This window comes from Streptomyces sp. B93 (assembly GCF_018070565.1).
Classification (GTDB): Bacteria; Actinomycetota; Actinomycetes; order Streptomycetales; family Streptomycetaceae; genus Streptomyces.
In genome coordinates, this window is sequence record NZ_JAGPXL010000007.1 from 54,993 (window position 1) to 110,190 (window position 55,198).

Annotated in this window: 57 protein-coding genes and 2 pseudogenes (2 of these 59 only partly in view); 41 read left to right on the forward strand and 18 right to left on the reverse strand. The window is 72.3% G+C overall.

What is annotated here, in order from left to right:
- Nucleotides 1-282: the 5' portion of an oxidoreductase gene (locus tag KBY47_RS09160; RefSeq protein ID WP_210920486.1), read on the reverse strand. 642 nt of this gene lie to the left of the window's left edge; the window shows 282 of its 924 coding nt (coding positions 1-282); the start codon lies at nt 280-282; its stop codon lies beyond the left edge, outside the window.
- A 90-nt stretch (nt 283-372) separates the two neighbouring features.
- On the opposite strand from KBY47_RS09160, the gene KBY47_RS09165 reads away from it, so the two are divergent.
- Complete coding sequence (locus KBY47_RS09165) at nt 373-963, forward strand: TetR/AcrR family transcriptional regulator (protein ID WP_210920487.1); 591 nt, start codon at nt 373-375, stop codon at nt 961-963.
- Between the two features lie 26 nt (nt 964-989).
- Here the strand turns inward: KBY47_RS09165 and KBY47_RS09170 are convergent, their stop codons facing one another.
- Nucleotides 990-1,763 (reverse strand): methyltransferase domain-containing protein, encoded by a 774-nt coding sequence (locus tag KBY47_RS09170; RefSeq protein ID WP_210920488.1) that lies wholly within the window; start codon nt 1,761-1,763, stop codon nt 990-992.
- 28 nt (nt 1,764-1,791) lie between these two features.
- Here KBY47_RS09170 and KBY47_RS09175 point away from each other — a divergent pair, with 28 nt between their 5' ends.
- A complete protein-coding gene (locus KBY47_RS09175) occupies nt 1,792-2,214 on the forward strand; it encodes a MerR family transcriptional regulator (RefSeq protein WP_210920489.1) in 423 nt (140 codons plus the stop codon).
- A 43-nt stretch (nt 2,215-2,257) separates the two neighbouring features.
- The gene (locus KBY47_RS09180; protein WP_210920490.1) at nt 2,258-2,647 is read left to right on the forward strand and encodes a hypothetical protein; all 390 of its coding nucleotides are present in this window, start codon (nt 2,258-2,260) and stop codon (nt 2,645-2,647) included.
- Nucleotides 2,648-2,731: 84 nt separating this feature from the next.
- Here the strand turns inward: KBY47_RS09180 and KBY47_RS09185 are convergent, their stop codons facing one another.
- The 5 genes from KBY47_RS09185 to KBY47_RS09205 all read right to left on the reverse strand — a co-directional run bounded on the left by KBY47_RS09185 (nt 2,732) and on the right by KBY47_RS09205 (nt 6,279).
- Nucleotides 2,732-3,223, reverse strand: a complete 492-nt coding sequence (locus KBY47_RS09185) for an RNA polymerase sigma factor (RefSeq protein ID WP_210920491.1) — start codon at nt 3,221-3,223, stop codon at nt 2,732-2,734.
- Nucleotides 3,224-3,333: 110 nt separating this feature from the next.
- Nucleotides 3,334-3,942 (reverse strand): class F sortase, encoded by a 609-nt coding sequence (locus KBY47_RS09190; protein ID WP_210920492.1) that lies wholly within the window; start codon nt 3,940-3,942, stop codon nt 3,334-3,336.
- A complete protein-coding gene (locus tag KBY47_RS09195; RefSeq protein WP_210920493.1) occupies nt 3,939-4,319 on the reverse strand; it encodes a Tat pathway signal sequence domain protein in 381 nt (126 codons plus the stop codon). The genes KBY47_RS09190 and KBY47_RS09195 overlap by 4 nt, the downstream gene beginning before the upstream one ends.
- Nucleotides 4,320-4,447: 128 nt before the next feature.
- Nucleotides 4,448-5,437: an NAD(P)-dependent alcohol dehydrogenase gene (locus tag KBY47_RS09200; protein ID WP_210920494.1), complete on the reverse strand. Its 990-nt coding sequence runs from the start codon at nt 5,435-5,437 to the stop codon at nt 4,448-4,450.
- A gap of 140 nt (nt 5,438-5,577) precedes the next feature.
- Complete coding sequence (locus KBY47_RS09205; protein WP_210920495.1) at nt 5,578-6,279, reverse strand: TetR/AcrR family transcriptional regulator; 702 nt, start codon at nt 6,277-6,279, stop codon at nt 5,578-5,580.
- A gap of 178 nt (nt 6,280-6,457) precedes the next feature.
- Here KBY47_RS09205 and KBY47_RS09210 point away from each other — a divergent pair, with 178 nt between their 5' ends.
- Complete coding sequence (locus tag KBY47_RS09210) at nt 6,458-6,889, forward strand: Rrf2 family transcriptional regulator (RefSeq protein WP_210920496.1); 432 nt, start codon at nt 6,458-6,460, stop codon at nt 6,887-6,889.
- 121 nt (nt 6,890-7,010) lie between these two features.
- Nucleotides 7,011-7,763: an SDR family NAD(P)-dependent oxidoreductase gene (locus KBY47_RS09215; RefSeq protein WP_210920497.1), complete on the forward strand. Its 753-nt coding sequence runs from the start codon at nt 7,011-7,013 to the stop codon at nt 7,761-7,763.
- Nucleotides 7,764-7,788: 25 nt separating this feature from the next.
- Here the strand turns inward: KBY47_RS09215 and KBY47_RS09220 are convergent, their stop codons facing one another.
- Nucleotides 7,789-8,775, reverse strand: coding sequence for a helix-turn-helix transcriptional regulator (locus tag KBY47_RS09220; RefSeq protein WP_210920498.1), 987 nt, complete (start codon nt 8,773-8,775; stop codon nt 7,789-7,791).
- A gap of 221 nt (nt 8,776-8,996) precedes the next feature.
- Between KBY47_RS09220 and KBY47_RS09225 the strand changes: the two genes are divergently transcribed.
- The 4 genes from KBY47_RS09225 (at nt 8,997) to KBY47_RS09240 (ending at nt 11,821) form a co-directional block, all read left to right on the forward strand.
- The gene (locus KBY47_RS09225; protein WP_210920499.1) at nt 8,997-9,806 is read left to right on the forward strand and encodes a M23 family metallopeptidase; all 810 of its coding nucleotides are present in this window, start codon (nt 8,997-8,999) and stop codon (nt 9,804-9,806) included.
- A 140-nt stretch (nt 9,807-9,946) separates the two neighbouring features.
- On the forward strand, nt 9,947-10,450 hold the full coding sequence (locus KBY47_RS09230; RefSeq protein WP_210920500.1) for a lamin tail domain-containing protein: 504 nt from the start codon (nt 9,947-9,949) through the stop codon (nt 10,448-10,450).
- 88 nt (nt 10,451-10,538) lie between these two features.
- Nucleotides 10,539-11,306, forward strand: coding sequence for a hypothetical protein (locus KBY47_RS09235; RefSeq protein ID WP_210920501.1), 768 nt, complete (start codon nt 10,539-10,541; stop codon nt 11,304-11,306).
- 113 nt (nt 11,307-11,419) lie between these two features.
- On the forward strand, nt 11,420-11,821 hold the full coding sequence (locus KBY47_RS09240; protein ID WP_210920502.1) for a DUF2267 domain-containing protein: 402 nt from the start codon (nt 11,420-11,422) through the stop codon (nt 11,819-11,821).
- Between the two features lie 41 nt (nt 11,822-11,862).
- Here the strand turns inward: KBY47_RS09240 and KBY47_RS09245 are convergent, their stop codons facing one another.
- Together KBY47_RS09245 and KBY47_RS09250 are read right to left on the reverse strand one after the other, a co-directional pair.
- The gene (locus KBY47_RS09245; protein WP_210920503.1) at nt 11,863-12,870 is read right to left on the reverse strand and encodes a hypothetical protein; all 1,008 of its coding nucleotides are present in this window, start codon (nt 12,868-12,870) and stop codon (nt 11,863-11,865) included.
- Nucleotides 12,871-13,079: 209 nt separating this feature from the next.
- Nucleotides 13,080-13,631 (reverse strand): ABATE domain-containing protein, encoded by a 552-nt coding sequence (locus KBY47_RS09250; protein WP_210920504.1) that lies wholly within the window; start codon nt 13,629-13,631, stop codon nt 13,080-13,082.
- Between the two features lie 85 nt (nt 13,632-13,716).
- On the opposite strand from KBY47_RS09250, the gene KBY47_RS09255 reads away from it, so the two are divergent.
- The 12 genes from KBY47_RS09255 (at nt 13,717) to KBY47_RS09310 (ending at nt 26,112) form a co-directional block, all read left to right on the forward strand.
- Nucleotides 13,717-14,556, forward strand: coding sequence for an alpha/beta hydrolase (locus KBY47_RS09255; protein WP_308405097.1), 840 nt, complete (start codon nt 13,717-13,719; stop codon nt 14,554-14,556).
- A 239-nt stretch (nt 14,557-14,795) separates the two neighbouring features.
- Nucleotides 14,796-16,085 carry an ABC transporter substrate-binding protein gene (locus tag KBY47_RS09260; protein WP_210920505.1) on the forward strand — a complete coding sequence of 430 codons (1,290 nt, stop codon included), beginning with the start codon at nt 14,796-14,798 and terminating at the stop codon, nt 16,083-16,085.
- Nucleotide 16,086: 1 nt separating this feature from the next.
- A complete protein-coding gene (locus KBY47_RS09265; RefSeq protein WP_210920506.1) occupies nt 16,087-17,022 on the forward strand; it encodes a carbohydrate ABC transporter permease in 936 nt (311 codons plus the stop codon).
- Complete coding sequence (locus KBY47_RS09270; RefSeq protein ID WP_210920507.1) at nt 17,022-17,876, forward strand: carbohydrate ABC transporter permease; 855 nt, start codon at nt 17,022-17,024, stop codon at nt 17,874-17,876. The genes KBY47_RS09265 and KBY47_RS09270 overlap by 1 nt, the downstream gene beginning before the upstream one ends.
- Complete coding sequence (locus KBY47_RS09275; RefSeq protein WP_210920508.1) at nt 17,873-19,972, forward strand: alpha-galactosidase; 2,100 nt, start codon at nt 17,873-17,875, stop codon at nt 19,970-19,972. The genes KBY47_RS09270 and KBY47_RS09275 overlap by 4 nt, the downstream gene beginning before the upstream one ends.
- Before the next feature lie 50 nt (nt 19,973-20,022).
- Nucleotides 20,023-20,796 carry an SDR family NAD(P)-dependent oxidoreductase gene (locus KBY47_RS09280; protein ID WP_210920509.1) on the forward strand — a complete coding sequence of 258 codons (774 nt, stop codon included), beginning with the start codon at nt 20,023-20,025 and terminating at the stop codon, nt 20,794-20,796.
- A 37-nt stretch (nt 20,797-20,833) separates the two neighbouring features.
- Complete coding sequence (locus tag KBY47_RS09285) at nt 20,834-21,568, forward strand: FadR/GntR family transcriptional regulator (protein ID WP_210920510.1); 735 nt, start codon at nt 20,834-20,836, stop codon at nt 21,566-21,568.
- Nucleotides 21,565-22,710: a galactonate dehydratase gene (gene dgoD, locus KBY47_RS09290; RefSeq protein ID WP_210920511.1), complete on the forward strand. Its 1,146-nt coding sequence runs from the start codon at nt 21,565-21,567 to the stop codon at nt 22,708-22,710. Before KBY47_RS09285 ends, dgoD begins: the two co-directional genes overlap by 4 nt.
- 4 nt (nt 22,711-22,714) lie before the next feature.
- Nucleotides 22,715-23,533, forward strand: a complete 819-nt coding sequence (locus KBY47_RS09295; RefSeq protein ID WP_210920512.1) for a hypothetical protein — start codon at nt 22,715-22,717, stop codon at nt 23,531-23,533.
- A 22-nt stretch (nt 23,534-23,555) separates the two neighbouring features.
- Nucleotides 23,556-24,185, forward strand: a complete 630-nt coding sequence (locus KBY47_RS09300; RefSeq protein ID WP_210920513.1) for a bifunctional 4-hydroxy-2-oxoglutarate aldolase/2-dehydro-3-deoxy-phosphogluconate aldolase — start codon at nt 23,556-23,558, stop codon at nt 24,183-24,185.
- Complete coding sequence (locus tag KBY47_RS09305; RefSeq protein ID WP_210920514.1) at nt 24,182-25,069, forward strand: SMP-30/gluconolactonase/LRE family protein; 888 nt, start codon at nt 24,182-24,184, stop codon at nt 25,067-25,069. The genes KBY47_RS09300 and KBY47_RS09305 overlap by 4 nt, the downstream gene beginning before the upstream one ends.
- Complete coding sequence (locus KBY47_RS09310) at nt 25,066-26,112, forward strand: sugar kinase (RefSeq protein WP_210920515.1); 1,047 nt, start codon at nt 25,066-25,068, stop codon at nt 26,110-26,112. Before KBY47_RS09305 ends, KBY47_RS09310 begins: the two co-directional genes overlap by 4 nt.
- Here the strand turns inward: KBY47_RS09310 and KBY47_RS09315 are convergent.
- A complete protein-coding gene (locus KBY47_RS09315) occupies nt 26,069-27,556 on the reverse strand; it encodes a SulP family inorganic anion transporter (protein ID WP_210920516.1) in 1,488 nt (495 codons plus the stop codon). The genes KBY47_RS09310 and KBY47_RS09315 overlap by 44 nt on opposite strands.
- Nucleotides 27,557-27,758: 202 nt before the next feature.
- Between KBY47_RS09315 and KBY47_RS09320 the strand changes: the two genes are divergently transcribed.
- Together KBY47_RS09320 and KBY47_RS09325 are read left to right on the forward strand one after the other, a co-directional pair.
- On the forward strand, nt 27,759-29,033 hold the full coding sequence (locus KBY47_RS09320) for an aromatic acid exporter family protein (protein ID WP_210920517.1): 1,275 nt from the start codon (nt 27,759-27,761) through the stop codon (nt 29,031-29,033).
- 80 nt (nt 29,034-29,113) lie between these two features.
- On the forward strand, nt 29,114-29,911 hold the full coding sequence (locus KBY47_RS09325; protein ID WP_210920518.1) for a thymidylate synthase: 798 nt from the start codon (nt 29,114-29,116) through the stop codon (nt 29,909-29,911).
- 31 nt (nt 29,912-29,942) lie between these two features.
- Here the strand turns inward: KBY47_RS09325 and KBY47_RS09330 are convergent.
- Nucleotides 29,943-30,349 (reverse strand): annotated as a pseudogene (locus KBY47_RS09330) (hemerythrin domain-containing protein); the annotation flags it as partial.
- On the opposite strand from KBY47_RS09330, the pseudogene KBY47_RS09335 reads away from it, so the two are divergent.
- From KBY47_RS09335 to KBY47_RS09395, 14 genes and pseudogenes are all read left to right on the forward strand, one after another.
- Nucleotides 30,335-30,859: pseudogene (locus KBY47_RS09335) on the forward strand (ISAzo13 family transposase); the annotation flags it as partial. The pseudogenes KBY47_RS09330 and KBY47_RS09335 sit on opposite strands and share 15 nt — an antisense overlap.
- A gap of 501 nt (nt 30,860-31,360) precedes the next feature.
- Complete coding sequence (locus tag KBY47_RS09340; protein WP_210920519.1) at nt 31,361-31,666, forward strand: MSMEG_0570 family nitrogen starvation response protein; 306 nt, start codon at nt 31,361-31,363, stop codon at nt 31,664-31,666.
- Nucleotides 31,663-32,979: an MSMEG_0569 family flavin-dependent oxidoreductase gene (locus tag KBY47_RS09345; RefSeq protein ID WP_210920520.1), complete on the forward strand. Its 1,317-nt coding sequence runs from the start codon at nt 31,663-31,665 to the stop codon at nt 32,977-32,979. The genes KBY47_RS09340 and KBY47_RS09345 overlap by 4 nt, the downstream gene beginning before the upstream one ends.
- A gap of 10 nt (nt 32,980-32,989) precedes the next feature.
- The gene (locus KBY47_RS09350) at nt 32,990-33,805 is read left to right on the forward strand and encodes an amidohydrolase family protein (protein ID WP_210920521.1); all 816 of its coding nucleotides are present in this window, start codon (nt 32,990-32,992) and stop codon (nt 33,803-33,805) included.
- Between the two features lie 35 nt (nt 33,806-33,840).
- A complete protein-coding gene (locus KBY47_RS09355) occupies nt 33,841-34,371 on the forward strand; it encodes an MSMEG_0572/Sll0783 family nitrogen starvation response protein (protein WP_210920522.1) in 531 nt (176 codons plus the stop codon).
- An 11-nt stretch (nt 34,372-34,382) separates the two neighbouring features.
- The gene (locus tag KBY47_RS09360; RefSeq protein WP_308405098.1) at nt 34,383-35,474 is read left to right on the forward strand and encodes an MSMEG_0568 family radical SAM protein; all 1,092 of its coding nucleotides are present in this window, start codon (nt 34,383-34,385) and stop codon (nt 35,472-35,474) included.
- Between the two features lies 1 nt (nt 35,475).
- Complete coding sequence (locus KBY47_RS09365) at nt 35,476-36,909, forward strand: MSMEG_0567/sll0787 family protein (protein WP_210920523.1); 1,434 nt, start codon at nt 35,476-35,478, stop codon at nt 36,907-36,909.
- A complete protein-coding gene (locus KBY47_RS09370) occupies nt 36,906-37,757 on the forward strand; it encodes a carbon-nitrogen hydrolase family protein (RefSeq protein ID WP_210920524.1) in 852 nt (283 codons plus the stop codon). Before KBY47_RS09365 ends, KBY47_RS09370 begins: the two co-directional genes overlap by 4 nt.
- Nucleotides 37,754-38,590 carry a carbon-nitrogen hydrolase family protein gene (locus KBY47_RS09375; RefSeq protein WP_210920525.1) on the forward strand — a complete coding sequence of 279 codons (837 nt, stop codon included), beginning with the start codon at nt 37,754-37,756 and terminating at the stop codon, nt 38,588-38,590. The genes KBY47_RS09370 and KBY47_RS09375 overlap by 4 nt, the downstream gene beginning before the upstream one ends.
- Entirely contained in the window at nt 38,587-39,663 is a 1,077-nt protein-coding gene (locus tag KBY47_RS09380) for an MSMEG_0565 family glycosyltransferase (RefSeq protein ID WP_210920526.1), read from the forward strand. The genes KBY47_RS09375 and KBY47_RS09380 overlap by 4 nt, the downstream gene beginning before the upstream one ends.
- Nucleotides 39,664-39,734: 71 nt before the next feature.
- Nucleotides 39,735-40,592 carry a DUF6545 domain-containing protein gene (locus tag KBY47_RS09385; protein ID WP_210920527.1) on the forward strand — a complete coding sequence of 286 codons (858 nt, stop codon included), beginning with the start codon at nt 39,735-39,737 and terminating at the stop codon, nt 40,590-40,592.
- A gap of 16 nt (nt 40,593-40,608) precedes the next feature.
- Entirely contained in the window at nt 40,609-42,186 is a 1,578-nt protein-coding gene (locus tag KBY47_RS09390) for an MFS transporter (RefSeq protein WP_210920528.1), read from the forward strand.
- Nucleotides 42,187-42,852: 666 nt separating this feature from the next.
- Complete coding sequence (locus KBY47_RS36375) at nt 42,853-43,146, forward strand: transposase (protein ID WP_247694439.1); 294 nt, start codon at nt 42,853-42,855, stop codon at nt 43,144-43,146.
- Nucleotides 43,037-43,627: an IS5 family transposase gene (locus KBY47_RS09395; protein WP_247694440.1), complete on the forward strand. Its 591-nt coding sequence runs from the start codon at nt 43,037-43,039 to the stop codon at nt 43,625-43,627. Before KBY47_RS36375 ends, KBY47_RS09395 begins: the two co-directional genes overlap by 110 nt.
- Nucleotides 43,628-44,053: 426 nt before the next feature.
- Here KBY47_RS09395 and KBY47_RS09400 read toward each other — a convergent pair whose 3' ends face one another.
- Nucleotides 44,054-44,686 carry an FMN-dependent NADH-azoreductase gene (locus tag KBY47_RS09400; RefSeq protein WP_210920529.1) on the reverse strand — a complete coding sequence of 211 codons (633 nt, stop codon included), beginning with the start codon at nt 44,684-44,686 and terminating at the stop codon, nt 44,054-44,056.
- 175 nt (nt 44,687-44,861) lie between these two features.
- Between KBY47_RS09400 and KBY47_RS09405 the strand changes: the two genes are divergently transcribed.
- Complete coding sequence (locus KBY47_RS09405) at nt 44,862-45,443, forward strand: helix-turn-helix domain-containing protein (RefSeq protein ID WP_308405112.1); 582 nt, start codon at nt 44,862-44,864, stop codon at nt 45,441-45,443.
- Nucleotides 45,444-45,707: 264 nt separating this feature from the next.
- On the opposite strand, the gene KBY47_RS09410 is transcribed toward KBY47_RS09405, so the two are convergent.
- Nucleotides 45,708-45,974, reverse strand: a complete 267-nt coding sequence (locus tag KBY47_RS09410) for a helix-turn-helix domain-containing protein (RefSeq protein WP_308405100.1) — start codon at nt 45,972-45,974, stop codon at nt 45,708-45,710.
- A 145-nt stretch (nt 45,975-46,119) separates the two neighbouring features.
- Between KBY47_RS09410 and KBY47_RS09415 the strand changes: the two genes are divergently transcribed.
- Both KBY47_RS09415 and KBY47_RS09420 read left to right on the forward strand, forming a co-directional pair.
- The gene (locus tag KBY47_RS09415) at nt 46,120-46,335 is read left to right on the forward strand and encodes a hypothetical protein (protein ID WP_210920530.1); all 216 of its coding nucleotides are present in this window, start codon (nt 46,120-46,122) and stop codon (nt 46,333-46,335) included.
- A gap of 652 nt (nt 46,336-46,987) precedes the next feature.
- Nucleotides 46,988-51,076 carry a discoidin domain-containing protein gene (locus tag KBY47_RS09420; protein ID WP_210920531.1) on the forward strand — a complete coding sequence of 1,363 codons (4,089 nt, stop codon included), beginning with the start codon at nt 46,988-46,990 and terminating at the stop codon, nt 51,074-51,076.
- A gap of 59 nt (nt 51,077-51,135) precedes the next feature.
- Here KBY47_RS09420 and KBY47_RS09425 read toward each other — a convergent pair whose 3' ends face one another.
- Nucleotides 51,136-51,615, reverse strand: coding sequence for a carboxymuconolactone decarboxylase family protein (locus tag KBY47_RS09425; RefSeq protein ID WP_210920532.1), 480 nt, complete (start codon nt 51,613-51,615; stop codon nt 51,136-51,138).
- 202 nt (nt 51,616-51,817) lie between these two features.
- Between KBY47_RS09425 and KBY47_RS09430 the strand changes: the two genes are divergently transcribed.
- On the forward strand, nt 51,818-52,753 hold the full coding sequence (locus KBY47_RS09430) for an RNA polymerase sigma-70 factor (protein WP_210920533.1): 936 nt from the start codon (nt 51,818-51,820) through the stop codon (nt 52,751-52,753).
- Here the strand turns inward: KBY47_RS09430 and KBY47_RS09435 are convergent.
- The 3 genes from KBY47_RS09435 to KBY47_RS09445 form a co-directional block, all read right to left on the reverse strand.
- Nucleotides 52,750-53,988 (reverse strand): MFS transporter, encoded by a 1,239-nt coding sequence (locus tag KBY47_RS09435; protein WP_210920534.1) that lies wholly within the window; start codon nt 53,986-53,988, stop codon nt 52,750-52,752. The genes KBY47_RS09430 and KBY47_RS09435 overlap by 4 nt on opposite strands.
- A gap of 25 nt (nt 53,989-54,013) precedes the next feature.
- Nucleotides 54,014-54,748, reverse strand: coding sequence for a VOC family protein (locus tag KBY47_RS09440; protein ID WP_210920535.1), 735 nt, complete (start codon nt 54,746-54,748; stop codon nt 54,014-54,016).
- A 74-nt stretch (nt 54,749-54,822) separates the two neighbouring features.
- On the reverse strand, nt 54,823-55,198 hold the 3' end of the coding sequence (locus tag KBY47_RS09445) for a hypothetical protein (protein WP_247694441.1). 440 nt of this gene lie beyond the right edge of the window; the window shows 376 of its 816 coding nt (coding positions 441-816); its start codon lies off the right edge, out of view; it ends in the stop codon at nt 54,823-54,825.

The following is a 55,198-nucleotide window of genomic DNA, read 5'->3' on the forward strand; positions in this document are numbered from 1 at the left end:
GTCCAGCGGACGGCCCTGCCAGGCGGCCGCGAACTCCCGTACGGAGGACAGGTCCGCCAGGTCCAGGCGGCGTACCTCGGTGCTGCCGTGCACCGTCGTCGCCGCCGCCCGGCCCCGTTCCGGGTCCCGCACGGCGAGGACGACGTGTGCGCCCGCGCCTGCCAGGGCCTGTGCCGCGGTGCGGCCGATCCCGCTGTTGGCGCCGGTGATCACCGCCGTGCGACCGGTGAGGTCGGGCAGCCGGCTCGCGGCCCATGCGTTGGTCTTCTTCTCCTCAGCCATACCCTCGAATGTAGGCACCGCCAACAATGATGTCAATGACAACAATGCTGACGGTGACAACTATGCTGGCGACGCCTACATGGAGTTACGATGTCCCCCATGCCCGGGAGCCGCCCCTACCACCACGGAGATCTGCGCGCCGCCCTGCTCGCCGCCGCGGAAAGCACCCTGCGGGAGAAGGGGGCCGGTTCCCTGTCGCTGCGCGAACTCGCCCGCGAGGTCGGCGTCAGCCACGCCGCGCCCGGCCGCCACTTCAAGGACAAGCAGGCCCTGCTCAACGCGCTGGCGCTGGCGGGGTGGGAGCGGCTCGGCCAGACCCTGGAGACCGTCGACGACCCCGCCCTCCCCCTCGAACCCCGCCTCACCGCCCTCGCCCGGGCCTACCTCGGCTTCGCCGTGGACAACGCCGAGCTGCTGGAGCTGATGTACGCCCGCAAGCACGACCCCGAGGCCTCGGAGCGGATGGCCGCCGCCGTGGGCGGCCTCACCCAGGTCATCGCGGACGCCCAGGAGCGCGGCGAGATCATCCCGGGCGACCCCGAGGAACTCGACCTCCTGCCAGGGGTCGCCCTGTACGGCATGGCCGCCTTCATCTCCGGCGGCATGCTGTCCCCCGAGGCGGCCACGGCGAGCGTGGACACCCTGGTCCACCACCTGCTCCACGGCCTCAGGCCCCGCTGACGGTCACGCCTGTGGATTGCCGCCGGTCAGGGCCGTACCGCCGTCGCCGTGAAGAGTGGGATCGCGACGAACGCCCGGCCGTCCGCGGCGCGTTCGCGCTGGTCGGACAGCCACACCTCCGCCTCGGCGGCGCTCACCGCGCCCGCGGCGCCGGCGGCCCGCGCCAGCGCGCCGAGCACGGGCAGCATCAGTCCGTCGGTGAACACCGCCGTGTCCACCGCCACCCGCGCCTGCCCGAAGCCGCCGTCGAGGAGCAGGTTCCGGTAGCCGCGCGCCACCCGGGCACTGGGCATCAGGTCGGCGCGGGCGGCCACGATCGCCCGGGTCAGGGCGGGCAGCGCGGAGTCGATGACCAGGGTGTCCCAGTCCTGCCCGATCAGCGCGACACGCCCGCCCGGCACCAGCACCCGGTACGCCTCCGCCACCGCCGCCGCCGGATCGGTCAGCTCGTGCAGCACCTTCTCCGCCCGGCAGGCGTCGAAGGAGCCGTCCGGATACGGGAGCGCCTCCGCGGCGGCGACCTCGAAGCGCTGGTCGGGCCAGCGCTCCCGGGCCGCCGCCACCATGCCGACGTTGGCGTCGACGCCGGTCGCCGCGGCACCGAGAGTGGCGGCCTCGCCAACCGCGCGCCCACCGCCGCAGCCGATGTCCAACAGGCGGGTCCCCGGGCCCACGCCGAGGAGTTCGTAGGAGCGGGCGCGCAGGGCGACGGCCGCGGGGGCTTCGTCCAGGAGGTCGAGGAGGGTGAGCAGTTCGCTGAGGTCGCGCTGCCCGGTCGTCGCTGTCGTTGTGTTGGCCATGCGCGCCAGACTGCGACTTAATGCCGACATGAAGTCAAGCGCCACCGTCGCCCCCATGGCCATCGGCGAACTCGCCGCACACTACGGGCTCGCGCCGCACGTCCTACGGCACTGGGAGGCGATGGGCCTGCTCTCCCCCGGCCGCGACAGCGCCGGGCGACGCCGCTACGACGGGACGCACCTGGCACGCGTCGCGGTGATCCTGCGCGGCAAGGAGGCGGGGCTCGGTCTGGCGGAGATCCGTGACCTCCTCGCCGACGACGGCGCCGACCGCCGCCGGGTACGGCTGGAGGCCCACCGGCAGCGGCTTCAGGCGACCGTCGACCGGGCCCGCGCCTGCCTGGAACTCGTTGAGTGCGCCCTCGGCTGCACCCACACCTCCCTGGCCACCTGCCCGGACTTCGCCGTGCTGGTCCAGGAGCGTGTGGACGCCGGGCCGTTGCCGGAATGAGCGAGCCTGTTGGTGCGAGCCTGTTGGCGCCGACCGTCACCCGGTGCCGGGCGAAGGCGCCGTCACGTCGCCGGTGCGCGGCGGTGACGGTTCGACGGACGGCGCGTTCGTCGCCGTCGCCGAGGGCCTGGTGGGGTCCTGTGACGCGGTGCGGTCGCGGACCGGCGGTCTGGTGGGGCTGGTGGGACTCGCGCTCGGGCTGGCGGGCTCCGGTGAGGGCGTGGGAGTGGTCGTCTCCGGGCCGGTGCTCGGGGTCGGCGCCGGGACGCTGGTGAGCGGCGGGGCCAAGGGGCCGGTCGGGCGGGCGGGATCGCCGGTGGCCGGCGGGCGCAGGGGCAGCACGATCAGGGCGGCGGCGCCGCAGGCCACGACTGCGCCGACCGTGGCGCGGAGCAGTTTGCGGCGCGCCGCACGACGGCGGACCGCCGTGTAGCGGCCCGGCGGCGGGCCAAGGAACTCCGCGGGCGGCCGGAGGATGACGGCGAGCGGGTCGTCGGGGGTGAAGCCCGGGTCCTCGTCAGAGTGAGTGATCAAGGCTTCTCCTCAGGTGGGCACGGAGCAGTTCGCGGGCCGCGTGCAGATCGGCCTTGACGGTTCCTTCCTTGCGTCCGGTCAGGGCGGACACCTCCCGGATCGGCATGTCAGCGTAGTAGTGCAGCAGGATCGGGACGCGCAGTCGCTCCGGCAGCGACTGCACCAGCAACCGCACCGACGGGTCGGCCTGTTCGGGCTGCGGGGTCAGCGCGGCTTCCGTGGTGACCCGGTGCACGGCCCGGCGTTCGCGCTCCAGCTTGCGCCAGTGGTCCCGGACGATGTTGGCCGCGGTGACGTAGAGGAAGCCGCGCGGCTCCGACACGCTGCTCCAGCGGGCCCACAGCCGGGTGAACGCCTCGGAGGCGATCTCGTGGGCCGTCTCGTCGTCGTCGACCAGGCGGCGGCACCAGCCCGCCAGACGTGGGTAGAGGGCGGCGAACAGCTCGGAGGCTGCCTTTTCGCGGGACCGTTTCAACGTTCTCCATGGTCGTGATGCCACTGGTCCTGTGGGTTGCTCGGGTACTCGCCAGGCGGGCTCGGCGGCTCGACCGCTCAGTGACGACTCAGCGACGACTCAGCGACGGCTCAGCGACGGCTCAGCGCCGCGAAGACGATCACATTGTCGGCGTACCCGTCGCCGGTCCGTGCGCCGCCGCAGGTGATGAGCCGCAGTTCCGGTCCGCCGACGTCGCCGTACACCTCGTCGGAGGGGAAGTCCGCCTTGGCGACGGTGCGCACCGAGGTGACGGCGAACACCGCCGCCTCGCCGTTCTCCAGGCGGGCCACGACGCGTTGGGCCCGGCGCAGTGCGGACAGGTTCCGGAACACGCCGTCCCCGTACGGGCCTACCGTGACATGGCCGAGGATCACCGAGGGTCCGGTGGTGCCCGGCGTCGGGGAGTGCTCGTACCAGCCCGCCTGGTCGTGCGCCGTGATCGGGGGCACCTCCACACTGCCGTCCGGGGCGAGCCCGAGCCGCAGGACGGGGGTGTCGACGCCGATGGCCGGGATCTGGAGCCGTACCGGAACCGAACCCCCGGGCGCGGACGCCGACTTCGGGGGTCGCCGCCGCCCGGCGGGCGGTGTGCTCGGGGCGTCGGTCCGCGTGTCCTGCCCGGCCGGGCGGCCACCGCAGCCCACGAGCAGCGTGCCCAGGGCGGCGGTGGCGAAGGCCCGTCTGGAGAGCGGGATCATGCCCCGGTCGCCCGCCGGTGACGCATGACCAGGGCCGTGCCGCCGCCGAGGACGACCGCGGCGGCGGCGCCCGAGCCGATCAGCCCGCCGTGGCCGGCCGGGCCGGACGCGGTGGGCGCCACGCCGGTGTCCGGAGCCCCGCTGGGGACGACGGAGACCTGCGGCGGCCGGGTCGGCTCGGCGGAGGGGACTGGGCTCGCGGTGGTCGGGGCGGTGGTCTCGGCCGGGCTGGGCTCCGCGGTGGCGCTCTGGTCCGGCATCACGGTGGGGCTGGCGGGGGCCGGGGTGGGGCTCCCGCCGTCGGCGAACGCGGGTACCGCGCTCGCCAGGACGGCGGTGCAGCCAAGTGCCAGGGCACTGAAGGCGGTTCGGCGCATCTGTCGCTCTCTTTCGTCGGTCCGGCCGCCCGGTGCGGGCGGCGGGCTGTGTGACGGATCGAGCGGAGAGACGAGCCACCGGAGGTGTACGTTGCAAAGAGCGGGTAAAGAAGCGGGGCGGCGTCCGCTCATGGCACCGTGATCACCGCCTTGCCCCGCGCGTGCCCCCGCTCCACGTGCCGCACACCCTCCGCCGTGTCGGCCAGCGGGTAGGTCCGGTCGACCACCGGGGTGAGCTTGCCGGAGTCGATGAGTGCCGTGACGGCGAGGAGGTCGTCGTGGGTCGGCCCGGCGGGCGGGGAGGGGAGGATCGGGCGGAGTCGCTGGCGGACGAGTGGATTGATGGCCATGAGCCGCAGCAAGGAGCCGACCGCACCGAACAGATGGCCCGGAGAGCCGCCGCCGTTGGCTACCAGGGTCCCGGTGGCGGTGAGGGCACGGCGCAGTCGGGCCGGCGGGTGGTTGCCCACGTTGTCGAGGATGACGTCGTAGCGCACGCGCCCCTCGGTGAAGTCCTCGCGCGTGTAGTCGATGACGTGTGCGGCGCCCAGGGTCCGTACCAGGTCGGTGTTCCCGGTACTGCACACGCCGGTGACCTCCGCGCCCAGGGCGGTGGCGATCTGTACGGCGAAGATGCCGACGCCGCCCGCCGCCCCGTTGACCAGCACCCGCTGTCCGGCCCGCACCCGGCCCACGGTCCGGATGCCACGCAGGGCCGTCACCGCCCCCACCGGCACCGCGGCGGCCTGTTCGAAGGTCAGGCCGGCCGGCTTGGGCACCAGCAGGTCGGCGGTGGTGCGCGCGTACTCGGCGAAGGCGCCCGGACAGAAGCCCAGTACCTCGTCGCCGGGCCGGAGTCCGGACACGGCGGCTCCGACGGCCTCGACCCGTCCGGCCGCGTCGATCCCGGCGATCCGGGACTTCGGACGGGTCAGCCCCACCCCGCCCATGAGCCGGGCCACGTACGGGTCGCCCCGCAGCATGTGCCAGTCGTACGGGTTGAGTGCGGCGGCGTGCACCCGCACCAGCACCTCGTCGGTCCCGATCCCGGGCCGGTCGGTGTCCACCAGCCGCAGGACGTCCGGCGGGCCGAACCGTTCCTGGACGATCGCCTTCATCGCTCTCCCCCATCCTGTTGCCTCCGACAGCGGGGTGTACGGGGTACACCCCCCTCCTCGGCAAGGTAGGTGTACGCCGTACACCCGTCAAGGGGCGCGGCGCGGTACGGCGAAGGTGTCCGATGTGCTTCAGACGCCTGTCAGTCGGCCTTCCGGAGGCACTCCAGGCCGTCCAGCGTCAGGTCAAGGGCGAACTCGAACTCGAACTGGTCGTCGCAGCCCGAGCCGACCACGGACGCCTCGTCGTGGGCGACCGCCATGGCCAGCGCGGTGATGTGGGGATAGCGCGCGGCCATCTCCGCGGGCGGCGGCGCGTCCGGGTCCGGCTCGCGGTCCGGGGTGTCCTGGAACAACTCCTGGGAGAAACCGAGCAGTCGGCTGCCCAGCACATGCATCGTGTGGTGCACCAGGTCGATCGAGAAGCCTCCGGCCCGGAAGATCCCGATCATCGAGTCCAGGTACGCCATCACCGCCGGGGTCGGGGTGGCCCGCGCCTTCATCCGCGCCTCGATGACCTCGGCGGCCCACGGGTGGCGCAGCAGCATCCGGCGGGCCGAGAGGATCCGTCGGCGGACGGCTGCCTTCCAGTCGGTGTCGGTCACCGGTGGGTCGATCTCGCCAACCACGGCGTCGATCATGCCGTCGAGCAACTCGTTCTTGTTGGCGACGTGCTTGTAGAGCGCCATGGGTACGACGCCGAGTGCCTGCGCGATCCTGCGCATGCTGAGCGCCTCGACACCGCCCTCGTCGGCCAGGACGACGGCGGTGTCCAGGACCCGTTGCCTGCTCAGGGGTGCGCGGGACCGTGCGGTGGCGTCGGCCTGCGTGCTGATCTCCACCATCTCCTTCGGTACGGCAGTGCCTGGAGCCGATCTTCGCTCCCCCCGTGTGAATGTAGCCGCAGGTGCCTTCACAGGCGCAAGAGGTCCTGCCGGGACAGGGTCGGCGGGATTTGCCACCGACGGTCGTAACAATTATCGTTACGACTGGAACCGGGGAGCGAGGGAGGAGGAGTCCGGCGTGAGCGCCAACAGCAGACTGACCGTCGCGGCGCACGCCCTGACATGGATCGGGCTGTACCAGCGACGCGGCCACGAGGTCGCCACCTCCGAGCAGATCGCGACGAGCGTCAACACCAACCCGGTGGTGATCCGCCGCCTGCTGGCCAAGCTGAGCAAGGCGGGCCTGGCCGGTTCACGACGGGGGGCGGGGGCGGGCTGGATGCTCGCGCGGGACCTGGGCTCGATCACCCTGCTCGACGTCTACGAGGCGATCGAACCGGGACCGGTCTTCGCCCTGCATCCGGCGACACCGGACCCCGAGTGCGTCGTCGGCCACGGCATCGGACCGGTGATGACCACCGTGTACGACGACGTGGAGGCCACCCTGCGCAGGGAGCTGGCCAAGACCACGCTTGAGGACGTACTGCGGGACATCCTCAGAACCGCCTGACCTCGGACCGTCGACTTCTCCCGCTCCATGTTCCCCGCTCCATGTTCCCCGCTCCATGGGGGATCGCATTTCGCACCCATTGATGTAACAGCAATGGTTACAACCAACATCGGAGAGTCTCATGGGACAGCTGGACAACAAGACCGCCCTCGTCACCGGTGCCTCCAGCGGCATCGGCCTGGCGATCGCCCGCCGCTTCGCCGCCGAGGGCGCGACCGTCTACCTGACCGGGCGCCGCAAGAGCGCGCTGGACGACGCCCTCGCGCGGATCGGCGCCCGCGGCATCGCCGTCCGCAGTGACGCCTCGGACCTCGGCGACCTCGACCGGCTCTTCGCCGAGATCGCGGATCGCGGCAACCGCCTGGACATCGTGGTGGCCAACGCCGGGGTCGGGGACTACAGCCCGCTCGGCACGATCAGCGAGGAGGAGTACGACCGCACCACCTCGATCAATCTCAAGGGCACGATCTTCACCGTCCAGAAGGCGCTGCCGCTGCTGACGCCCGGTGCCTCGGTGATGCTGCTGTCCTCCAGCGCGGCCCTGCGGGCCGTTCCGGGACTGGGTGTCTACGCCGCCACCAAGGCCGCGATCCGCAGCCTCTCCCGCACCTGGGCCGCGGAACTCGCCGACCGGGGCATCCGCGTCAACACCCTCACCCCCGGCCCGATCGAGACCCCGGGCGGGGACGAACTGCGCGCGGCGTTCCCGGACGGTGACCGGCCCACCGGGGCCGAGCCCGCCCCGCTGGCCCCGCTCGGCCGCACCGGGCATCCCGACGAGGTCGCCGCCACCGCCCTCTACCTGGCGAGCGACCAGAGCACCTTCACCACCGGCGCCGAACTGTTCGTCGACGGCGGCGTCACACAGCTCTAGGCAGGGGCGCGCCCACGGGCCCGTCTCAGCGGCCCAGCAGATGGCGGCCGCGCGGGGTCAGGGTGTGCAGCACGTGCGGGCCCGCGCGTTCGCTGGTGACGAGCCCGGCGTCCCTGAGGACGGTCAGGTGGCCGCTGACCGAGGAGGGCGGCAGAGCGAGGCGGGCCGCGACGGCGCCGGTGGTGCGGGTGGCCAGGAGGGCATCCAGCACGCGCGCCCGGTTCGTCCCGAGCAGCCGGGCCAGGGCGGCGTCGTGCCGGGTGCCGGGCTCCGGCGCGGGCGGGTCGCACGGGTGGAGGGGGTAGACGACGACCGGGGGCAGCTCGGGGTCGGCGATCGCCACGGGTGCGGTGTGGCAGAAGAAGGAGGGGATCAGCCTCAGGCCGCGGCCCCGTGGGCGGATGGTGCGGTCGACCGGGTAGGGGGCGCTGAGGACGGGGTCCTGCCAGGTGAAGGGGGTGAAGGCGCCCAGTACCGCGCCGAGCCCGCCGTCGAGCGCCGCCGTCCGCCGGGCGTGGTCGGCGGCGACGGTGGCCTCGGTCTCGCCCCAGTCGGGCAGGAGCAGGTGGCTGTGGAAGTGCCGTAGGGCGTTCGCGATGTCGTCGAGGAGTGCGCGGTCCCCGTCGGCGAGTCGCCGTGTCCACGCGGGGAGGGCACGGTGGCGGGCCGTCTCACGCAGTTCCCTCGCCAGCCGGGCCCGTGGGGTCTCCCGCAGGGCGCGCAGTCCGGCGGTCATACCCTCCTCCGACTCGACGGGAGTGAGGAAGTCCGGCCAGTAGGCGGCGGCAGGGGCGAGGTCGTTGAGCAGTCGGCAGGTGCCGCGCAGGTCGTGCCGGCGCGTGCGGTCCCGGGCCCGCTTCCGCCAGCGGCGCAGCCGGTCGGGCAGCGGGCCGGGCGGCGCGGTCAGCACGTGCAGGCCGAGGACGGTCTCCCAGATGGGGTCCGGCGTGCGCGCGAACCGCACATGGCGGAAGTCGGCGTCGCTCAGATGGATGCGCAGGGTCCCGGCCATGCCTGTGATGTAACAGCGGTGTGGCGCGCCGTGGAAGGGCCCGTCGCCGACTTCACCGCCCCTCGGCCGACCTGGGGTTTTCGGCTGGGGCGGAAAACCCTCCCAGCCTGGTCATGGACACGTCCATACGATGCCTTGTCCGCGGTGCGGGACACGCGCCGCGCGTGCGCCCCGTGTCCCCCGCAACTCCACCCCCCTCCCCCACCGAAGGAGTCCGCGCCATGCCCTCCAGACGCGCCCTGTCCGTCCTCCTCGCCGCCGTCATCGGCCTGTTCGGCCTCACCGCGACCCCCGCCCAGGCGGCACCGGTCTTCAAGGCCCCCTACCCCTGCGGCCAGCAGTGGACCTACAGCCACCACTCGGCCGAGGTCCGCCTCGCCCTGGACTTCGTCCGCTCCGACGGCGGCTCGACCGCGGGCACCCCGGTGCTGGCGTCCGCGTCCGGGACGGCGTACCGCTACTACCAGTCGGGCGGCGCCGGGAACTACGTCGTCGTCGACCACGGCGGCGGCTGGCAGACGTACTACTTCCACCTCGCGGCCTTCTCGATCAGCCACGGCCAGAGCGTCTCCCAGGGCCAGCAGCTCGGCACCACCGGCTCCACCGGCAACAGCTCCGGGGCGCACATCCACTACGAGCAGCTCTACAACGGCGTGGGCCAGACGATCCGCATCAACGGCGTGTCCCTGGCGCCCTACCCCGGCTCGTACTACCAGAAGTACCTGACCAGCGACAACGGCTGCTCCGGGCAGAGCGGCAAGTACTGGGTCGACACCTTCGCCAACGCCCCCGGGTACGCCTCCCCGACCAGCACCACCCAGACGGGCACCCTGTACGCGGGCACCAACTACGTCTTCTGCAAGGTCTGGGGCCGGGAGATCCGTGACGGGTCCGGCAACTACAACCACTGGTGGCTGCGCACGGACCTGGACGTGGGCCCGGCCAACCAGTACGTCTCGGCGTACTACCTCTCACGCTGGGGCAACGACGAGGCGCGTGACAACAACGGGACCGTCATCCCCAACTGCTGAGGCACGGACAGGCCGGGGTGACCGCGTGTCACCCCGGCCGCCGACGGCTGCTTCACAATTCCCACACCTTCACAACACACGCCCTTCACCTTCGATAGGCTCCCTCCGCACCATCCGAACCACCGAGGGGGGATCACCTCATGCGCATACGCACGCGCCTGGCCGTCGCCGGCACCGCCGCCGCGACCGGAGTGCTGGCCGCGGTCGCCGCCGCACCCGCCCAGGCCGCCGAGTACAGCTCGGCCCTGAAGGTCAAGGGCATCCAGTACGACGCACCGGGCCGCGACGACAACCGGTGCAGCGGCGGCAACACCAAGGCCGAGTACCTGACGATCAAGAACTACTCCAGCAGCAAGACCGTCAACCTCAAGGGCTACGTCGTCAAGGACGCCGCCGGGAACCGGTACAAGTTCCCCGCCAACCACTACTTGCAGCCCGGCGACTACGTGAAGCTGCGCGGCGGCAAGGGCACCGACTCCGACGCCAACAACGTGGCCTACCGCCAGAACTGCAATTTCATGTGGAACAACGACAAGGACACCATCTACCTGTACAAGTCCTCCGGTGACCGCGCGGACGTCCACTCGTACACCAAGCGTGCCAACGACCCGGACGGCAACGGCTACATCAACTACCACGGCTGACCGGACGGTCTGAGTACGCCTACTCATGCCGGCCGGCGCCGGGCCCGGGACGATGGCCCCATCGAGGCACGGACCGGGAGGCGGGGGCATGGGCAGACTCGTGGGAGCGGTGGTGGCCGTCGTGGCGGCCGCCGCCGCTCTGGCGTTCGCGTACACGGCGGGGGCGCCGGCCTCGGTGGTGTTCGCCGCCGGGGCGGGCGTGCTCAGCCTGCTGTGGCTGATGCTGCTGCTCACGCTGCCCTGGAACCTGTACTTCCGGGCGCACTCCGTGCTCGCCGAGATCGCGGTGAGCCGCGAGAAGGGCCTGGAGGTCTCCCCGGCCCGGGACGCCGAGGCGGCGCGCATCGCGCGCACGATGCTGCGGGCGGCGGTCGGGGGCCACCTGCTGACGGCGGCGGTCGTCCTCGGTGTCACCTGGGCGACGGGCGGGTTCACCGGGTACTGGTTCGCCGCGTTCTTCCTGCTGAGCACCTTCTTCCGCCCGGCCGGTGCCTACTTCGGCCAGCTCCGGCGGCGCCTCGGCACCCTCCTGAAGGACGTCACGTACCCCCGGGACGACGTCCTCGCGCTGCGCGCCAGGCTCGACCACACCGAGGCGGGGACACGGGTCCTGGAGGAGAAGGCCGAGGAACAGTACCGGGCCCTCGCCGAACTGCGCCGCACCATGGACGCCCTGGCCCTGAGCACGCACGAGCGGGCCGAGGAGGCGGAGCGCAGGATCGCGGCGCTGGGCCGGGAGTTCGAGGCCACCGTGGACCGGCTCACCGACAACCAGGAGATCATCGCGGGCGTGAAGGCGTTCCTGCGCCTGCTGCGCTCCCCCGACGCCACCGACACCGCACCGGCCCCGAGGTGACGGCGCCGGATGTCGCCGGGCCACCGTGGAGTGGCGCGGATGCGGGTACTCGCGGACTGTCCCCACGTCGGCGTTCCCCGACGAACCGCACCATGAGGAAGGACCTCCCCCTCATGCAGCACGACGAGATGATCGGCAAGGTGCAGGCGCTGACCCGGCTGCCGGGCCGAGGACCGGCGGAACGGGCGACACAGGCGGTCCTGACCACGCTGGCCGAGCGGCTGCCGTCCGGGCTCGCCGGGCACATGGCCGCCCAGCTGCCCCCGGGACTGGCCGCCCCGGTGCGGCAGGCGGCGGAGGCGCCGACCGAGCGCTTCGACCTCACCACCCTCGCCGGACGGATCGCCGCCCGGGCCGGGACGGACGAGGACATGGCCGTACGCGAGGCCAGCGCGGTCTTCGAGGTGCTCGACGCGGCGCTGGCCCCGGAGCTGATGGACCACGTGGCGGAGGCGCTGCCCGCGGACATCCGCGAGCTGCTGCCCGCGGGGCGCGCCGGTGAGGAGAGGCCCTGAAGGGCGCGTGCCGAAGTTGACCAGGCGGGGCGGGCGGGCCGCTAGGCGTCGGTGGACGCCAGGTCGGGTTCGGGCGTCGCGGGCGCGGTGTCGTCCTCGGGCGCGGGCGGGGTGGGCGTGAGCCAGAGGCCGCCCCGGCGGTCGCGGAGGCCGTCGATCACGATGAGGGCGACCACGGCCCCCGAACCGACCAGTTCCAGAAGGTTCTGGGCGACGTCGACCGCCGTCTGCGACACCGTCCCGGCGACGAGGTAGCCCCACAGCTCACTGAAGGCGGGCGGCATCATGAGCGCGGCCAGGCCGAGCGAGACGCCCGTCGCGACGGGCCTGCGCCGGGCGGCGACGTACAGACCGAGACCGCAGAGCACGGTCAGGCACGTCCACTGGTAGGGCGAGGAGACGCCGAGCACCGAGGTTCCGGCGCCCCTGCCGACGAGCAGGTCGGTGAGGGTGCGGGGGCCGACGTCGATCGCGGTGACCGCGTTGCGGGCGATGTAGAAGACGTTGAGCACGGTGACCAGGGCACCCGAGGCCGCCGCCGTGACCTTCACCGGCCGGACCCCGCCGACGGTCAGGTCGGCCGTGGCGCGGGCCTCGGTCTCCATACGGCGCACGTCCAGGAGGAGGACGCCGAGGGCGACGGCGATCACCACCGCGAGCAGGCAGGTGACGCCGACGGCGGTGACCGGCGCGCCTTCGAGGGAGCCGAACCACGGGTCGGACGGGGAGTCGAGCAGCATGTACCAGACCACCGGCAGCCGGAACAGGAGGGTCGCGGCACACGACACCACCAGCAGGCCGCCGGCGCCCCGGGCCTGGATCAGCGCGGCCCATCCGGCCGTCAGCTGGAGCGCCGCGAGGCCGAGGTCGAGCGAGGTGGTCGCGGCCAGTCCCGCGCCCGAGTTCGAGTTCCACAGCTCCCAGGCGCCCGGCAGACCGCGGTCGACGATGTCGTAGCAGAGCCACAGCGCCGTCTGGGCGAAGAGGAGCAGGCTCAGCGCCCCCACGGCCGTACGCACCTGTTTGACGGAGAGCCTCGGACGGTACATGGGAGCGCTGTTCTCCTCGGGAAGGCATCACGAAGCCGCGGCAGGGGACGGTGAACCCGCCGCAGGATGTTGATGATGCAACGAACTGCCGTGCGCAGCAGAGCATACGGCCGCTCCGCCCGGGACCGCACCATGATCGATCGAGCGAGCGGGAGGGACGATCCCGCTGACGCCGGGCAGAACTGACGCGCCGCCACCTCAGTGACGGATCACCCCTTGTGCCGCCGGTAGTGGCGGGCGACCCGCACCCGGTTGCCGCAGCGCGCGGCCGAGCACCAGCGGCGCCGTGGGTGGGCGGGCAGGAAGAGCAGCACGCAGTCGTCGGCCTCGCACTGGCGGACCTTGGTCACCGCCGGGTCGGTCAGCAGCTCGGCGGCGGACTCGGCGAGCTGGGCGGCCAGCCGCTCCCCCGGCGAGCCGGCGCGCCGCCACGTCCCGGCCACCGCCGAACCGTCCCACTCCAGCTCCCGGACCGCGGGCGCGGCCCGCTGCGCCGCGTTGAGCGCGCGCAGGTCGGCCTCCCGGGGGCGGGCGCCGCCGCGGACGCCGTCGAGGGCGCGGGAGACGGCGTCCCGCACCGCGAGCACCGCGGCCAGGTCCGTCGCCGTGATCCCCTCCGGCACCTCGGGGAGCCGGTCGGCCTCCAGGGCCCACCAGGCCAGCAGGTCGTCCGGCGTCGCGAGCAGGTCGTCGGCGGCCGTGCGGGTGTTGACCAGGTCGAGCGCCAGCGGCTCCCCGGTCAGCGGTGTGCGGTCACTCATGCCTCTAACGGTACCTGAGCGCGTTGACGTATTAGTGGGAGCCCGGTTATATCTAATGGATAATCTCCAATTCAAAGGATTAGCCATGCCCGTCTCGCTCCCCCGTACGCTCCACCGCCACCTGGAGGTCGACGGTGTCCGCGTCTTCTTCCGTGAGTCCGTCCCGGACCGGGACGACGCGCCCGTGCTGCTGCTCCTGCACGGCTTCCCGTCGGCCTCGCACCAGTTCCGGCGCCTCATCGACGTGCTCGGCGCGCGGTACCGGGTGATCGCGCCCGACTACCCCGGCTTCGGCCACACCGAGGCGCCCGACGGCTTCACCTACTCGTTCGAGCGGCTCGCCGACATCACCGAGGGCTTCGTACGACAGCTCGGTCTGGACCGGTTCGTGATGTACGTGTTCGACTTCGGGGCGCCCGTCGGCTTCCGCCTCGCCGCACGCCACCCGGAGTGGATCGCGGGCCTGATCGTGCAGAACGGCAACGCCTACGAGGACGGTCTCTCGGACGCGGCCCGCGGCGTCCTGCTGCTGGACCGCCAGACCCCCGGCGCCGAGGACACCCTGAGCGACCTGCTCACCTTCCCCGGCACCCGCTTCCAGTACGAGGCCGGTGTCGGCGACCCCGCCCTGATCGCGCCGGACGGCTGGACCCTAGACCAGCACTTCCTCGACCAGCCCGGGCGCAAGGAGGCCCAGCTGGCGCTGTTCTTCGACTACCCCACCAACATCGAGAGCTACGACCGCTGGCAGGCGTGGCTGCGGCAGCACAGGCCGCCCACACTGATCACCTGGGGAGCCGAGGACCCGTTCTTCATCGCCCCCGGCGCCCGCGCCTATTGCGCGACCTGCCGGACGCCGAACTCCACCTCCTCGACACCGGACACTTCGCCCTGGAGACCCATCTGCCCGAGATCGCCCCGCTGATCGCGGACTTCCTGGACCGCGTCTGGAAGTAGCACCGGTGCCCCGCGGCGGGTGGCAGAACCACGCGCGGAACCACCCGTCGCGCACCACCCTCTTGCTCCCCCCGTCGCGCACTTCCCCTGCTCCCCGCCCACGCTCCTGCTCCGGGCCTGCTCCTAAATTAGTAATTAATATTGACAGGGTCCCGGCTGCGGGCCACAGTGGCGGAGCCCCGTCGGGCGGATCCACAGGGAGCATCCATGACGAACCACCTCTCCAGCCGTCGGCGTTTCCTCGCCGGAATCGGAGCCGCCGGGACGACGGCACTGCTCAGCGGCTGCGTCACCGCCACCTCCTCCGGCAAGTCCTCCTCCGAGGGCCCCGTGACCCTCCAGTCCAACCTGTCGGCGCCCCAGGCCAAGGCCGCGATGGAGGACCTCGTCGCCGCCTACGGCAGGAAGGGCTCAGGGCGCGCCAGCCTCAACACCGTGGCCGCCGAGACCTTCCGCACCCAACTGCCGACCTACCTCACCTCCGCCAACCCGCCGGACGTCCTGACCTGGTACCCCGGATCCGTCGCCGAGGCCTACGCGAAGAAGGACCTGCTCCTCGACCTCGACGAGGTCTGGAACTCCTCCCCCGACCTCAAGCGGTACTCCAAGGCCCTGAACAGCCTGTGCACCGCCGGCTCCGGCAAGAAGGTCTTCGTGCCCGCCACGTACTACTGGTGGGGCATGTTCTACCGCAAGTCGAACTTCGCCAAGTGGGGCGTGAGCGAGCCCACCGGCTGGGACGAGTTCCTCGATCTGTGCGAGACCCTCAAGTCCAAGGGCGTGGCACCGATCGGGCTCGGCGCGGGCGGCGGGACGCCCTGGGTGGCCTCCGCCTGGTTCGACTACCTGAACATCCGCGTCAACGGCGCCGCCTACCACCGTGAACTCCTCGCGGGCGAGCGCCGCTTCGACGACCCCGAGGTGCGCCGGGTCTTCGACCGCTGGCGGGAGGTGCTGCCGTACTTCGACCCCGACGGCACCGCCGTGTCCTTCCAGGACGCCACGACCGCCCTGCTCAACGGCCGCAGCGGCATGATGCTCATCGGCACCTTCTTCGCCGACGCGGCCCCCCGGGACGCGCTGGACGACATCGACTTCTTCCGTTTCCCGGTCATCGACCCCAAGGTCCCGCTCGCCGAAGAGGCCCCCACCGACGGCTACTTCGCCAGCGCCCGCACCGGCCGCCGGGACGACGTCCTCGACCTGCTGGGCTACCTCGCCACCGCCGAGGCGCAGGAGATCTACATCAAGGGCTCCTCCGGCACCGTGCTGCCCTGCAACCCCGACGCCGAGGACTCCGGGACCGCGCTGGTGCGCAAGGGCCGCAAGCACATCGAGGAGGCGGCCGACCTCACCCAGTTCTTCAACCGCGACTCCAGCGACGCGCTCCAGCCCACCGCCGACACCGCGCTCACCAAGTTCATCGCCAGGCCCAGGGACGTCGACGGCATCCTCACCGAGTGGCAGCGCGAGGCCGAGAAGATCTGGAACGCCTGACATGGCCGTCCTGACCGCCCCGCACCGCGGGTCCAAGGTCCCGACGCCGCCCTCGCGCGGCCGGGACCGGGGCCCCGGCCGCACACCGCCGCTGGTCCTCGCCTTCCTGCTGGTGCCCCTGCTCGCCGAGGCCGTCTGGGTCTTCTGGCCCGCCCTCCAGGGCTTCTACCTCTCCCTGACCAACTGGGACGGCGTCTCGGCACCCGAGTTCGTGGGCCTGGCCAACTTCCGTGAGATGGCGGGCGACGACGTCTTCCGCGACGCGGCCGGACACACCGTGCTGTGGCTGGTGCTGTTCGGCGGCCTGTCCGCGGTGCTCGGCCTCGCCGCCGCGCTGCTGCTCCAGCAGGAACGCCGGGGAGTCGGCTTCTACCGCGCCGCCCTGTTCCTGCCCGTCGTCTTCTCGCTGGTCGCCACCGCCCTGGTCTGGCAGGCCATCTACCAGCCCGACGGGGTGCTCAACCAACTGCTCAGCTCCGTCGGCCTTGACGGCCTGCGGCACGCCTGGCTCGCCGACCAGGACACCGCCCTGTACGCGGTGATCGTGCCCGCGCTGTGGCGGCAGATCGGCTATGTGATGGTCCTCTACCTCGCCGGTCTCAAGGGCATCGACCCCTCGCTGTACGAGGCGGCCAAGGTCGACGGCGCCGGACGCTGGCAGCGCTTCCGTCATGTGACGCTGCCTCAGCTGCGCGGTGTCAACGCCGTGGTGCTGTCCGTCATCATCATCGACTCGCTGCGCTCCTTCGACGTGGTCTGGTCGTTGACCCGCGGCGGCCCCTACCACTCCTCCGAACTGCTGAGCACCTACATGTACTCCACCGCGTTCCAGTCCCTGCGCCTGGGATACGGCTCCGCCCTGGCCGTCGTCATCTTCGTGCTGGCCTTCGGAGTCATCGCCTCCTACCTGGTGCGCGCCTTCCGGGAGGCCGACTGATGGCGATCCCGCGTCCGACCGCCGCACCGCGCCGCCGACGCGCCGCGACCGCCGGGTTCCACCTCGGGGCCGGGGCGCTGGCCGTGCTGTGGCTGCTGCCGATCGCGCTGGTCCTGGTGACCAGCCTGCGCTCCTTCGACGACATCGCCGCCCACGGCCTGGGGAGTTGGCCCCGCTCCTTCACCCTCGACAACTTCGGCCTGGCCTGGGTCGACGGCGGCCAGCAACGGGCCCTGGTTAACAGCCTGGTCGTCACCGTCCCCTGCGTCCTGGTGACCCTGGCGCTGGCCGCCATGGCGGCGTTCGCCCTCAGCCGCTACGAGGTACCCTTCCGCCGCTCCCTGCTGCTGCTCATGCTCGGCGGCAACCTGCTGCCCCCGCAGATCCTGCTCATCCCGGTGTCCAAGCTCAGCGAGATGATGGGCGTCTTCGACACCCTGCCCGCCCTGATCGGCGTGCAGATCGGCTTCGGAGTCGGCTTCTACGTCTTCGTCCTGCACGGGTTCATGCGGTCGATCCCCGTCGAGATCCAGCAGGCGGCGGTCATGGACGGCGCGGGTCCCTGGCAGGTGTTCTGGCGGATCATCCTGCCGCTCACCCGGCCCGCGCTCGCCGCGCTCAGCGCGCTGTCGTTCACCTGGATCTTCAACGACCTGCTGTGGGCGATCACCGTGCTGCGCAGCGACAGCAAGATGCCGATCACCGCGGCCCTCATCGGACTGCAAGGGCAGTACGTGTCCATGTGGAACGTGATCGCCGCCGGTTCCGTCATCGCCGCGGCCCCCACCGTGGCCGTCTTCCTCCGCTTCCAGCGCCACTTCGTGGCCGGACTCAACCTCGGAGCAGTGAAGTGAACTCGCCGCGGCGCTGGACCCTGCGCACCGACCGCACCAGCTACACGGTGCGCCTCTCTGCCGACGGCCCCTGGGCCGAACTCGACGCCTGGGGACCGCTCGGCGCCGAGGACGGCCCGTCGCCACTCGACTGGTCCCACCGCACCCACTTCATCACCCCCGCCGACGCGGCGCCCGCCGAGTACCTGCCGTCCGGGCTGCGCCCGTTCACCGGCGCCGACCTGGTGGCCGCGCGTCCCGGTGCGGAGCGGGGCGTGTGGTGGGAGTTCGCGGGCGCCGAGGAAGCGCCCGGGAGTCTGCGCCTCGCCTTCGCCGACGACGTGCTCGGCCTGCGCACCGTGCTGTGCTACGCCGTCGTGCCCGGCACCGACGTGCTGCTGCGCTGGACCGAACTGACCTGCACCGGGGAGGAGACCCTGCGCCTGGAGCGCCTCGACTCCGGCGCCGTCACCGTGCCCGCCGCCGACGGCGTACGGCTGACGTACCTGACGGGCCAGTGGTCCCAGGAGTTCCAGCGCACCCGGCTGGACCTGACCCGCGGCACCTTCACCATGGGCAGCACGCAGGGCGTGCCCGGACACGCCTACGCGCCGTGGCTCGCCGTCCAGGACCGGCACGCCCCCGAGGACGGCCCGGCACCGACGTACGGCGTGGCCCTCGCCTGGCCCGGCAACTGGCACATCACCGCCGAGGCCGAGCCCGGCGGCACGGTCAGGGTGCGGGCGGGCCGGGTGCCGCACGAGGGCACCGTGCCGCTGGCCCCCGGCGACACCCTGACCACGCCCCGCCTCGCCTGCGCCTTCAGCTCCGAGGGGCTCGACGGCCTGGCCCGCGTCTGGCACCGCTACGAACGGCACCTCAGCGGGGAGCGGCTGGGGCGCACCCGCAAGGTGCTCTACAACTCCTGGGAGGCCACCGGCTTCGACGTCGAGGCGGCGGGCCAGCTGGAACTCGCCAAGGCCGCCGCGGACATCGGGGCCGAGCTGTTCGTGGTGGACGACGGCTGGTTCACCGGCCGCGCCGACGACACCGGCGGGCTCGGCGACTGGTACCCGGACCCGGCGGCCTTCCCGCGGGGGTTCGGCCGGTTCGTCGAGGACGTCCGCGGTCTCGGGCTCGACTTCGGTCTCTGGGTGGAGCCGGAGGCAGTCAGCCCGAACAGCCGCCTGTACGCCGAGCACCCCGACTGGGTGTACCGCGTCGACGGCCGCCCGGCCCGGCTGGTGCGCAACCAACTCCTGCTGGACCTCGGCCGCGAGGACGTCCAGGACTTCGTGGTCTCCACCCTCGACCGGCTGCTCTGCGAGTACGCCGTCAGCTATCTGAAGTGGGACATGAACCGGCCGCCGACCGAACGCGGCCGACCCGGCGCGGGCCCCGCCGACCGCCTCGACCTGGACGCCGGTCATGTCACCGGGTACCTCCGCATCCTGGACCACCTGCGCACCGCCCACCCCCAGGTCACCGTCGAGGGCTGCGCGGGCGGCGGCGGACGCGTCGAGCACGCCACCCTCGCCCGCACCGACGTGGTCTGGCCCAGCGACAACACCGCCCCGCTGGACCGGCTGCGCATCCAGTTCGGCTTCCTGCACGCCCACGCCCCGCACCTGATGAGTTCCTGGGTCACCGACGCCCCCGGCGTCTTCGACCCCCGCCCCCGCAGCCTCGCCTTCCGCTTCGTCACCGCCCTGTGCGGCGTCCTCGGCATCGGCGCCGACCTGCGGACCTGGGGCCCGGCCCGGCGCGCCGAGGCCGCCCGCTGGATCGCCCGGTACAAGGAGGTCCGCGAGGTGGTCCACCACGGCGAGGCACGACTGCTCGGCACCCCCGACGACCCCACCTGCGGTGTCCAGTACGACGCCCAGGACGGCGCGCGCACGGTCGTCGCCGCCTTCGGCACCGGACGCCTGGACGGCGCACCGCTCGTCCCGGGCCGCGCCGCCCGGCTCCGGCTGCGCGGCCTCGACCCGGCCGCCCGCTACCACGACACCGCCAGCGCAGCCACGTACTCCGGAGCCCATCTGCTGCACTACGGGCTGCCGTTCGCCTGGACCGCGGAACACGACGCCGACCTCGTGGTACTGAAGCGACAGTGAACCCACGCCGAACCGTCCGTGCCCGCCACCCGAAGGAGCCCGACCCCACGATGGACCAGTCCGCACCACGTCATGGCACCCGGTTCGCCGGACGCACCGCCGTCGTCACCGGCGCCGCCTCCGGGATCGGGGCCGCCACGGCCGAACGCCTGGCGCTGGAGGGCGCGGCCGTCGTGCTCGCCGACGTCGCCGAGGACCAAGGTGCCGCCGTCGCCGAGCGCGTCACCGCGAGCGGCGGCCTCGCCCGGTTCGTCACCGCCGACGTCGCCGCGGAGGCGGACTGGGAGCGGATCGTCGCCGCCGCCCACTCCTTCGGGCCGGTGGACGTCCTGGTCAGCAACGCCTACACCGTCGACGTCACCCCCGCGCACCAGTTGTCCCTCGCCTCCTGGCAGCGGCAGCTCGACGTGAACGTCACCGGCGGTTTCCTCGGCGTCCGCGCGGTCCTGCCCGACCTGCGCGAGCGCCGTGGCGCGGTGGTGCTGACCTCCTCCGTCCACGCCCACAAGGGCATCCCCGGACATCCCGCCTACGCCGCGTCCAAGGGCGCCCTGCTGTCCCTGTGCGGGCAACTGGCCGTGGAGTACGGGCCGGACGTGCGCGTCAACGCCGTCCTGCCGGGGCCGGTCCTGACGGCCGCGTGGGACCGGGTCGCCCCCGAGGACCGCGAGCGCAGCGTCGCCGGGACCGCCGCCCGCCGCTTCGGCAGACCGGAGGAGGTGGCGGCCGCCATCGCGTTCCTCGCCTCCGACGAGGCCTCCTACGTCACCGGCGCCCATCTCACGGTCGACGGCGGCTGGAGCGTCGTGAAGGCCTCCGCATGACCACACCCCCCACCCCGCAGCAGAAAGGCATCACGACATGACTCCCTACGCCCGCCGCGGCGTGCACGGCCAGACCGTGGAAGCCCTGGCCCGCCGCATCCTGGGCGGGGACATCCCGGAAGGGGCGACGCTCGACCTGGTGGCCCTCCAGAGCGAACTGGACGTGAGCCTCACGGCCCTGCGCGAGTCGCTGAAGGTGCTCGCCGCCAAGGGCATGGTCGACGCCCGGCAGAAGCGCGGCACGTTCGTGCGGGCCCGCTCCGACTGGAACCTGCTCGACGCCGACGTACTGCGCTGGCAGTTCGAGGGCGGCAGCACCGGGGACGCCGACCGGGCGCTGCTGCGTGACCTCGCCGAGGTGCGCGCCATCATCGAGCCCGCCGCCGTCCGGCTCGCCGCCGAGCGCCGCGACGACACCGACGTGGCCGCCCTGGAGGCCGCCGTCGCCGCGATGGCCGAGGACACCGGGGCCCCGCACGCCGTCGAGGCCGACCTCGCCTTCCACCGCGCCCTGCTCTCCGCCACCCACAACGAACTGCTCGAACGCATGGAGATGGTCATCGAGTCGGGCCTGGCCCACCGCGACCGGATCGTGCACAGCTCCCCGCACGGCGAGGACCCGGTCCCGGCCCACCGTGCCGTCCTGGACGCCGTGCGCGAGCGCGACCCCGACGCGGCCGAGGCCGCGATGCGCGCCCTGCTCGACCAGGCGGGCCGTGACCTGGACCGGGTCAGCGGCGACGACGATACGGAAGGCCGTCACCCCCAGTGAAGATCGCCCGCATCGAAACCTTCATGGTCCCGCCGCGCTGGCTGTTCTGCCGCGTCGAGACCGACGACGGTCTCGTCGGCTGGGGTGAGCCGGTCGTCGAGGGGCGCGCCGAAGTGGTGCGCAGCGCCGTCGAGGTACTGGCGGAGCACCTCCTCGGCCAGGATCCGCTGCGGATCCAGGACCACTGGCAGGTGCTCACCAAGGGCGGCTTCTACCGCGGCGGCCCGGTGCTCTCCAGCGCCGTCGCGGGCCTGGACCAGGCCTTGTGGGACATCGCGGGCCAGGCCTACGGCGCCCCGGTGCACGCCCTGCTGGGCGGCCCGGTGCGCGACCGGGTCCGGGTCTACGCGTGGGTGGGCGGCGACGAGCCGAGCCGACTGCGCGAGGAGATCACCGCGCAGGTGGAGGCGGGTTTCACGGCGGTGAAGATGAACGCGGCCGGGGCGACCTCGCCGGTGCCCACCGCGGCCGAGACGGCGGCGGTGGTGGCGCGGGTCGCGGCGGCCCGGGAGGTCCTGGGCCCGGAGCGGGACGTCGCCGTCGACTTCCACGGCCGCTTCTCCGCCGCCGGGGCCCGCCGCGTCCTCACCGAGATAGCGCCGCTGCACCCGCTGTTCGTGGAGGAACCCGTCGTCCCGGAGCAGAGCCAGCTGCTGGCGAGCCTCGTCGCCGCGGGTCCGGTGCCGATCGCCACCGGTGAACGGCTGTACTCGCGCGGCGAGTTCCTGCCCGTGCTCGGCGCCGGGGTCGCCGTCGTCCAGCCGGACCTGTCCCACGCGGGCGGCATCTCCGAGGTGCACCGCATCGCCTCCCTCGCCGAGACCTACGGCGCGACGCTCGCCCCGCACTGCCCGCTCGGCCCGATCGCCCTCGCCGCCAGCCTCCAGATCGCCTTCGCCACCCCGAACTTCCTGATCCAGGAGCAGAGTCGCGGCCTCCACTACAACAAGGACGCCGACCTGCTGTCGTACGTCGTCGACCCGGAGCCGTTCCGGTTCGTGGCGGGCGAGGCACGGCGCGGTGAGCGGCCCGGTCTGGGCATCACCGTCGACGAGGCCGCCGTACGCGCCGCCGACCGTGCGGGACACGCCTGGCGCAACCCGGTGTGGCGGCACCCCGACGGCTCCTTCGCGGAGTGGTGAGCCGATGCCGGTGGAGATCGTCACCGACCCGGCGCACGGCGGGCGTTGGACCTCGCTGCGGGCGGGCGGCCGGGAGTGGCTGTGGCGGCGCGCCGATCCGCGGCGCGCCCGGGTGTCCCCCGGGGACGCGTTCGTGGACGCGGGTGGGCTGGAGGAGTGCGTGCCCACCGTGCGCGGCACGCCGGACCACGGGGACGCCTGGTCACGGACGTGGAGCCGGGAGGGGGACGCCGAGCGGGTGGAGTGCGACGGCTTCGCCCTGACCCGCCGGATCCGCGCCACCGGCGAAGGCGCCGAGGTCGACTACGCCCTGACCGCCGACCCGGGCTTCCGGTTCGTCTGGGCCGCCCACGCCCTGCTGGACCTCTCCGAGCAGGCCACCCTGCACGCCCGCGACGGCGCCCGCACCCGCCTCTTCCCCGAGGCGGCCCCGCTGCTGCCCGGCCCCTGGCCCGGCGACGCGCCCTGGGTCGAGGGCGACTGGCCCGCGCCGCGCGGGCTGGCCCTGGACCGGCTCGGCCCGGCCGACGGCACCGCCGTCGGCGCCGTCGTGGACACCGCCCGTGTCTGCGTCCACGACGGCGCCGACCGGCTGTCGCTCGCCCTGGAGGCGGACGGCCAGCCCAGGTCCCTCGCCCTGTGGCGCAACCTCGGAGGCTTCCCCGCCCCGAACCCCTACCGCAGCACGGGCGTCGAACCGATGCTCGGCCGCGTCTTCGACCTCGCCGACGCCGGGGAGGACGGGGACGACACCGCCCGCGTCCCCGCGTCCGGCGAGGTCCGCTGGCGGCTGACCCTCACCGCGCACTGCCGCTGCCCCTGAGCCCTGTCGGAAGGAACCCCCCGTGGATCTGAAGGCCGCCCTGGCCGCCCACCGCCTGCTCGCCATCGTCCGCGGCGCCGACGCCGACGCCGCGCTGCGCACCGTACTGACCCTGGCCGAAGAGGGCGTCGAGCTGATCGAGGTGTCCCTCACCGGAGCGGACGCCCTGGGCGTGATCGAGCGCGCCCGCGAGGCCCTCGGCCCCGACCGGCCGCTCGGCGCGGGCACGGTCCTGAGCGCCGACGACGCCCGTGCCGCCCACCGGGCGGGCGCCGACTTCGCGGTCACGCCCGCGCTGGGCGACGGCGTGAGCACGGCGGCGGAGCTGGGGATGCCGGTCCTGGCGGGTGTCCTCACCCCCACCGAGATCCTCACCGCCCGCACCCTCGGCGCGACCGCCCTGAAGGTCTTCCCGGCGGCGCGGGCGGGCGGCCCCGACTACCTCCGGGCGCTGCGCGGCCCGTTCCCGCACGACCTGTTCGTGCCGGTGGGCGGCGTCGACGCGTCCGCCGCCCGCGCCTACCTCACGGCCGGTGCCACGGCGGTCGGCGTCGGCTCCCCGCTCGTCGGTGACGCCGCCGACGGCGGCAGCCTCGCCGCACTCCGGGAACGCGCCCGCGCCTTCCGCGCGGTCGTCCGGGAGGCACCATGACGGCCCGGCTCCTGCCCGCCCGCCCCGACCGGCTGGAACTCGGCGAGGGCATCCGCTGGACCGGCGACCGCCTCGTCCTCGTCGACATCCTCACCGGCCGCCTCCTCACCGCCCCGGAGGACCCGGCGGCGCCCCTGCGCACCCTGGCCCAACTGCCCTTCCCGCTGGGTGCGGTGGCGCCGGTGGCGGACCTGCCCGGCACCTGGCTGACGGCCGCGGACACCGGCATCTGCCTCCTCACCCCGGACGGCGGGACGCGCTGGCTGGCCCGCCCCGAGGCGGAGGCCCCGTCGCGCATGCGCATGAACGACGGCACCGCCGACCCCACGGGCCGCTTCTGGGCGGGCAGCATGGCGTACGACACCACCGCGGGCGCCGGTTCGCTGTACCGGGTCGACCGGGACGGCACGGTGACCCGCGTCCTGGAGGGCGTCACCATCCCCAACGGCCCGGCGTTCACCGCCGACGGCCGGACCATGTACCTGGCCGACAGCGCCCGCGGGGTGATCCGCCGCCACCCGGTCGACCCCGGCACGGGCCGCCTCGGCGACCCCGAGCCGTTCGTCACCGTGACCGACGGCAGCCCCGACGGCATGGCGGTCGACGCGGAGGGCGCGGTGTGGGTGGCCGTCTGGGGCACCGGGACCGTACGCCGCCACCTGCCCGACGGCACCCTAGACCGCACGGTACGCCTCCCGGCGAGCCAGCCGGCGGGCGTCTGTCTGGAGGGCGACGCCCTGCACGTCACCACGGCGTCCGTGGGCCTGGAGGCGCCGGGCCCGTACGACGGGGCCCTGTTCACCGTCCGGGTGGGCGTGCCGGGGGTGCCCGCGGCGCCCTTCCGTCCGGATGCCTCCCTGGCCGCCCGCTGGAGGGCCGTATGAAGCCGTGGCTGCGTGGTGCCGGGCGGGTGGTCTGCGTCGGGGAGACCATGGCGGCCCTGTCCCCCGATCCTCCCCAGGCACTGGAGAGCGCGGCCCGCTTGAGGCTCTCGGTGGCCGGTGCTGAGTCGAACGTGGCCATGTACCTGGCCGACCACGGAGTCCCCGTGGCATGGCTCTCGGCGCTCGGCGACGACGCGCTGGGCAGACGGGTGCGTGCCGCGGTGGCGGCGGCCGGGGTCGACGTCAGCCATGTCCGCACGGACGCCCACCGCCCCACGGGCCTCATGCTGAAGGACCCCGCGCCGACCGGCACCCGCGTCCACTACTACCGGACGGGCTCGGCGGCCTCCGCGCTCGGCCCCGGCCTGCTGGACGAGGAGCCCGCCGGCTCGGCGAGCCTCCTGCACTTCACCGGCATCACCGCGGCGCTGTCCCCGTCCTGCCGGGCACTGCTGGACGCCGCCCTGGCCCCTCCGCCCGCCGGGCGCCCCCACGCGGTCAGCTTCGACGTCAACCACCGCCCCGCCCTGTGGCCCGGGGACGGCAGCGCGGCGACCGTGCTGCGCGCGCTCGCCGACCGGGCGGACATCGTCTTCGTCGGCCTCGACGAGGCCCAGGCGCTGTGGGGCGCGGACCTCACCGGGTCGGCGGTGCGCGCACTGCTGCCCCGCCCCGCCGTCCTGGTCGTCAAGGACGGTGCCCACGCCGCCACGGCCTTCACCGAGGACGGCGTCCACACGGTCCCGGCGCTGCGCACCACGGTCGTCGAACCGGTGGGCGCCGGGGACGCCTTCGCCGCGGGCTTCCTCACGGGCCTGCTCCGGGACGTGCCCGTCCCCCGGGCCCTCAGACTGGGCCACCTCACCGCCGTATCGGCGCTCCAGGTGACGGGTGACCACGGCCCGCTCCCCGACCCCGCGCGGATCGAACGCCTGCTCGCGCTGCCGGACGACGCGTGGGCGGCCCTCGGGGCGTCCGGCTCCCGGTCCTCCCCGCCGCTCAGTGGACGGCCTCTCCGGAGCGGTCCCCCAGGGCCGCCGTGAGCCTCGCCCGCTGACCGTCGTCGGCCAGCGCGACCAGCCGGTCCTCGACGTGCGCCGGTAGGTCCTGGATGTCCGTCCCGACGCCGGACCTGTGCGCGTGGTCGAGGAACGTCAGCAACGCCTTCGCGCCGGACATGTCGACGTAGTCGACGTCCTTCAGGCTCAGCGACAGGCGGGAGCCGTCCGGCCGGTCGCCGCGCAGGGCTGTGAAGACCCGGTCGACGGAGAGGAAGGAGAGCGGCCCCGCGATGCGATAGGCGCCGTCGCCGGTCCGGACGACCGTGGCACGGCGCCGACGCGCCTTCACGGTGTGGATGACGAGCGCCAGGGCGACCCCGACGGCGACCGCCACGGTCAGGTCGAGGACCACCGTGATGATCATCGTCGCGAACATCACCACGACGTCCCCCCACGGGGAGACGGGCACCTTGCGCAGGCTCTCCCAGTCGAACATGCCGAACGCGGTGAGGATCAGGATGCCGGACAGCACGGCGAGGGGGATGTACTGCACGGCGGCGCCGAGCCCGGCGACGAGGACGAGCAGGATGACGCTGTGGGTGGCGGCCGACCAGGCGGTGCGGCCCCCGCTCCGGACGTTGACCACGGACCTGACGGTGGCGCCCGCGCTCGCCAGCCCGCCGAAGAGGCCGCTGACGGCGTTGCCGATGCCCTGGCCGATCAGTTCCTTGTTGCTGCGGTGCCGGCCGCCGGTGATGTTGTCCATCACGACCGAGGTCAGCAGCGAGTCGATGGAGCCGAGCAGGGCGATGCTGAGGGCGGCCGGGACGAGGGCGAGGAGCGACGAACCGCCGAGGTCGGGAACGGTGATCGAGGGCAGCGCTTCGGGGATCCGGCCTATGTAGTCGACGCCCGCGCTGAGCGTGAGCGGTCCGAGGCGTACGTCCTGGAGCGCCGGGTCCGCCAGCCGCAGCACCGGGGTGAGGGCCAGGAGGGCGATCAGGCTCGCCGGTACCGACCGCACGACCCGGGCGGCGACGAGCATGAGCAGGATCGTGCCCGCGACCACCAGGAAGCTCCGCCGCACCTGGTCCAGCTCGCCCAGGATGATGATCAGCGCGATACCGCCCATGAACCCCGAGACCACCGGGTGGGGTATGTAGCGGATGAGCGAACCGATTCTGCACAGGCCGAACAGGACCTGGAACCCGCCCGCCATGATGAACGCGACGAACGCGGCGTCGAGTCCGTGCGCGGCGATGACACCGGTCGCTACGACGGTGATGGGGCCCGTGGGTCCGGTCACCTGCGCGGGAGTGCCGCCGAACAGGGCGGCGAAGAACCCCGCGAAGATCGCGCCGTACAGCCCGACGAGCGCGCCTTCGGGTGTGCCGGTCGCGGTGATGCCGAAGGCGATCGCCAGCGGCAACGCCACTATCGCCACGGTCAGGCCGGAGAGAAGCTCTTTGGCGACGCGCTGGAACATCTGCCCCCACCCTGCTCGACGGCATGCTGACGTCGGCCCATGACGGGCCGCATCGCCGACCAGACTTCCCGGCACACCTTGAGCAAAGCTGCCGTATAGGAAGGGTCAAGACAAGACCAAAGATCGCCACGCGAAATCGGCCAACGCGCTCTTGACAGGCGCGCCGGGCATGGCGTCCTGAACAGGCGGATACCCGCGACCGATGATCCCCAAGGCGCACTCAGTACGGCGGGCGGGGCGGAACCTCGCACGGGCGACCCCGACGGAACGCCTCACCACTGCCGCACGCGGCGAAGGCCGCGCCCTGGTGGGGGCCGTGCGCGCCGCATGGCGCGGGCCGGGACGGGAGCGGGACCTGGCCGTGCAGTCGCTGAAGGCCGCGGCGGCGGCCCTGCTGGCCTGGCTGGTGGCCCGCGAGTGGCTCGGCGACCCGATGGCGCTGATGGCCCCGTGGGTGGCCGTGGTGCTGGTGCAGGCCACCGTGTACAGCTCACTGCGGCAGGCCGGGCAGCAGTTCGCGGCGATCTGCTGCGGGGCACTGCTGGCCTCCGGCGCGGAGGCACTCACCGGCAGCACCCTGGGCGGACTCGCCCTCTCCGTACCGCTGCTGATGCTGCTGTCGAACTGGCCCCGCTTCGGCGACCAGGGGATCTACGCGGCCACGACGGCCCTGTTCACGCTCGCCTCCGGAACCGTCAGCGCGGTCGCGGTCGGACACCGGCTGGGGCAGGCGGCGCTGGGCGCGGTCATCGGGGTCGCCGTGAACGCGCTCGTCCTGCCGCCGATCCACCTTCGGGACGTACGCGAGAACCTCGCGGCGCTCGCCCGGGAGAGCGGCGACGTGCTGCACCTGGTCGCCGTCGGGCTGCGGCGGCCGGGGTGGGACGACGGGACCTCCGTCGGCTGGCTCGACGCCTCGGCGCGCCTGGAACACCGCCTGGAGGCGCTGCGCGCGGCCCGTCACTGGAGCCGGGAGAGCCTGCGGCTGACCTACGGCCCGCTGCGCGCCCTGCACCGGGTCCCCGCGGACGTTCCCCCTCCGGAGGAGGACGAGCGCTTCAGCCGCGTCACCGGACATGTCACGGCGCTGACCCGGTCGCTGGCGGTCGCCGCCGACCCCCGGCGGACGCCCGCCCCGCCCGACACGGCGGCCCTGGACGCGTACGCACGGCTGCTCGACCTCATCGCGGACACCTGCCACGCGGAGGCCCGCCGTCTGCTGCGCGGCGAAGAGCGTGCCGCGGCCGGGGACGGGGAGGCCTTGTCGGCGATGTGGGAGCTGGACCGGCAGCTGAAGTCCGGGCTGCGCGAGCACGCCGGGCAGACCGCCGAGGCGGCCGCGGTGCTGGGCGCACTGCTCCTCCAGGCCGAGAACCTGTGGGCGGAGGTGCTTCCCGGGACGCAGGAGCAGTCGCACGCCTCACCCCCGGGCAGCACGGAGAGCGGAACATCGCGGGGCGTCCCGTACTCCGGCTGAAGCCCTGTGGAGCCTTTCGCCGAGAGGCGACCGCCATCCGCCCCGGCCCCTCGGTGGGCGGGTGGCTAGACTCGACCGCCGTGGTGGACACCCAGTACGAAGACCTGCTGCGGACGGTGCTCGCGTCCGGGACGGCCAAGGGCGACCGGACGGGCACCGGCACCCGGAGTGTCTTCGGGCACCAGCTGCGCTACGACCTCGCGCGCGGCTTCCCCCTGATCACGACGAAGAAGGTGCACCTCAAGTCCGTCGTGTACGAACTGCTGTGGTTCCTGCGCGGCGACTCGAACGTGGGGTGGCTAAGGGAGCACGGCGTCACCATCTGGGACGAGTGGGCCGACGCCGAGGGCGATCTCGGCCCGGTCTACGGCGCCCAGTGGCGCTCCTGGCCCGCTCCGGACGGCACGCACATCGATCAGATCAGCGCCGTACTCGACACGCTGCGCCGCGACCCGGACTCGCGCCGGATGCTGGTGTCCGCGTGGAACGTGGCCGAACTCGACAAGATGGCACTCGCGCCATGTCACGCGCTCTTCCAGTTCCACGTCGCCGACGGCAGGCTCTCCTGCCAGCTGTACCAGCGCAGCGCGGACCTGTTCCTCGGCGTCCCCTTCAACATCGCCAGCTACGCCCTGCTCACGCACATGGTGGCGCAGCAGGTCGGTCTCGCACCGGGCGACTTCATCTGGACCGGCGGTGACTGCCACATCTACGACAACCACGTCGAGCAGGTGACCGAGCAGCTCACGCGCACCCCGTTCGACTTCCCCCGGCTGCGTCTGCGGCGTGCCGACTCGCTCTTCGACTACGTCTACCCGGATGTACGGCTCATCGACTACCGGCACCATCCGGCCATCAAGGCGCCGGTCGCGGTGTGACGGCCGGACCCTGCACCTGTGGGGACAGCGCTCAGGGCGCGAGGGAGAAGTAGTTCTCCTCCTCCTGGACGAAGTGCGGGCGCAGGACGGTGTTCAGGCCGTGGAGGCAGGAGCGCAGGTCGTCGAGTTGTTCGGGGGCCAGGCCACCCTCGGAGTGTGCCAGTTGCAGGTGGGGGGCGACGCGGCGCGAGAGGCGTTCGATCTCGGTGTGGGCGCGGCTCATGGCCGCGGTGGCCTCGGGGCCACCGCGGGTGCGGGCGAGCGCCGGGTAGAGCTGGTGTTCCTCGGCGTACTCATGGGGCAGCAGGCGTTCCGTGAGCAGGCGGTGGGTCTCCTCCACGACGGTCAGCGCCTTGGGGCGGGGGTGTCGGAGAGGCGGTCGGCGGCGTCGCGTACGGCGTAGAGAACGTCCTGGAGGTCGTCATGCTCGGCGACGAAGCTCGGATCGCGCAGGTCAGCGAGACGACTGTGCGTCGTGGCGTGTCGGAGCTGGAAGCAGGGGGGCCGGGCCACTGCCGGACGGCCGATTGCGTGCACCAGGCGGAGGCCGCAAGCCGAGGAGCTGACCCGGCAGGGGCACCCGGTGTCCGCGCCGACGGTCCGCCGACTGCTCAAGCAGGAGGGCTTCAGCCTGCGGGCGAACGTCAAGACCCTCGATGGTGCCCAGCATCCCGACCGGGATGCCCGGTTCCGCTACATCAACGAGCAGGTCAAACAGCACGGGAGCAGATCGGACGGCTGCCCATGGCCGGCCGCGAATGGCGCCCCAGGGGCGAACCGGTCGAGGTGGAGGACCACCACTTCTTCTTCAGCGGCCCGGACGTTCAGCAGGCGATCCCGTACGGGATCTACGACATCACCCGCAACACCGGCTGGGTCAACGTCGGTGTCGACCACGACACGTCGGTCTTCGCGGCCGAGTCCATCCGCCGCTGGTGGCGCTGTCGTGATGACGTCCGGAAAGACAACGCCTTCTCACACTCTTCGCGTGTCGGCACTGATGCATCTGTGGAGGTTGTGCACCTCGCAAGCCAATCACCGATAGCCGATCCGACAACGCACGAGAGGGTCAGGTATGAGCAGCGCACGCACACGTGAACGCGGTGCACGGAGGACGCCCTGCCTCCCTTGATCCGGGAAGCCGTGCCCCGGGCCGAGGAAAGTGCGCGGAAGAAACTCCTGTTCTCGTCGACCACTTTCCCGCCTCGCTCACGGAAGTCGTCCCACGGCCATCCGCGCCGCACCCTGAGCCCCGGCTTCGGGCCAGGACTCCCGGCGGGTCGATTTACCTCTGCGACAACACAGTGTGCGCAGCAGGTCGCCCAGTGTGAGTTTTCTGTAACTCCGCTTTGTTCCGGATGACTCGGTCCGGCAATCGACGCTGGCTGAAGTGGTCCGCACAAGCAGCAGCGAGGCTTCAAGACCTCGACGCCTCGCCTGGAGGACTTCATGCCTGAGATCTTTTTCCACGTCCGCTGGCCCGACGGCGAGGCCCAGCGCTGTTACTCCCCCTCCACGATAGTCGAGGACTACTTCACCGCGGGGAGCACGTACGACCTGGCGGACTTCGTCGACCGCAGCCGTGCCGCCCTCGGCATCGCCGGTGAACGGGTGAAGGAGAAGTTCGGCTTCTACTGCACCGGTGCATCCGGCCAACTCGCGCAGATCGAGCGCACCGCCTCCGCCTACACCTCCCTGCCGGGAGCCAAGGTCACCGTTGTGGCTCTGGTCCACGCAGACGGGACCGCGCAGTGAGGGCGGCGGTACGGCTGGCCGGATCCCACTATCCGGTGGCGGTGGTCGGCGGCGGACAGGCAGGCCTGTCGATGAGCTACTGCCTGCGCCAGCGCGGTGTCGAACACGTCGTGATCGAGGCGAACCGAGTGGGACACGAGTGGCGGGACCGCCGCTGGGACACCTTTTGCCTGGTCACCCCCAACTGGCAGTGCAGACTGCCCGGTTTCCCCTATCAGGGGGACGACCTCCACGGGTTCATGGTCCGCGACGAGGTCGTGAAGTACCTGGAGGACTACGTTTCCTTCTTCCGGCCGCCCCTGGTGGAGGGCGTGGCCGTCACCAGGCTGCGCCAGGCCGCGAGCGGAGTGTTCGAACTGGGCACGTCCGACGGGGCCTTCACCGCGGACCAGGTGGTGGTCGCCACCGGCCCCTACCACACCCCGTCCGTGCCCCGGATGGCCGAACGGCTGCCCGACGGCGTCGAGCAGATCCATTCCTCCCGCTACCGCAGCGCGGACCAGCTCCCGAAGGGGGGTGTCCTGGTGGTGGGCACCGGCCAGTCCGGCTGCCAGATCGCCGAGGACCTGCACCTCGCCGGCAGGCGTGTCCACCTGGCGGTGGGCAGCGCCCCCCGCGTGGCCCGCTTCTACCGGGGCCGCGACTGCGTGGCCTGGCTGGACGACATGGGCCACTACCAGAAGACGATCGACGACTTCCGTGACGCGGACGCCGTGCGTCTGCGCGTCAACCACTACGTCACCGGCCGCGACGGCGGCCGCGACATCGACCTGCGGGCCTTCGCCCGCGACGGCATGCGGCTGTACGGACGGCTCACCGGGATCCGCGGTACGGGCCTGGAGTTCGCCGACGACCTGAAGGCGAACCTGGACCGCGCGGACGCGGTGGCCGAGGACATCAAGGACGCCATCGACGCGTACATCGAGGCGCAGGGGATCGCAGCACCGCAGGAGCCCCGTTACGTGCCGGTGTGGGAACCCTGCGAGCAGCCGGACCGCCTTGACCTGGAGACGGCCGGTATCGCCTCCGTGGTCTGGTCAACGGGCTTCCGCCGCGATTACCGGTGGGTCGAAGCACCCGTCTTCGACGGACGCGGCTACCCGATGCACTGGCGCGGCGCCACCAGCACACCCGGCCTGTACTTCCTCGGGCTGCCCTGGCAGTACTCGTGGGGCTCGGGACGCTTCGAGGCGGTGGGCCGGGACGCCGAGTTCCTGGCGGACCACATCGACGCCTCCCGCCGCGTGGCAGACGTGTGCGGCGCCCTCACGGGTGTGCCGAGCGCGCTTGCCTCCGCGCTGCCCATCGGCTGAAAGCACCGACATGGTCTTCGACGCACACCGCCACATCGGCATCCTGCCCGCCTACCCCTTCTACGGCGGACCGCCCGTCAACCCCGACACCACCGCCCGCGCCACGGTCAAGCAGCTCATCGCGGACCTGGACGCGGAAGGCACCGAGCGCGCCCTGGTCATCCCCAACTACGGCGTCCCGGACCCCGCGGTCGCGTTCTCCTTCAACGAACTGGCCGTCGAGGCCGCGCAGAGCGACGACCGGATCAGGGCCGGGCTGTGGGTGTCGCCCCGGCCCGAGGACGCGGACCGCACCACCCAGGCGCTGAAGCTGGCCGGGGAAAGGGGCGTGAAGGCCTTGAAGCTGAGCTTCCTGCTGGGCGGCCGGCCCACCGACCCGGCCTGCCGGCCCATGCTCGAGCGCATCTTCGCCGAGGCCGGACGGCACCAACTGGTGGTCCACGTCCACACCTCCCCGGGCGCCGCTTCCGACATCGACGAAGTCGGCCACCTCGTCGACTGGTACGCCGATCAAGTGCCCGTCCACCTGGTGCACTTCGGTGGCGGGATGAGCGGCCACATCAAGCTCGTCGGATCCCGGTTCTTCGACTGGATCACCGCCGGAAAGCGTGTCTACACCGACCTCTCCTGGGCCATCGGCTTCGCGCCCCGCTGGCTCGCCCAGGAGATCGAGCACCGCGGCATCGGCCACGACCGGGTGCTCTTCGCCAGCGATCAGCCGTGGGGCGACTTCGCGGGCGAGTACGCCCGCCTCGCCGCGGCGACCGGCGGCGGCGCCCTCGGCGAGCTCGTCTTCCGGGACACGTTCGCCGCGCTCTACGACTGACCGAACCGACCACCGCATCGCACAGGGAGACAGGCATGTCCGAAACCTCGGCGACCGCCGAACTGACCGACGTCGAGCAGAAGTCGCTCAACGAGATTCCGCACCCCTCGCTGCCCGAGGGCTCCAGCATCTACGGCTCCACCAAGGTCTTCCCCGACTACCAGGCGGAGGACGGCGAGACGTACTTCACCCTGGTCCACGGCATCGCGCACGAGTCGTCGGTGTCGTTCGTCGCCGTCCTGCAGGCCACCCGCGCACTGCGCAAGGGCTTCGAGACCGCCCTCTACTTCTACGGCCCCGGCTCCCTCAACTGCCTGGCCACGCGGGGCTTCCCGACCGTCGGGAACTCCGCGTTCCCCGGTGAGCACAACATCAACAACCAGCTCAAGACGTTCATCGCCGAGGGCGGCAAGGTGTACTGCTGCCGCTTCGGCCTGTCGCTGCACGGCGCCCGCGAGGAAGACCTCATCGAGGGTGTCATCCCCACCCACCCGCTCGACGTCCAGGACGCGCTGATCCACTACGCGCGCAAGGGCGCCATCATCAACTCGACCTACCAGCTGTAAGGGGGCCCGACGTGAGCGTTGGCACCGGCAAGACGGCTACGGCGGTGGACGTGCGGATCATGACCCGAGCCGACCTCGCCCTGCGAGGCATCGCACTGGACGCCCCCGTACGGCGGCCGGACGGCGCGGGGCCCAGCGACGACGGACACGTCCTCGTCGCCGGTGCCAACGCCGCGCTCCCCACCAACCCCGACAGTCCCTACCGTGTCCGCGACGGCCGGGTGTGGCTCGGCGACGAGGACACCGGCCTGGCCCTGACACCCGTACGACGGCCGAGGTTCTACGACCTGGCCACCGCCGACGGCATCCCGTATGAGCACATCGCCCGTCTGCACGGCGCCGATGTCCTGGCCACCACCGTCGTGCAGACCTGCGTCCGCTACGCGGAGGCCGACCGCTGCCGCTTCTGCACCATCGAGGAGTCCCTGCGCTCCGGCGCCACGGTGGCCGCCAAGACCCCGGCGCAGCTCGCCGAGGTCGCCGAGGCCGCCGTACGGCTGGACGGCGTCAAGCAGATGGTCATGACCACCGGCACGACCACCGGCCCGGACCGCGGCGCCCGCAACCTCGTGCGCTGCGTGCGGGCGGTGCGGCAGGCCGTTCCCGGCCTGCCGGTCCAGGTGCAGTGCGAGCCACCTGGCGACCTGTCCTGGATCCGCGCCCTGCACGATGCCGGTGCCGCCGCGATCGGCATCCATGTCGAGTCGCTTGACGACGAGGTGCGCCGACGCTGGATGCCCGGCAAGTCCACCGTCCCCCTGGCCGAGTACGACAGAGCGTGGGACGAGGCGGTGCGCGTCTTCGGGCCGAACCGCGTCTCCACCTACCTGCTGGTCGGACTGGGCGAGGACCCCGGTGAACTCATCGAGGGCGCGGGGAGGTTGATCGACCGCGGGGTGTATCCCTTCGTCGTCCCCTTCCGCCCCATGGCCGGCACTCTCGCGGCCCGTGACGGAATCCCGGCACCGAGCGCGCGGTACCTGGCCCAGGTCACCGAAGGCGTCGCGGCGAAACTGCGCGCGGGCGGGATGAACGGCGCCGACCAGAGAGCCGGCTGCGCGGCCTGCGGGGCGTGCAGCGTGCTGAAGTCGGCAGGTGGCTGAGATGTACCTCGACGGATCCGCCGCGGCACCCGTCTGCGGAGAGAACCCCGACATCCTGGCCCTGCTCGGCGACCGCAGCACCCTCGCCCGGCGAGCCGCCTTCCACATCGAGGAGGCCAGCGGGCAGGCCGGACTGAGCGCCTACCGGCGCCTGCGCCGGGACGTCTTCGTGCACGAGCAGGGGCTGTTCCGCGGCCACGACCTCGACGACCGGGACAGCGACCCCCGCACCGTCGTCCTGGTCGCCAGGGCCGTCGATGGCACGGTGGTGGGCGGTGTACGGCTCGGCCCTGTGGACGACGGGCCCGACATCGGCTGGTGGCAGGGCGGTCGCCTGGTCGTCGCCCCGGCCGCCCGCGGACCGCACGGCATCGGCGCGGCCCTGGTCCGCGCGGCCTGCGCCCGTGCGGAGACGGAAGGGGTACTGCGCTTCGATGCCACCGTGCAGCGGCGCACCGCGCCCCTGTTCCGGCGGCTGGGCTGGCAGCGGGTCCGCGACACCACGGTCGCGGGCGCACCCCACCTCCGGATGCGGTGGCCGATCCGCCGGATCGCCGCCCAAGCGGCGGCGGCGAAAGGCCCGTTGGGGCCACTGCTGGCGCCCCTGCTGCCCGGGGGCACGGGATTCGTCGGCGACGACGGGGCGCCGGTCCCCGACACCGACGTGATCGCCGCGTGCGACGCGATCGGGCCGTCCATGGTCGAGCGCGACCCGGACTGGGCGGGCTGGTGCGCGGTGCTGGTCAACGTCAACGACCTGGCCGCCATGGGCGCCTCACCCCTCGGGCTGCTCGACGCACTCGGCGCCCGGGACGCCGCGCACGCGGCACGCGTGCTGGCCGGGCTGGGCCGGGCCGGGCAGGCGTACGGCGTCCCCGTCCTGGGCGGGCACACCCAGCTCGGCGTCCCGGCGGCCCTGTCCGTCACCGCACTGGGCCGGACCCGGTATCCGGTGCCGGGCGGCGGTGGACGCCCCGGCCACGCCGTACGGCTGACAGCGGACCTCGGCGGCACCTGGCGCCCGGGATACCGGGGCCGCCAGTGGGACTCCACCAGTCACCGTCGTGCGGGCGAACTGCGCGCCATGACCGGTGCGGTGGCTGCCGCCCGGCCCGCCGCCGCCAAGGACGTGTCCATGGCGGGAGTCGCCGGCACACTCGGCATGCTCGCCGAGGCGAGCGGCTGCCGGGCAGTGCTCGACGTGGCCGCCGTGCCCCGGCCGCGGCAGGCGGCCATGGCCGACTGGCTCACCTGCTTTCCCGGCTTCGCGATGCTCACCGCCGCCGCGCCCGACGCGCCGCCGCTCGCGGCCGGGCCCGCCGCACAGGCCGTCTGCGGGGAGCTGACCACAGGAGAGGGAGTCGGGCTGCGCTGGCCCGACGGAGACATCACCGAAGCGGTCACGTCCACGGTGACCGGGATGGGACCCGCATGACCACCCTGCGCATGGCAGCCGTCGCCGCCGAGTTCGGCCGCGACCTGGAGGACACCTTCACCACCGTCGAACGGCTGATCAAGGAGGCCCGTACCGAGGGCGTGGGGCTGCTCGCCCTGCCGGAGGCGTGCCTGGGCGGCTACCTGCTGAGCCTCCATGACGGCGTCGCTCGCGACGAGGGCCCGCCCGCGCTCGCCCTCGACGGGCCGGAGATCCGCCGGCTGGCCGCCCTGGCGGGGGAGATGACGGTGGTGGCGGGCTACTGCGAGGCGGGCGCGGACGGCCGGCGCTACAACAGCGCGGTCTGCGTCAGCGGCGACGGTGTCCTCGGCAACCACCGCAAGGTCCACCAGCCGCTCAGTGAGGACGCCAGCTATGCCTGCGGTGACGGCTTCCGTGCCTTCGACACCCCGGTCGGCCGGATCGGCATGATGATCTGCTACGACAAGGCGTTCCCCGAGTCCGCCCGCGCGCTGGCGCTGGACGGCGCCGAGATCGGCGTGTGCGTATCCGCCTGGCCCGGAGCCCGGACCCAGGCCGCCCGCGACCTCGTCAACGACCGCTGGAAGCGCCGCTTCGACCTGTTCGACCGGGCTCGCGCTCTGGAGAACCAGATCGTGTGGCTCTCCGCCAACCAGGCGGGCACCTTCGGGTCGCTACGCTTCGTCGGCAGCGCCAAGGTCGTCGACCCCGGCGGCGACATCCTCGCGGACACCGGAGTCGCGGCCGGTATGGCCGTCGCCGAGCTAGACGTCGCACAGGCCCTGTCGACGGCCCGCCGGTCCATGGGGCACCTGCGCGACCGGCGCCCGGACGTCTACGCACCCGCAGGAGCAGCAACCACATGAGCACGATCAGGATCGCGGCCGCGGCCGCCCACTTCGGCCGCGACCTGGAGTTCGACCTGGCCCGCATCGGCAAGGTCATCGACGACGCGCGCGGATTCGGCGCAGACCTGCTCGTTCTGCCCGACGCCGCACTCGGCGGCTACCTCGCCGACCTGCGGCACCCAGATCCTGATGCCCTGCCCCCCGCTCTCAAGCCGGACAGCCCGCTGATCCTGCGGGTGGCCCGTCTCGCGGCCGAGATGGTGGTGTGCGTCGGCTACTGCGAGGACGGCGGCACCGAACGCTACAACGCCGCCGTGTGCGTCAGCGGCGACGGCGTCCTCGGCCGCCACCGCAAGGTCCACCTCCCGGCCGGCGAGGTCGCCGCCTACACCCCCGGCGACCGCTTCGACGCCTTCGACACCCCGGTCGGCCGGATCGGCATGCTCATCGACTACGACAAGACGTTCCCGGAGTCGGCGCGCTCGCTGGCCCTGGACGGCGCCGAGATCCTCGCCTGCCTCTCCGCCTGGCCCACCAGCATCACCAACCGCGCCCCGCGCATGGCCCAGGACCGCCAGGCCAAGCTCTTCGACCTGTACGACCAGGCCCGCGCCGCGGAGAACCAGGTCGTCCTCGCCTCCTCCAACCAGACCGGTGCCATGGGCGGCATGCGCTTCCTCGGCCAGGCCAAGGTGGTCGGCCCCGGCGGCGACATCCTCGCCCGCACCTGGGCCAAGGCAGGTCTCGCGGTCGCCGAGGTCGACGTCGCCGAGGAGATCGACCGTGCCCGCCGCGTCCTGCACCACCTCGATGAACTGCGCCCCCGCGCCTACCGGGAGACCCGGTCGTGAAGATCGCCCTGCTCAGCTACTCCACCAAGCCGCGCGGCGGCGTCGTCCACACCCTCGCCCTCGCCGAGGCGCTTGCGGCCGAGGGCCAGGACGTCACCGTGTGGACTTTGGGCCGAGGCGGCGACACGGGCTTCTTCCGGCCCGTTGACCCGGCCGTACGGCTACGGATCGTGCCGTTCCCGGACGGCCCGCACAACGAGACCGTCGGCGAGCGCATCCTGCGCTCCATCGGCACCCTCCGCGACGCCTTCGACCCGGCGCCCTACGACATCGTCCATGCCCAGGACTGCATCAGCGCCAACGCCGTCGGCCGCTGCGTGCGAACCGTCCACCACATCGACCACTTCACCACCCCCGAACTGGCTGCCTGCCACGAACGGGCCATCGTGGAGCCGTACGCGCACATCTGCGTCTCGCAGTCGGTGGCCGGGGAACTGGCGCGAGGGTGGGGACTGTCCCCGGCCGTCATCCCCAACGGGGTTGCATACGAGCGATTCGCCACCACCTGCCCCGAGGCCCGCGCCGCCTGGCGCTCCCGCCTGGGCCGCTACGTCCTCACCGTCGGCGGCATCGAACCCCGCAAGGGATCACTGGACCTGCTGGAGGCATACGCGGTGCTGCACGCCAGCCATCCCGACGTGCGGCTGGTAGTCGCGGGCGGCGAGACACTGTTCGACTACCGCGACTACCGGACCCGTTGGGAGGCCAGGGCCGCCGAACTCGGCGCTGGGCCCATCGTGCTGGGCCAGGTCGCCGAGGAGCACCTGCCCTCGCTGGTCGCCGCCGCCAGCGCCTTCGCCTTCCCTTCCGTCAAGGAGGGCTTCGGCCTCGCCGCCATGGAGGCACTCGCCGCGGGCGTCCCGCTGATAGTCCGCGACCTGCCCGTCCTGCGCGAGGTGTTCGACGGGACCGCCCGCTTCGCGCACACCCCCATCGACCTGGCCGCCGAGCTCAGCGCGGCGCTCGCGGCCGACGATCCGGCCCGGCAGGCGCGGGGCCGGAAGCTCGCCGCCCGTCACACCTGGCAAACGGCCGCCGGGCGGCACCTGGCGTTCTACCGCACGCTCGGCTGAAGAACTCGCTCGCCGCAGGCGGCCGTCGCCGGGCCCCGCTGGGCTGGTTGCGGGGCACAGCGTGCTGTGCGGTGGCGGGTGTGGTGGTGCTGGACACGGTGCAACCCCCGCACGGACCGCACCGGATCGTGGACGGCTCCTCCCCCACGCCGTCCACCCCGTACTGGCTGCTCATCATCGCCACGCACATGACCGCCAACGCCTTGTGTGTCGCGGTGTGCCTCAGCCGCGGACGGCAGTGCGCCCCCGGCTTCCTCAGAGCGGCCCTGCTCCTGCTGGGGTCCGGCGCCGCCATGGCAGGCGTGTTCTGGCTCTGCGCGCTGTCCCAGCTTCTCGGCCACGCCGGGGCGGCGCCCCTCCAGCCGTTCGCCCTCGCCCTGCACGGTCTGCTGGTTGCCGCCGCCCTGTCCGTGCCCGGCATCCACACCGCCCGGCGCACGCTCACCGACCTGCGGGACTGGTGGCTGGTCTGGCCCCTGTGGCGGGATCTGGTGGAGGTATGCCCCCAAGTGCTGTTGTCCCCCCGGCGCAGCAGCCGCCTGAAGGAGAATCTCTGGCAGCACGGTCCGGGCCGACTGCTGCTGTACCGCAAGCTCATGGAGATCCGCGATGCCATCCTGCTGCTAGACAAGTACGTCACCCCCGAGTTGCTCGCCCAGGCGCGGGCGTTCGCCGCCGACCGCCCGCGTCGGCGCACGCGCGCGTCCGCCGTGGTGTCGTCCTCGGCCGACTGCCATGAGGCCGCCGTGATCGCCGTCGTACTGAAGGGGGCCCGCGCGGCGTGTCTGGCCACCGACTGCCCGAGCCGGGACACGGTGCCCATCGCGCGGATCGGCGCCGACACCCTGCCCGGCGAGACGGCGTTCCTCGTCGAGGTGGCCTGCATCTGCCGCAGGGCTCCCACTCCTCTCCCCCACCCACCCCCGTGACAGAGGAAACACCGCGATGACCAGCGAAACCCCGCCCCCGGCCGGCCGACGGGAGTGGACCGGGCTAGCCGTCCTGGCCCTGCCAACGCTGCTGATCTCCATGGACATGACCGTCCTGTACCTGGCCGTACCGCACCTGAGTACCGAACTGGAGCCGACCTCCACCGAACTGCTGTGGATCATGGACATCTACGGCTTCCTGATCGCCGGGGCACTGGTCCCGGCCGGGGCGCTCGGTGACCGGATCGGGCGCAAGCGCATCCTGCTGATCGGCGCGGGGCTCTTCGGGGTCGCCTCGGTGATCGCCGCCTACGCCGGCAGCCCGCTGACGCTCATCGCCTCCCGCGCACTGCTCGGCCTGGCCGGTGCCACCCTGATGCCCTCCGCGCTGTCACTGGTCCGGGTGATGTTCCAGCGGACGGGCGAACGCAGCTTCGCGGTGGCCGTCGTCATGACGAGCTTCTCGGTCGGCGCGACCGCCGGGCCGCTGCTCGGCGGCGCGCTCCTCGAGCACTTCTGGTGGGGGTCGGTCTTCCTGGTGGGCGTGCCGGTGATGCTGCTGCTGCTCGCCGTCGGCCCGGTGCTCCTGCCCGAGTACCGCGACCCGAAGGGCGGGCGCCTCGACCTGCCCAGCGCCGCGCTGGCCCTCGCCGCGGTCCTCGGCGTCGTCTACGCGGTCAAGCACGTCAGCTCCTCCGGACCGGACGTCGCCTTCACGCTCACCCTCATGGGCGGACTGGCCCTCGGTGTGCTCTTCGTCCGCCGCCAGGGACGCCTGGACGACCCTCTGCTCGACCTGTCGCTGCTGCGCGACCGCGTCATCAACACCTCGCTGGGCACCTACCTGCTGGGCCTGCTGGCCATGGGCGGAACCCAGCTCTTCATCGCCCTCTACCTGCAAGAGGTGCTCGACCTGACGCCGTTCGTGGCCGGTGCCTGGATGGTGCCCGCCTCGGTGGGCACCATCATCGGCTCGCTGCTCGCACCCCTGCTGGTGCGGCGGCTGCGCCCGGCGACGGTCATCACGGGCAGCATGCTGCTGGCGGCGCTGGGCTTCGCCATGCTCTCCCAGGTCGGCGCGGACGACCTGGCGTTGCTCATCACCAGCTACGTGATCGTGGCGCTGGGCCTGAGCCCCATGATCGCCCTCTGTACGGACCTGGTCATCAGCAAGGCCCCGGCCGAGCGGGCCGGAGCGACCTCCGCCCTGTCTGAGACAAGCGGCGAGCTGGGCGTGGCCCTGGGCGTGGCGCTGCTCGGCACCCTGGGCACCGCCGTCTACCGGGGGGAACTGACGGACCGGATGCCCGAGGGTATGCCGGAGGCGACCTCGGACGCCGCTCGGGACGCCCTCGGGGGCGCCAAGGAGGCCGCAGCCGACCTGCCAGAGAGACTGGCCCAGCCGCTGGTCGCCGCCGCCCGTGAGGCGTTCGCCCACGGGCTCGGCGTCGCCGCGGCCACGGCCGCCGTCATTGCCGTCGCCGCCGCCGTGCTGACCGCGACCCGGCTGCGCCACCTGCCGTCCAGCGCGCGGGCCGGGGCCGAGCAGTCCACGGTGGCCGAGCCGACGCCGCAGACCGTGGACAAGGGCTGACCCACCGCCGTACCCCAAGGTGTCGCGGCCATCAGCGCCTGCGTGCGCTCCAGCGCCTGAGCCCGGACGCCTGCGGAGGAGGGACGGTCCGGCCGGTGATGCACGAACCGGCCCAGGCGCGCGCACAGCCCCTCATACACCTGCGTGTGCAGGATGAGCGAGTGCCAGCCCTTGTCGACGGCGCGGGACGCCGCATGCCCGTCCCCTCGGGCACGGCACAGGCGGCGACGAACTTCAACGCCTCCACGACGCCCCGCTCGCCTTGTGGGTCCAGCCCCTCGGGGAGCGCGGAGTGCGAGGGCGGCCCGGCCCCGTGCTGCGACTACTGCGGCCCCAGCAAGTGACGTCCCACCGGCCGCTGTGAAGCTGCCCGCCCCAGGTCCGGTCCCTGGACAGGTCGAGCCTGGGGCGGGCCCCAACTCCCGCCTCCTCGACAGGTAGCCGCACCATCGGCTGCCACTGGAGCCGGTCGCCGGGGCGGAGGGTGCCCGCCATTCCCCAGCGGCCGGGGCGACAGTCCCGCCACTTGCGTCTGCCGGCAGTTGGTTGATCCGTATGCCGGTCTGCTGACGCGCCAGCGCGTCAGCCTTCAACTCGGCCCACTCTTCCTCAAGGGACAACCCGCTCCCCCTCCAGTCCGCCCCACCTGTCTGGCCTCGGCGGCGGTTGATCGACGGCATACGGTTCCGGGTCCGGACCGGTGTGCCGTGGCGGGACGTCCCTGTCGCGTACGGACCGTGGAGCCGGGTCTACGACCTGTTTCGCCGGTGGCAGCGGAACGGCATCTGGCAGCGGATCCTCACCCGGCTCCAGTCCCCTGGCCGACGCGAAGGGTGCGATCACCTGGGACTTGAGCGTCGACTCCACGGTCTGCCGTGCCCATCAGCATGCGGCCGGGGCCCGCAAGCAGGGCGACCTGCAGAAGGAACCGCCGGGAGGCATCTTCACCGAGCCCTGTGATCACGGGCTGGGAAGATCGCGCGGCGGGTTCACTACCAAGCTCCACCTGGCAGTTGAGCAGGGCCAGAAGCCCATGTCGATCGTGGTGACGGCAGGACAGCGCGGAGACTCACCGCAGTTCGAGCCCGTACTGGAGAAGGTCCGCGTGCCCCGTATCGGGCAGGGACGGCCACGCGTACGCCCTGCTCGGGTGCGGGCTGACAAGGCGTACGCCTCCCGCGAGAATCGCACCTATCTGCGCCGCCGCGGGATCCACCGCACCATCCCGGACAAGGCCGACCATGCGCGCGACCGCCAAAAGCTCGGCTCCCGCGGCGGCCGGCCGCCGCATTTCGACCCGGCCGACTACCGCGAGCGCCACGCGGTCGAGTGCGGGATCAACCGCCTCGAGAGGCACCGTGCGGTCGCCACGCGATACGACAAGCTTGCCGTCCGCTATGAGGCGACCATGCTGATCGCAGCTCTCAACGAATGGCTCTGAACGGAGGGGTTTTCCCGTCCTCGTTCACCAGTCCCGGCCGACGGTCAGCACCTCCGCATCCGCGTCCGTGAACCCGTATGCCGACGCGACGAAGCAGAACTCGTCGCACCTCCGTCGCAGCCTGGGTGAGCCCATACAGGGTTTCCAGATCTGACGGTTGCCCGGCCTCAATGCGCTCGCACAGCCGCAGCAAGATCGTACGGGTCGTCGTACATCGACCGCAGGAACGCGTGTTTTGCTACCTGCTGGTTTGTGATCGACATGGCGCTTTCCTGCCTCCGCGATGAGCTGACGCGCCGATCATGCACAGCACCACTGACAACGACGCCACCCATGCAGGGCAGACCCCACGCGACCAGACTTTCGCAACACCCCTAGGTGCACTCACTCGTGCCTGTTGGTCTGCTTGCGTGCGACCGGTCCGTGTCAGTTCCCGGCCAGGGCGAGTCCGGCTTCGCGTGCCTGCCCCTGGGCGGCGGCGTACTGCTGATCGGCCAGGTCTCGCAACTCCTCCATGCCGGGCGTGGAGGCGGCCAGCGTCAGCTCGCGCTTGACCAGGGTCAAGTCTGCCTGCCATACGTCGCCGACGATGCGCTCAAGGTAGGAGGTGGAGTGGTCCCAGCCCTCACGGGGCGTACCGGGGCTGTAGCCGCCGCCGATGGTGGTGATCAGCACGGTGGGCTTGCCTTTGAGCACCGGATCGGTCGGGCCAGCTCCAGCGATCACCAGGTCGACCCAGGCCTTGAAGTGCTGGGAGACACCGAAGTTGTACAGCGGCACCGCGAGAATCACCGCGTCGGCACCGCGCAGTTCCTCCACCAGGGTCGCCGCCAGTGCCGCTGCATCGCGCTGGGCCTGGGTGCGGTCGGCCTCGGGGGTGAAGGTGGCCGTGGTCGCCAGCGCCCAGGCATCGGCGGGCAGTGGATCAGCGCCTATGTGGCGCCGCGTCACCGTGGCATCGGGGTGGGCGGCGCTCCACTCGGCTTCGGCCAGGGAAGCCAGCTCGGCGCTGGCGGAAGCGGCCGGGATGATACTCGCATCCAGTCGGAACAGGTTCATGGCAGGACTCCTCGAAAGCCGTACGGTGCATGCGTAGCGACAGGCGGGCGCCGCAGGCCGGGCACCCCGCCCATCTAAGCGGACTGTACCCCGCTTAGCACTGGAGCGGTAGGTTGGTCAGGTGAATGGATCTCTCATCCCCCTTGGGAAACCGCGCCCTGAACGCGCGGACGCGGTGCGCAACCGTGAGCTACTGCTGGCGACTGTCCGGGAGATGCTGGCTGACGGGGGCATCGGGAGCGTCACTATGGACGCACTGGCAGAACGGGCCCGACTGGGCAAGGGCACTGTCTTTCGACGCTTCGGCACACGCGCCGGGATCTTCCGCGCCCTCCTCGACGCCGACGAGCGCATCTTTCAGGAACAGGTGCTGTGCGGCCCGCCCCCGCTGGGACCGGGAGCATCGGCACTCGATCGCATGGTGGCGTACGGGCAGGCCCGCATCACCTTCCTGCTGGACCACCACAGCATTGCCCGCGCCGCCCTCGACCGCAATCAGCCCATCCCGGCCGGCGAGGCGAGCATCACCCGGGTTCACCTGCGTATGCTGCTCGGCCAAGCCGGGCTGGACCTGCCGGACCTGGACAGTCTGGCCATCCAGCTGACCGGCGCGCTGGAAGGCCCGCTGCTGCTGTATCTGGCCCTGCCCGAACCCGATACGCCCCCCTCACCGGCCGCAGGCCGCCCGCTCGCGGACAGTTGGAGCATCCTGATTCACCGTCTGCTGGACACAGCACCCGACAGCACAGCCAGCTGATCCTCCAGGCAGGCCGCTCGGCACCTGCGGCAGTTGCCCTCACGACCCCTCTCGTCGATCGCCCGCGTCGACCCTTGGGTTGCCGCGTGCGGGCTGCGGTATCAGGCTCGCGGCGGCACTGCCGGTGTGCTGGATTGCCAGTCATCGCATCCAGCACACCGGCAGTGCCGTCTCCTGCCCGGCCTCAGCGGTATGCTGCGCCGCCGCGCTGCGGAAGCCCTGGCAGGGCCGTTTCCTCGCGCCGGCCACCGGCATGACACCTCGTCACTGCTCGGCGCCAGGCCCGACAGCAGCGTCATACCCCTCACGGTCGCGGCGGACGACGCCGTGCAGGTTGCGCCCGCGCTCAGTCAGCGCGTACTCGACGGTGCGGCTGATCAGGCCGTCACGCTCGAGGCGGCGCACCGTGGTGCTCAGCATCCGTTGGGTGATGCCGTCGGCCACCCGTCGCAGCGCGTTGAACCGGAGCGGACCGTCGTCGAGTCGACAGATGACGGTCACCGACCACTTGTCGCCGATGCGGTCGATCAACGTCGACACCCACTGAGCGGATCGTGGTGATCGCCGCACAGGCGAGGGGTTCGCCGACCTCCCTGAGGGGCAGTTCGGCGTGCTATCCGCCAGGTCCCATGCGAGATCGGCTTCCTGCACCGGGACCGAGTCTGGAACAGACAAAGTGCGCGACGGCTACCTTCACACCGGCGACATCGTGGCGGTCGAAGCTCAAGGTTGCGTGACCAAACTCCAACGGCGAAGAGATTCCGGGATCGTTTTCGTGGCTGACCCGGTCGCTCCGCACAAGAAGGTACGGGCGGTGGCGTTCGTCGACACCGTACCCAAGTCGCCATCCGGCGAGATTCTCCGCCTCGTCCTCGAAGCGGAGCACGCGTAGCACAAAGCAGCAGCACCCGCAGTTCGTAAGTGCGAAGTCCCCAGGTCAGCGGAGTGGGAGCTGTGTACGACCGGGGATTCTCCCCCGCTCGTGGGCCATCGAGCGATGCAGAGACGGGCACAACCGCCTGGCAGAGACCACGTGATCACCATCTCCATGGGCTATGGCCAGCGGTTTCACAGCAACCGCCGCGACGTGGTTCATGCGGCACCTCGGTCCCGTGCTGCACGTCGACCGTGGGGATCGGTTCCGTTTCCCTCTACTCCACGTGACGGCCGGCCTCGGTGGCAGGGGTCGTCCGGCCCTGCTTCGGGTCCGGACGGCAGGTGGCGGTACCCCGCTCCCTCACTTTCGGCTGTGCCGTCACATCCGCAATCGGCGGGCGGTGGGCGGTGCCTCCGCCCTGGCCTTCGTACGCTTGGGTCCACGGCATTTCTGTCCCCTCCCTCCGGTCGGCCCTGGTGTTCACCCGCGCAACCGGCCTGCGCTGCCTGCCCCGTTGCCCCATGGCCGCCACCTGTCGATTCACGCCCCAGGGGTTGACACACGCCCCCGCACGGCACAGCCTTTGGCAACGTTGTCATACCTACTGCGGCAGGGGACGTACGGAGTCGGTCCGGCGTGCGCCGCATGGTGATGGGAAATCATGCTCATGGCAGATCAGTCGGGTTCGTCGCGCCACCCGTCGCGGCGGACCATCGTCACCACGGGTACCACCCTCCTCGCCGGATTCGGCGTCGGTGCGGTGCTCCCCGTGTCGACCGCCGTCGCCGCCCCCACCGGCGCCCCGGTCACTTCCCCGGCCGGCCCTGGTGAGCTGGCGCTCAACCGGCCCGTCTCGGTCTCCTCGACCGCCTACGCCGCCACCCCGGGCTCCTTCGTCGTCGACCGTCTCTCCTCCCCCGGCGTCCGGGGCAGCGGCTGGCGTGCCGGGGACGGCGACCCGCAGTGGATATCCGTCGACCTCCAGGCCACCTGTGAGGTCACCCAGGTCCGCCTGACGTTCGAGGCCGACGCCTCGGACCCGGTGTACACGCCGCCCACCAGCGGCAACGTGCACAGCGGCACCACCGGCAAGGAGATCCAGTCGAGCTACTCGCTGGTCTTCGCCGTCGAGACCTCGCTCGACGGCAAGTCGTGGGACACCGCCTACCGCACGACCGCGGGCACCGGCGGCGTCGTCGACATCCAGCTGCCCCGCCCGACGGCGGCGCGCTGGGTGCGCATGACCTCCCAGAAGCGCTCCAGCCCGCTGCCGCTCGGGCTCAACGCGTTCGAGGTGTACGGCAGCACCGCCGGTGACCGTCCCGCGGCGACGGGCTGGACCGACTGGGGCACCCGGCACGGCCGGACCCCCGGACTGAAGGTCGCCGGCGACGGGACCGTGCCCGTGGAGTCGGGCTGGCGGCTCACCCTGGACGACTGGGCGGAGGGGGACGGCGCCGCCCTGTCTCGGCCGTCCGTCGACACCGGCGGCTGGCTGCCCGCCACCGTGCCCGGCACGGTCCTCGGCTCGCTCGTGGCGCAGGAGAAGCTGCCCGACCCGGTGGCGGGCCTGAACAACCTGCGCATCCCGGAGGCGCTGTCACGGCACTCCTGGTGGTACAAGCGGGACTTCGAGCTGCCGCGCGGTCTGCGCACCGGCGCCGGGCGCCGCGTCTGGCTGGAGTTCGACGGCGTCAACCACCAGGCCGACGTCTGGCTCAACGGCAGCCGGGTCGGCGGCCTGACGTACCCGTTCGCCCGTGCCGCGTTCGACGTCACCCGGCAGCTCGACGCGGGCGGCGAGAACGCGCTCGCCGTGCGGATCACACCGATCCCGGTGCCCGGCAGCCCCGGCGACAAGGGTCCGCTGGGCGAGGCCTGGGTGGACGCCGGGGCGCAGCAGATGAACCTCAACTCGCCCACGTACCTGGCCGCCTCGGGCTGGGACTGGATGCCCGCGGTGCGCGACCGCGCGGCGGGCATCTGGAACCACGTCCGGCTGCGGTCGACGGGGCACGTCGTCATCGGCGACCCGCGCGTGGACACCGTGCTGCCCGCGCTGCCGGACGTGTCCGTGGCCGAGCTGACCGTGGTCGTCCCCGTGCGCAACGCCGACGGCACCGACCACCGGGCGACGGTGACGGCGGCCTTCGGCGGGGTGAAGGTGTCCAGGGCCGTCACCGTGAAGGCCGGGGAGAGCCTCGACGTCGTCTTCGCCCCGGACGCCTTCCGGCAGCTGCGGCTGCGCGACCCCGAGCTGTGGTGGCCGAACGGCCTGGGCGAGCCCGCGCTGCACGAGCTGACGCTGACCGCGTGGGTGGACGGCCAGGAGAGCGACCGCCGCACCACCCGGTTCGGCATCCGACAGTTCGGCTACGAGTACGACACCCCGCTGCCGTTCACCGCGTCCGGCGACGCCTACACGCAGACCGTGGCCTTCGACCGCCGGCAGGCCCGGCACGTCCGCGTCCGCTGTCTGACCCGGGCCACCTCCTGGGGCAGCTCCCTGTGGACGCTCTCCGTCGCGGACAGCACCCGGCCGGGCGTCGACCTGGCGCTGCACGCGCCCGCCGAGGCCTCCAGCACCGACCAGGACGACCACGGCGCCGCCAACGCCACCGACGGCGACCCGGGCACCCGCTGGGCCTCGGCCTTCGAGGACGACCAGTGGATCCGCGTCGACCTCGGCTCCGTCCAGTCCTTCGACCGGGTCGACCTGACCTGGGAGCGGGCGTACGCGAAGACCTTCGTCGTCCAGGTGTCCGCGGACGGCTCGGAGTGGACCGATGTGAAGGCGGTGGACAACGGGGCGGTGCCGCTGCCGTTCACCAACGGCAACGCCAGCCTCCAGGTCGAGGACTTCGACCGGCGGACCGCCCGTTACGTCCGTCTCAGCTGCGGCCTGCGCAACACCAGTTGGGGCAACTCGCTCTGGTCGCTCGGTGTCGTCGACAGCGCCGACCCCGGCACCGACCTGGCGCTGCGCCGGCCGGTGACCGCCTCCACCGAGGAGTCCGACCACCCCGCGTCGCACGCCACCGACGGCGACCCCGGCACCCGCTGGTCCTCGGCCTACGAGGACCACCAGTGGATCCGCGTCGACCTGGGCGCCGCCCGCTCGTTCGACCGTGTCATCGTCGTCTGGGAGACCGCGTACCCGAAGTCGTACGTCATCCAGGTGTCCGACGACGGTGAGAGCTGGACCGACGTCAAGTCCGTGTCGAACACGCCGGACCCGCTGAAGATCAGCGTCAACGGCGTACGGGTGCTGGCGCGCGGCGGCAACTGGGGCTGGGACGAACTGCTGCGCCGGATGCCCGCCGAGCGCATGGACGCGGCCGTGCGCATGCACCGCGACATGAACTTCACCATGATCCGCAACTGGGTCGGCAGCAGCGACCGGGAGGAGTTCTTCGCCGCCTGCGACCGGCACGGCATCCTGGTGTGGAACGACTTCCCCAACGCCTGGGGCATGGACCCGCCGGACCGGGAGGCGTTCGTCGCGATCGCCCGGGACACCGTGCTGCGCTACCGCATCCACCCGAGCGTGGTGGTCTGGTGCGGCGCGAACGAGGGCGATCCCCCGGCCGTCATCGACCAGGGGATGCGTGAGGCGGTGGAGCGGCAGGCGCCCGGCCTGCTCTACCAGAACAACTCGGCGGGCGGCATCGTCACGGGCGGCGGCCCCTACGGGTGGGTGGCCCCGGAGAAGTACTTCGACCCGATGACGTACGGCAGCAGGGACTTCGGCTTCCACACCGAGATCGGCATGCCGGTGGTGTCCACGGCGGCGAGCACCCGCAGCATGACGGGCGACGAGCCGGAGTGGCCCATCGGGGGCGCGTGGTACCACCACGACTGGAGCGAACGCGGGAACCAGGCTCCGGGGAACTACAAGGCGGCCATCGAGGCCCGGCTCGGCGAGTCCGGTGACCTGGACGACTTCGCCCGCAAGGCGCAGTTCGTCAACTTCGAGAACTTCCGCGCCATGTTCGAGGCGTGGAACGCGCACCTGTGGGACGACGCCACCGGTCTGATGCTGTGGATGTCCCACCCGGCCTGGCACAGCACGGTCTGGCAGACGTACGACTACGACTTCGACGTCAACGGCGCCTATTTCGGCGCCCGTTCGGCCTGCGAGCCGCTGCATGTGCAGGCCGATCCGGTGGACTGGCGGGTCATCGCGGTGAACCACACGGCGGCCGACCTGCGCGGCGCGACGGTCACCGCGCAGCTGCACGACCTGTCCGGCGGGCAGCTCGGCCGGACCAGGACGGCCCGGCTGGACGTGCGGCGGGCGGACACCGCCGTGGCGTTCACCGCCGCGTGGACGGACGGTCTTCCCGACCTGCACCTGCTGCGGCTGACCCTGGAGGACTCCCGGGGCCGGGAGCTGTCGCGGAACACCTACTGGCGCTACCGCGAGCCCGCCGCGCTGCGGGGCCTGAACAAGGCGAGGCAGGTGAGACTGACCGGCGCCATCACCCAGGTGTCGGGCACCGGTGACCGCCGGGAGCTGACGGCGGTCGTCCGCAACCAGGGCTCGGCCGTGGCCGCCATGGTCCGGCTCTCGCTGCTGGAGGAGCCGGGCGGGCGCCGGGTGCTGCCGACGCTGTACAGCGACAACTACCTGTGGCTGCTGCCGGGTGAGTCCCGTACCGTCCGGCTGTCCTGGCCCGCGGACGCCACCTCGGTACGGCATCCGGTGCTGACGGCGCAGGCGTACAACAGCCCGGTCGCGACCCTGCGCGGCTGAGGCCGCTCCCCCTCGCCCCCGGTCCCGGCGCGTACCGCCGGGACCGGGGCGTCGGCCGGTCAGCCCGCCATACGGGCGAACATGCCGGGCTCGTAGGAACCACCCGGGTTGTGCAGGATCACGTTCAGCCGGGAGCCCGCGTTGATCAGGGAGACCAGGCAGACCAGGGTGCCGATCTGGTCGTCGTCGTAGTGCTTGCGGACCGCGGCCCAGGTCTCGTCACGGACGCCCTGGTCGCCGAGCCGGGTGCCCTCCTCGGCCAGCGCCAGCGCGGCGCGCTCGGCCTCGGTGAACACGGTGGTGTGCCGCCAGGCGGCGACGAGGTTGATGCGGAGCGCGGTCTCCCCCGCCGCGTCGGCGTCCTTGGCGTGCGCGTCGACGCAGAAGCCGCAGCCGTTGATCTGGCTGACCCGCAACTGCACCAGCTCCCGCAGGTTCTTCGGCAGCGGCGACTCCTCCAGGACCTGGGAGACGCTCGCGAGGCGCCGGGAGATCTTAGCGGCGGTCGGGCTGTCGAGAAGGTTGAATCGGGGTTCCATGTCCTCGTCCTCACTCGTGGGTCCGGGTGCCGCGCGGATCGTCGGCGCGGCGTCGTCACGGGCATGGAGATGCCGCCGCCCCCGCCGCTGTGACAACCCGGCGGATGTGACGTGCGCCACCCGGTCACGGGTGTCACAGGGAGCCGGGCACCGGCGTCTTGTGTGCGGCACACGGTCACGGGCGAAAAGGTGGGAGCCAGCCATGGACGAGCGCGACGAGGGAACGTTCGGCAGCACCGGGTCACGGCCGGTCGGCGCCGGCCGGATGGACTCCGCCACCGAGGGATTCGTCGCCCACCGAAGTCTCCTCTTCACCGTCGCCTACGAGATGCTCGGCTCGGCCGCCGACGCGGAGGACGTCCTCCAGGAGACCTGGCTGCGCTGGGTGGGCGTCGATCTCACCGGCGTGCGGGACCAGCGCGCCTACCTGGTCCGGATCACGACCCGTCAGGCGCTGAGCCGGCTGCGCACCCTGCGGCGGCGCAAGGAGTCCTACGTCGGCGCCTGGCTGCCGGAGCCGCTGCTCACCGCGCCCGACGTCGCCGAGGACGTCGAGCTGGCCGACAGTGTCTCGATGGCGATGCTGCTGGTGCTGGAGACGCTCACACCGACCGCGCGGGCGGTGTTCGTGCTGCGTGAGGTGTTCGCCCTGGAATACGAGGAGATCGCGGCGGCGGTCGACAAGACCCCGGCCGCGGTCCGCCAGATCGCCCACCGGGCCCGCGCCCATGTCGCCGCGCGCCGCCCCCGCGAGGTGGTCACCCCCGCGGAGACCCGGGAGGCGATCGACGCGTTCCGGCGGGCCGCCACGACCGGTGACGTGCAGAGCCTCCTCGACGTCCTCGCACCGGACGTCGTCCTGCTCGGCGACGGCGGCGGAGTCGTCCAGGCACCGGACCCCGTGGTCGGCGCCCGGCGCGTGGCCGAACTGACCGCCGGAATGGCCCGCTTCGGCGCCTCGGCCACCCTGCTCCCGGCCGACATCAACGGCTACCCCGCGCTGATCCTCCGCCTCGACGGCGAGATCAACACCGTCCTGGCGGTCCATGTCGACCAGGGCCGCATCACCGGCCTCTACGCCGTCCGCAACCCCGTGAAACTGTCCCGCGTCGAACGGGAGACACTGCTGCGCCGCTAGAGACGTGCCGTGGTCACCGGTCGGCGGAGGAGGTAGGCGCCCGCGGTCGTCACCAGGAGGGCCATGCAGGCGATGAAGACCAGCCCGGCGCCCTCCAGGCCGATCGGGGCGACCAGCAGGCCGACGCCGATGACCGGCAGGGAGATGCCGGTGTACGCCACGACGAACAGCGTGGAGATCACGGCGGCACGCCGGCCGGCGTCGGTCGCCTCGGCCACCGCCGACAGGGCGCCACGGAAGGCGAGCCCCTGCCCGCAGCCGCCGACGATCGCGCTCAGCACCACCAGGGCCGGCTGGTCCCAGTACAGCGCGGCGGCCAGCAGCGCCAGCCCGGCGAGCAGCCAGGCGCAGCCCAGGGGCAGGGACCGGGCCAGACCGACCCGGCCGACGGCCAGTTGTCCCGCGGTGGAGGAGAAGAACGCCAGCGCGACGACCAGTCCGCTGACCGCGTGGTCGTGGACGTCCAGCGAGTGGGCGAGGAAGGACGGGCTGACGGAGGTGAAGACCCCGAAGAGGGCGAAGCCAACGAAGGAGGCGGTGGCCGCCGGGCCGAAGACCGCCCGCACCCTCGGCGGCAGCCCCGGCCGTTGCGGTCGTACGGTGCTCAGGGGCCGTCGCTCGCGCACGGTCTCGGGGAGCCACAGCAAGGCGGCGGCCGAGCCGGCCACCAGGGCGAGGTGCACGGCGAACGGCAGGTACAGCGGCCAGTCGGTGTACTGCGCGAGCACCCCGGCGAGCAGCGGGCCGCAGCCCAGGCCTCCCATGTTGGCGGCGGTCGCCACCAACGTGGCCCGCGCGGCGCCGCCGCGCGGTGCCAGCTCCATGACGTAGGCCGTGGCGGCGCCGGTGAACAGTCCCGCGGACAGACCCGACAGCAGCCGTCCCACGTACAGCCAGCCCAGTGCGGTGGCGGACAGGAAGCAGACGGCGCTGGCGGCCGCGAACCCCAGGCCCCACAGCAGGACCGGACGTCTGCCCACCGCGTCCGAGGCATTGCCCGCGAGGAGCAGCACGCCGATGACGCCGAACGCGTAGACGGCGTAGACGACGGTGACCGTCAGTTCGGAGAAGTCGAACTTCTCCTGGTAGAGGGCGTACAAGGGCGTCGGCAGGGTCGTACCCGCCATGCACACGGCGAACACCGCGCCGCCGAGCAGGCACCGGCGCCAGCCCCGGCGGTCAGCGGCCGTGCCGGTCCGGGGCGGCTGGGGCGACCCGGGCGCGGAAGGTGACATACGGTCACTATCCTGCGCGGACCGCCTACTTCTGCGGTCGCACCGCCGTCAGCACGGAGAACTCGTTGCCGTCGGGATCGGTCATGGCCACCCGGCCGGTCCCGTCCTCGGTCGTGCCGACACGGGTCGCCCCGAGCGAGCACAGACGGTCGATCTCCGCCTCCGGGTCACCGTCGGCGGGTACGGTCAGGTCGAAGTGGAGCCGGTTCGTACCGGGCTTCGGCGCGACCGGCGGTCCACCCCAGGTGATCTTCGTGCCGCCGTGCGGGGACTGGATGGCGGTCTCCTGGTCCTGGTCCCAGACCAGCGGCCACCCCAGCGCCTCGCTCCAGAAGTACCCGACCGCCTGTGAGCCGTCGCAGGCCAGCGCTCCGACGAAGCCGCAGCCCGCGAGGAACGTGTTGCCCGCCCCGAGCACGCAGAACTCGTTGCCCTCCGGGTCCGCGAGCACCACGTGTCCCTCTTCGGGGCGTTGGCCGACGTCGATGTGGCGCGCGCCGAGTTCCAGCGCCCTGGCCACCGTCCGCCGCTGGTCCTCCGGGGACTCGCTCGTCAGGTCGAAGTGCATCCGGTTCTGCACGGTCTTCGGCTCCGCGAACGGAACGAAGCGGAGGTGGAACCCGGTGTCGTCGCCGGGTAGCAGCGTGAGACCGTCACGGGGGTCGTCGACCGGTTCCCGGCCCAGGAATTCGGACCAGAACCGTGCCAGCCGCCGTGGTTCGCCCGCACCGAAGCAGAGCGCGAAGAGTCGAGAGGTCATGGCCCGGCAGCCTACGGGCGGTCCGGTGCCGTACGCAGCCGGGTTTTGGGCCGGGCGGCTCCCGTTCGGCCGCGTCAGTCACTCTCCTGGTAGTTCATGAACCAGTGCGTGTCGAAGTAGTGGGCCATGGTGTACGGGTGGTGCGGGTCGACGAGCATGCGGCAGACGAACTCGGCCGTCCCGCAGCGGAAGCCGGTGTCCTCGTCGTCGAAGGAGCGGACCACGACGGACCAGCGGTCGGGGTCGTCCCCGTCGGTGCGCCAGCAGTAGCTGTCCTCGTGCTCCGTGCCCGCCCACATCAGCAGTCCGTCCTCGCGCAGGTGCGTCCACGGCTCCTGGTGCAGGCTCAGCCACCCGTCGAAGGCGCCCTCGCCGAACGTCTCGACCATCCGCTTGTAGTCGCCCGGCAGCGCCGTGCCCAGCCGTGACTCCGGCTCCGCCCAGTCCACG

What these genes read in the sequence shown, in the direction of transcription:
- KBY47_RS09165 (WP_210920487.1), top strand. Translation starts at nt 373, where the DNA reads ATGTCCCCCATGCCCGGGAGCCGCCCCTACCACCACGGAGATCTGCGC.
- KBY47_RS09170 (WP_210920488.1), bottom strand. Translation starts at nt 1,763, where the DNA reads ATGGCCAACACAACGACAGCGACGACCGGGCAGCGCGACCTCAGCGAA.
- KBY47_RS09175 (WP_210920489.1), top strand. Translation starts at nt 1,792, where the DNA reads ATGAAGTCAAGCGCCACCGTCGCCCCCATGGCCATCGGCGAACTCGCC.
- KBY47_RS09190 (WP_210920492.1), bottom strand. Translation starts at nt 3,942, where the DNA reads ATGATCCCGCTCTCCAGACGGGCCTTCGCCACCGCCGCCCTGGGCACG.
- KBY47_RS09195 (WP_210920493.1), bottom strand. Translation starts at nt 4,319, where the DNA reads ATGCGCCGAACCGCCTTCAGTGCCCTGGCACTTGGCTGCACCGCCGTC.
- KBY47_RS09200 (WP_210920494.1), bottom strand. Translation starts at nt 5,437, where the DNA reads ATGAAGGCGATCGTCCAGGAACGGTTCGGCCCGCCGGACGTCCTGCGG.
- KBY47_RS09205 (WP_210920495.1), bottom strand. Translation starts at nt 6,279, where the DNA reads ATGGTGGAGATCAGCACGCAGGCCGACGCCACCGCACGGTCCCGCGCA.
- KBY47_RS09215 (WP_210920497.1), top strand. Translation starts at nt 7,011, where the DNA reads ATGGGACAGCTGGACAACAAGACCGCCCTCGTCACCGGTGCCTCCAGC.
- KBY47_RS09220 (WP_210920498.1), bottom strand. Translation starts at nt 8,775, where the DNA reads ATGGCCGGGACCCTGCGCATCCATCTGAGCGACGCCGACTTCCGCCAT.
- KBY47_RS09225 (WP_210920499.1), top strand. Translation starts at nt 8,997, where the DNA reads ATGCCCTCCAGACGCGCCCTGTCCGTCCTCCTCGCCGCCGTCATCGGC.
- KBY47_RS09230 (WP_210920500.1), top strand. Translation starts at nt 9,947, where the DNA reads ATGCGCATACGCACGCGCCTGGCCGTCGCCGGCACCGCCGCCGCGACC.
- KBY47_RS09235 (WP_210920501.1), top strand. Translation starts at nt 10,539, where the DNA reads ATGGGCAGACTCGTGGGAGCGGTGGTGGCCGTCGTGGCGGCCGCCGCC.
- KBY47_RS09240 (WP_210920502.1), top strand. Translation starts at nt 11,420, where the DNA reads ATGCAGCACGACGAGATGATCGGCAAGGTGCAGGCGCTGACCCGGCTG.
- KBY47_RS09245 (WP_210920503.1), bottom strand. Translation starts at nt 12,870, where the DNA reads ATGTACCGTCCGAGGCTCTCCGTCAAACAGGTGCGTACGGCCGTGGGG.
- KBY47_RS09250 (WP_210920504.1), bottom strand. Translation starts at nt 13,631, where the DNA reads ATGAGTGACCGCACACCGCTGACCGGGGAGCCGCTGGCGCTCGACCTG.
- KBY47_RS09255 (WP_308405097.1), top strand. Translation starts at nt 13,717, where the DNA reads ATGCCCGTCTCGCTCCCCCGTACGCTCCACCGCCACCTGGAGGTCGAC.
- KBY47_RS09260 (WP_210920505.1), top strand. Translation starts at nt 14,796, where the DNA reads ATGACGAACCACCTCTCCAGCCGTCGGCGTTTCCTCGCCGGAATCGGA.
- KBY47_RS09265 (WP_210920506.1), top strand. Translation starts at nt 16,087, where the DNA reads ATGGCCGTCCTGACCGCCCCGCACCGCGGGTCCAAGGTCCCGACGCCG.
- KBY47_RS09270 (WP_210920507.1), top strand. Translation starts at nt 17,022, where the DNA reads ATGGCGATCCCGCGTCCGACCGCCGCACCGCGCCGCCGACGCGCCGCG.
- KBY47_RS09280 (WP_210920509.1), top strand. Translation starts at nt 20,023, where the DNA reads ATGGACCAGTCCGCACCACGTCATGGCACCCGGTTCGCCGGACGCACC.
- KBY47_RS09285 (WP_210920510.1), top strand. Translation starts at nt 20,834, where the DNA reads ATGACTCCCTACGCCCGCCGCGGCGTGCACGGCCAGACCGTGGAAGCC.
- KBY47_RS09295 (WP_210920512.1), top strand. Translation starts at nt 22,715, where the DNA reads ATGCCGGTGGAGATCGTCACCGACCCGGCGCACGGCGGGCGTTGGACC.
- KBY47_RS09305 (WP_210920514.1), top strand. Translation starts at nt 24,182, where the DNA reads ATGACGGCCCGGCTCCTGCCCGCCCGCCCCGACCGGCTGGAACTCGGC.
- KBY47_RS09310 (WP_210920515.1), top strand. Translation starts at nt 25,066, where the DNA reads ATGAAGCCGTGGCTGCGTGGTGCCGGGCGGGTGGTCTGCGTCGGGGAG.
- KBY47_RS09315 (WP_210920516.1), bottom strand. Translation starts at nt 27,556, where the DNA reads ATGTTCCAGCGCGTCGCCAAAGAGCTTCTCTCCGGCCTGACCGTGGCG.
- KBY47_RS09320 (WP_210920517.1), top strand. Translation starts at nt 27,759, where the DNA reads ATGATCCCCAAGGCGCACTCAGTACGGCGGGCGGGGCGGAACCTCGCA.
- KBY47_RS09340 (WP_210920519.1), top strand. Translation starts at nt 31,361, where the DNA reads ATGCCTGAGATCTTTTTCCACGTCCGCTGGCCCGACGGCGAGGCCCAG.
- KBY47_RS09350 (WP_210920521.1), top strand. Translation starts at nt 32,990, where the DNA reads ATGGTCTTCGACGCACACCGCCACATCGGCATCCTGCCCGCCTACCCC.
- KBY47_RS09355 (WP_210920522.1), top strand. Translation starts at nt 33,841, where the DNA reads ATGTCCGAAACCTCGGCGACCGCCGAACTGACCGACGTCGAGCAGAAG.
- KBY47_RS09365 (WP_210920523.1), top strand. Translation starts at nt 35,476, where the DNA reads ATGTACCTCGACGGATCCGCCGCGGCACCCGTCTGCGGAGAGAACCCC.
- KBY47_RS09370 (WP_210920524.1), top strand. Translation starts at nt 36,906, where the DNA reads ATGACCACCCTGCGCATGGCAGCCGTCGCCGCCGAGTTCGGCCGCGAC.
- KBY47_RS09375 (WP_210920525.1), top strand. Translation starts at nt 37,754, where the DNA reads ATGAGCACGATCAGGATCGCGGCCGCGGCCGCCCACTTCGGCCGCGAC.
- KBY47_RS09390 (WP_210920528.1), top strand. Translation starts at nt 40,609, where the DNA reads ATGACCAGCGAAACCCCGCCCCCGGCCGGCCGACGGGAGTGGACCGGG.
- KBY47_RS09400 (WP_210920529.1), bottom strand. Translation starts at nt 44,686, where the DNA reads ATGAACCTGTTCCGACTGGATGCGAGTATCATCCCGGCCGCTTCCGCC.
- KBY47_RS09420 (WP_210920531.1), top strand. Translation starts at nt 46,988, where the DNA reads ATGGCAGATCAGTCGGGTTCGTCGCGCCACCCGTCGCGGCGGACCATC.
- KBY47_RS09425 (WP_210920532.1), bottom strand. Translation starts at nt 51,615, where the DNA reads ATGGAACCCCGATTCAACCTTCTCGACAGCCCGACCGCCGCTAAGATC.
- KBY47_RS09430 (WP_210920533.1), top strand. Translation starts at nt 51,818, where the DNA reads ATGGACGAGCGCGACGAGGGAACGTTCGGCAGCACCGGGTCACGGCCG.
- KBY47_RS09435 (WP_210920534.1), bottom strand. Translation starts at nt 53,988, where the DNA reads ATGTCACCTTCCGCGCCCGGGTCGCCCCAGCCGCCCCGGACCGGCACG.
- KBY47_RS09440 (WP_210920535.1), bottom strand. Translation starts at nt 54,748, where the DNA reads ATGACCTCTCGACTCTTCGCGCTCTGCTTCGGTGCGGGCGAACCACGG.